43 protein-coding genes and 2 tRNA genes (1 of these 45 running past the window's edge) are annotated in these 50,091 nt (G+C 59.7%); 24 read left to right on the top strand and 21 right to left on the bottom strand.

Annotation, left to right across the window (positions count from 1 at the left end):
* The first annotated feature begins 79 nt into the window (after positions 1-79).
* From EKD03_RS02055 to EKD03_RS02015, 9 genes are all read left to right on the top strand, one after another.
* The gene (locus tag EKD03_RS02055) at positions 80-373 is read left to right on the top strand and encodes a PP2C family protein-serine/threonine phosphatase (protein WP_274542390.1); all 294 of its coding nucleotides are present in this window, start codon (positions 80-82) and stop codon (positions 371-373) included.
* Between the two features lie 390 nt (positions 374-763).
* Positions 764-1,231, top strand: coding sequence for a phasin family protein (locus tag EKD03_RS02050; RefSeq protein WP_174842792.1), 468 nt, complete (start codon positions 764-766; stop codon positions 1,229-1,231).
* Between the two features lie 167 nt (positions 1,232-1,398).
* Positions 1,399-1,929, top strand: coding sequence for a polyhydroxyalkanoate synthesis regulator DNA-binding domain-containing protein (locus tag EKD03_RS02045; protein WP_129626772.1), 531 nt, complete (start codon positions 1,399-1,401; stop codon positions 1,927-1,929).
* A 23-nt stretch (positions 1,930-1,952) separates the two neighbouring features.
* Entirely contained in the window at positions 1,953-3,170 is a 1,218-nt protein-coding gene (locus EKD03_RS02040; RefSeq protein ID WP_129626770.1) for a patatin-like phospholipase family protein, read from the top strand.
* 35 nt (positions 3,171-3,205) lie between these two features.
* Complete coding sequence (locus tag EKD03_RS02035) at positions 3,206-6,262, top strand: S8 family serine peptidase (protein WP_129626768.1); 3,057 nt, start codon at positions 3,206-3,208, stop codon at positions 6,260-6,262.
* Positions 6,263-6,477: 215 nt separating this feature from the next.
* Positions 6,478-6,759 (top strand): DUF507 family protein, encoded by a 282-nt coding sequence (locus EKD03_RS02030; protein WP_129626766.1) that lies wholly within the window; start codon positions 6,478-6,480, stop codon positions 6,757-6,759.
* Positions 6,756-7,409, top strand: coding sequence for a DUF6962 family protein (locus tag EKD03_RS02025; protein WP_129626764.1), 654 nt, complete (start codon positions 6,756-6,758; stop codon positions 7,407-7,409). The genes EKD03_RS02030 and EKD03_RS02025 overlap by 4 nt, the downstream gene beginning before the upstream one ends.
* A 30-nt stretch (positions 7,410-7,439) precedes the next feature.
* The gene (locus EKD03_RS02020) at positions 7,440-9,059 is read left to right on the top strand and encodes an FAD-dependent oxidoreductase (RefSeq protein ID WP_129626762.1); all 1,620 of its coding nucleotides are present in this window, start codon (positions 7,440-7,442) and stop codon (positions 9,057-9,059) included.
* Positions 9,056-9,652 carry a Uma2 family endonuclease gene (locus EKD03_RS02015; protein ID WP_129626760.1) on the top strand — a complete coding sequence of 199 codons (597 nt, stop codon included), beginning with the start codon at positions 9,056-9,058 and terminating at the stop codon, positions 9,650-9,652. Before EKD03_RS02020 ends, EKD03_RS02015 begins: the two co-directional genes overlap by 4 nt.
* Positions 9,653-9,812: 160 nt before the next feature.
* On the opposite strand, the gene EKD03_RS02010 is transcribed toward EKD03_RS02015, so the two are convergent.
* The 9 genes from EKD03_RS02010 to EKD03_RS01975 form a co-directional block, all read right to left on the bottom strand.
* Positions 9,813-11,921 (bottom strand): hypothetical protein, encoded by a 2,109-nt coding sequence (locus tag EKD03_RS02010; protein ID WP_129626758.1) that lies wholly within the window; start codon positions 11,919-11,921, stop codon positions 9,813-9,815.
* Between the two features lie 20 nt (positions 11,922-11,941).
* Positions 11,942-14,491 (bottom strand): alpha/beta fold hydrolase, encoded by a 2,550-nt coding sequence (locus EKD03_RS02005; RefSeq protein WP_129626756.1) that lies wholly within the window; start codon positions 14,489-14,491, stop codon positions 11,942-11,944.
* Between the two features lie 109 nt (positions 14,492-14,600).
* Positions 14,601-15,218, bottom strand: a complete 618-nt coding sequence (locus tag EKD03_RS02000) for a DUF1405 domain-containing protein (protein WP_129626754.1) — start codon at positions 15,216-15,218, stop codon at positions 14,601-14,603.
* A 108-nt stretch (positions 15,219-15,326) separates the two neighbouring features.
* Positions 15,327-15,851, bottom strand: coding sequence for an acyltransferase (locus EKD03_RS01995; RefSeq protein ID WP_129626752.1), 525 nt, complete (start codon positions 15,849-15,851; stop codon positions 15,327-15,329).
* A 61-nt stretch (positions 15,852-15,912) separates the two neighbouring features.
* Positions 15,913-17,319 (bottom strand): ferrous iron transporter B, encoded by a 1,407-nt coding sequence (locus tag EKD03_RS18605; protein WP_174842791.1) that lies wholly within the window; start codon positions 17,317-17,319, stop codon positions 15,913-15,915.
* A gap of 8 nt (positions 17,320-17,327) precedes the next feature.
* Positions 17,328-18,146 (bottom strand): FeoB small GTPase domain-containing protein, encoded by an 819-nt coding sequence (locus EKD03_RS18600; protein WP_174842790.1) that lies wholly within the window; start codon positions 18,144-18,146, stop codon positions 17,328-17,330.
* A complete protein-coding gene (locus tag EKD03_RS01985) occupies positions 18,143-18,391 on the bottom strand; it encodes a FeoA family protein (RefSeq protein ID WP_129626750.1) in 249 nt (82 codons plus the stop codon). Before EKD03_RS01985 ends, EKD03_RS18600 begins: the two co-directional genes overlap by 4 nt.
* Before the next feature lie 179 nt (positions 18,392-18,570).
* A tRNA-Ala gene (locus tag EKD03_RS01980) sits at positions 18,571-18,646 on the bottom strand.
* A gap of 42 nt (positions 18,647-18,688) precedes the next feature.
* Positions 18,689-18,765: transfer RNA gene (locus EKD03_RS01975), tRNA-Ile, on the bottom strand.
* 326 nt (positions 18,766-19,091) lie between these two features.
* On the opposite strand from EKD03_RS01975, the gene EKD03_RS01970 reads away from it, so the two are divergent.
* Positions 19,092-19,904, top strand: a complete 813-nt coding sequence (locus EKD03_RS01970; protein ID WP_238613330.1) for an SDR family NAD(P)-dependent oxidoreductase — start codon at positions 19,092-19,094, stop codon at positions 19,902-19,904.
* Between the two features lie 73 nt (positions 19,905-19,977).
* Here the strand turns inward: EKD03_RS01970 and EKD03_RS01965 are convergent, their stop codons facing one another.
* Positions 19,978-20,166 carry a hypothetical protein gene (locus EKD03_RS01965; protein WP_129626747.1) on the bottom strand — a complete coding sequence of 63 codons (189 nt, stop codon included), beginning with the start codon at positions 20,164-20,166 and terminating at the stop codon, positions 19,978-19,980.
* 140 nt (positions 20,167-20,306) lie between these two features.
* On the opposite strand from EKD03_RS01965, the gene EKD03_RS01960 reads away from it, so the two are divergent.
* The 6 genes from EKD03_RS01960 (at position 20,307) to EKD03_RS01935 (ending at position 28,367) form a co-directional block, all read left to right on the top strand.
* Positions 20,307-21,230, top strand: coding sequence for a hypothetical protein (locus EKD03_RS01960; protein WP_129626745.1), 924 nt, complete (start codon positions 20,307-20,309; stop codon positions 21,228-21,230).
* Positions 21,231-21,243: 13 nt separating this feature from the next.
* Positions 21,244-22,233 (top strand): hypothetical protein, encoded by a 990-nt coding sequence (locus EKD03_RS01955; RefSeq protein WP_129626743.1) that lies wholly within the window; start codon positions 21,244-21,246, stop codon positions 22,231-22,233.
* A 155-nt stretch (positions 22,234-22,388) separates the two neighbouring features.
* A complete protein-coding gene (locus EKD03_RS18595) occupies positions 22,389-24,044 on the top strand; it encodes a coiled-coil domain-containing protein (RefSeq protein WP_174842789.1) in 1,656 nt (551 codons plus the stop codon).
* A gap of 109 nt (positions 24,045-24,153) precedes the next feature.
* The gene (locus EKD03_RS01945; RefSeq protein ID WP_129626739.1) at positions 24,154-25,848 is read left to right on the top strand and encodes an AMP-binding protein; all 1,695 of its coding nucleotides are present in this window, start codon (positions 24,154-24,156) and stop codon (positions 25,846-25,848) included.
* 144 nt (positions 25,849-25,992) lie between these two features.
* A complete protein-coding gene (locus tag EKD03_RS01940) occupies positions 25,993-26,913 on the top strand; it encodes a tellurite resistance TerB family protein (RefSeq protein ID WP_238613329.1) in 921 nt (306 codons plus the stop codon).
* 125 nt (positions 26,914-27,038) lie between these two features.
* Positions 27,039-28,367: a M14 family metallopeptidase gene (locus tag EKD03_RS01935; RefSeq protein WP_129626737.1), complete on the top strand. Its 1,329-nt coding sequence runs from the start codon at positions 27,039-27,041 to the stop codon at positions 28,365-28,367.
* Between the two features lie 189 nt (positions 28,368-28,556).
* Here EKD03_RS01935 and EKD03_RS01930 read toward each other — a convergent pair whose 3' ends face one another.
* Both EKD03_RS01930 and EKD03_RS01925 read right to left on the bottom strand, forming a co-directional pair.
* The gene (locus EKD03_RS01930) at positions 28,557-29,000 is read right to left on the bottom strand and encodes a sulfocyanin-like copper-binding protein (protein ID WP_129626735.1); all 444 of its coding nucleotides are present in this window, start codon (positions 28,998-29,000) and stop codon (positions 28,557-28,559) included.
* Positions 29,001-29,401: 401 nt separating this feature from the next.
* A complete protein-coding gene (locus tag EKD03_RS01925; RefSeq protein WP_129626733.1) occupies positions 29,402-30,235 on the bottom strand; it encodes an alpha/beta fold hydrolase in 834 nt (277 codons plus the stop codon).
* A 258-nt stretch (positions 30,236-30,493) separates the two neighbouring features.
* Here EKD03_RS01925 and EKD03_RS01920 point away from each other — a divergent pair, with 258 nt between their 5' ends.
* Both EKD03_RS01920 and EKD03_RS01915 read left to right on the top strand, forming a co-directional pair.
* Complete coding sequence (locus EKD03_RS01920; protein ID WP_129626731.1) at positions 30,494-33,316, top strand: helicase; 2,823 nt, start codon at positions 30,494-30,496, stop codon at positions 33,314-33,316.
* Positions 33,317-33,332: 16 nt separating this feature from the next.
* A complete protein-coding gene (locus tag EKD03_RS01915; RefSeq protein ID WP_129626729.1) occupies positions 33,333-34,142 on the top strand; it encodes an enoyl-CoA hydratase/isomerase family protein in 810 nt (269 codons plus the stop codon).
* On the opposite strand, the gene EKD03_RS01910 is transcribed toward EKD03_RS01915, so the two are convergent.
* On the bottom strand, positions 34,139-34,831 hold the full coding sequence (locus EKD03_RS01910) for a hypothetical protein (RefSeq protein ID WP_129626727.1): 693 nt from the start codon (positions 34,829-34,831) through the stop codon (positions 34,139-34,141). The two genes, EKD03_RS01915 and EKD03_RS01910, sit on opposite strands and share 4 nt — an antisense overlap.
* Before the next feature lie 335 nt (positions 34,832-35,166).
* On the opposite strand from EKD03_RS01910, the gene EKD03_RS01905 reads away from it, so the two are divergent.
* From EKD03_RS01905 to EKD03_RS01880, 6 genes are all read left to right on the top strand, one after another.
* Complete coding sequence (locus tag EKD03_RS01905) at positions 35,167-36,588, top strand: isochorismate synthase (RefSeq protein ID WP_129626725.1); 1,422 nt, start codon at positions 35,167-35,169, stop codon at positions 36,586-36,588.
* Positions 36,585-38,324, top strand: a complete 1,740-nt coding sequence (gene menD, locus EKD03_RS01900) for a 2-succinyl-5-enolpyruvyl-6-hydroxy-3-cyclohexene-1-carboxylic-acid synthase (RefSeq protein ID WP_129626723.1) — start codon at positions 36,585-36,587, stop codon at positions 38,322-38,324. The genes EKD03_RS01905 and menD overlap by 4 nt, the downstream gene beginning before the upstream one ends.
* A complete protein-coding gene (gene menH / locus EKD03_RS01895) occupies positions 38,324-39,121 on the top strand; it encodes a 2-succinyl-6-hydroxy-2,4-cyclohexadiene-1-carboxylate synthase (protein ID WP_129626721.1) in 798 nt (265 codons plus the stop codon). The genes menD and menH overlap by 1 nt, the downstream gene beginning before the upstream one ends.
* Before the next feature lie 10 nt (positions 39,122-39,131).
* Positions 39,132-39,959 carry a 1,4-dihydroxy-2-naphthoyl-CoA synthase gene (gene menB / locus EKD03_RS01890; RefSeq protein ID WP_129626718.1) on the top strand — a complete coding sequence of 276 codons (828 nt, stop codon included), beginning with the start codon at positions 39,132-39,134 and terminating at the stop codon, positions 39,957-39,959.
* 149 nt (positions 39,960-40,108) lie between these two features.
* Entirely contained in the window at positions 40,109-41,014 is a 906-nt protein-coding gene (locus EKD03_RS01885; protein WP_129626716.1) for a 1,4-dihydroxy-2-naphthoate polyprenyltransferase, read from the top strand.
* Positions 41,015-41,016: 2 nt separating this feature from the next.
* Complete coding sequence (locus EKD03_RS01880; RefSeq protein WP_129626714.1) at positions 41,017-42,474, top strand: o-succinylbenzoate--CoA ligase; 1,458 nt, start codon at positions 41,017-41,019, stop codon at positions 42,472-42,474.
* Positions 42,475-42,488: 14 nt separating this feature from the next.
* Here the strand turns inward: EKD03_RS01880 and EKD03_RS01875 are convergent, their stop codons facing one another.
* From EKD03_RS01875 to EKD03_RS01840, 8 genes are all read right to left on the bottom strand, one after another.
* On the bottom strand, positions 42,489-43,313 hold the full coding sequence (locus tag EKD03_RS01875; protein WP_129626712.1) for a PhnE/PtxC family ABC transporter permease: 825 nt from the start codon (positions 43,311-43,313) through the stop codon (positions 42,489-42,491).
* Entirely contained in the window at positions 43,313-44,101 is a 789-nt protein-coding gene (locus EKD03_RS01870; protein ID WP_129626710.1) for an ABC transporter permease subunit, read from the bottom strand. The genes EKD03_RS01875 and EKD03_RS01870 overlap by 1 nt, the downstream gene beginning before the upstream one ends.
* Positions 44,088-44,876 carry a phosphonate ABC transporter ATP-binding protein gene (gene phnC, locus EKD03_RS01865; protein ID WP_129626708.1) on the bottom strand — a complete coding sequence of 263 codons (789 nt, stop codon included), beginning with the start codon at positions 44,874-44,876 and terminating at the stop codon, positions 44,088-44,090. Before phnC ends, EKD03_RS01870 begins: the two co-directional genes overlap by 14 nt.
* Positions 44,877-45,051: 175 nt before the next feature.
* Positions 45,052-46,122 (bottom strand): PhnD/SsuA/transferrin family substrate-binding protein, encoded by a 1,071-nt coding sequence (locus EKD03_RS01860; protein ID WP_129626706.1) that lies wholly within the window; start codon positions 46,120-46,122, stop codon positions 45,052-45,054.
* 234 nt (positions 46,123-46,356) lie between these two features.
* On the bottom strand, positions 46,357-47,013 hold the full coding sequence (locus EKD03_RS01855) for a DapH/DapD/GlmU-related protein (RefSeq protein WP_129626704.1): 657 nt from the start codon (positions 47,011-47,013) through the stop codon (positions 46,357-46,359).
* Between the two features lie 513 nt (positions 47,014-47,526).
* Positions 47,527-48,741, bottom strand: coding sequence for an alpha-D-ribose 1-methylphosphonate 5-triphosphate diphosphatase (locus tag EKD03_RS01850; protein WP_129626702.1), 1,215 nt, complete (start codon positions 48,739-48,741; stop codon positions 47,527-47,529).
* Positions 48,728-49,429, bottom strand: coding sequence for a phosphonate C-P lyase system protein PhnL (locus EKD03_RS01845; RefSeq protein ID WP_129626700.1), 702 nt, complete (start codon positions 49,427-49,429; stop codon positions 48,728-48,730). Before EKD03_RS01845 ends, EKD03_RS01850 begins: the two co-directional genes overlap by 14 nt.
* Positions 49,426-50,091 carry the 3' portion of an ATP-binding cassette domain-containing protein gene (locus tag EKD03_RS01840; RefSeq protein WP_238613322.1) on the bottom strand. 141 nt of this gene lie beyond the right edge of the window, so the window shows 666 of its 807 coding nt (coding positions 142-807); the start codon falls outside the window, past its right edge; its stop codon occupies positions 49,426-49,428. Before EKD03_RS01840 ends, EKD03_RS01845 begins: the two co-directional genes overlap by 4 nt.

The raw sequence follows: 50,091 nt of genomic DNA, 5'->3' as shown, positions 1-50,091 counted from the left end.
CGCTACGGGCGACGCAAGGAGCATGATCTGGCACGAAAGACCGTCTTTATCCGTACATACGTACTGCGTAAGGTGAGTTATTCATGCTCCACCTGCGTTACCGTTGGGGATAATGACTAGTGTCGAGTATGATCAGATTGAACTCGATCTCTGTCATGGTGATACGTTGGTCTTTTATACCGATGGAATCGTTGAAGCTCATAACCACTCCCATGAACTCTTTGGTTTTGATCGTTTAGAGGCACTTGTTGCTACCTGGGGCCACCTCGAACCAAACGATCTGATTGACCATATCCTGAGTGAGGTTGATCGTTTTGCAGAGGGTGCCCCCACCCACGATGATATGACGATAGTGGTGGTGCGGGTGCATTAATCGTGCAAAGTCCTTGGGGCTATGCCCCCGTAACTGTTCACGCTACCCCGAACATCAAGATTTTGACGCGAAGACGCAAAGGCGCAAAGCCTGCAACAAAACCTTTGCGTCTTCGCGCCTTTGCGTCAACCTGTCGTTTTGGGTAGGAGTGGCAATCCGTTTACCCCCATCGTGAACGGATACATGCCCCCAAACCCCCACCGGAGGTGACTTTGCACACACCCTGAAGATTTAATGTATTGCCCTTGACGAGTATAACGCAGCGTGTTATACTCTCTGTATGACGCACTGCGTTATACTTGTACACCACTCCATCATGCTATGATACTACCGTAGGCGTGGTGCTGCCTACATATTGCTTTCCCAAACCTACCATACAGGAGGATGACCATGACCAGCGTTGAAGAGATCGAGGTCAACGTCCGCCAGGTTGACGAGCCGAACACAATAGCCGCCAACAGCACCCAGATGGTTGAGGTGATTCGTAAGCTGATTCTGGCGGGTGTGGGCGCATTGGCACTCAGCCGTGATGAAGCCGAGGAATTCATCAATCGGCTCGTGGAGCGCGGCGAGATCGCTCAGAAGGATGCCCAGAACCTCATTGATGAGACCGTGGAGCGTCTGCGTAAGACTGCCCAACCCCAGACCAGCCAGATCCAGAGTGGGGTTACCACTATTGGTAGCCAGATCGAGAATAACTTGGAGCACTTCCTCAATCGGCTCAATATTCCCTCCAAGCGCGACATTGACGATCTGAGCGCTAAGATTGCCCACCTCGCCGGGCGGGTTGATGAGCTACGCCGCGTTCAGGATGCCCCGACACCTAAGGGCAAGGCTGCCCCTAAGGCCGAAGAGTAGCGGCTACGATTACTCAATATCCGAACTACAGCAACCAAAGCCTGGCTGAGCAATCAGCTAGGCTTTGACGGCATTGTAGATGGTGATAAAAATTCCCCCCAGACGCCCAACGCAGTGTGTTATACTACGCAACACACCCGCATCCCAACCTATCATCACGAGGGCGTATGCATATCATCAAAAAGTACGCCAATCGCAAGCTCTACCACACCAACCGCAAACAGTACATCACCCTTGATGGGATTGCCAAGTTGGTGCAGGATGACGAGGCCGTACAGATCCTCGACAATGAGACTGGCGAAAATATTACTTCTAGCATCCTGGCTCAGGTGGTGCTTCAGTCGCGTGGGCGCAGTATTCCCCAACTTCCAGCAACCTTCCTTACGGGGATGATCCAGCTTGGTGGCGATACTATCGCTAGCCTCCGCCAAACCCTCTTCACCTCGCTGGGCGGAAATGATCTGATCGAAGCGGAGATTGGCCGCCGTCTCGATACGCTGATCGAGCGTGATGAGATCACTGCCGATGAGAGTGTCCGTTGGCGACAACTGCTGTTGCGCCATGAGTTCGCTGAATCTTCACGTGCTCATATTGAGAGCCGCGAGATGAGTGTGCCTAGCCATAACGATGTTGTGCGGCTCCATGCTCAGGTTGATGCCTTGGCGGAGATTGTGGATCAATTACTGAAGAAGAAGTAGGCGGGACGTACAAAGGAGCACCCATGCAACGGAGCAAATTCGCACTGGTTCTGGCCGGCGGCGGAGTGACGGGTGCCGCATATGAGATCGGTGCGCTGTGTGCGATTGACCAGTTCCTGGAGCAGAAGACGGTCAATGAGTTTGATAGTTATGTCGGAACTAGCGCGGGAGCGTTGGTGAGTGCATGTCTGGCCAATAATATCTCGCCACGTACCTTGCTCTCGGTGTTGGATAGCTCTACGTTGGGGATCGATCAGCTCGAACCACACCATCTCTTCGCATTCAATTTTCCCTCGATCTTCACCCGCCTGCAATATCTCCCCTTTGGTATGACGGGCATGATGAGCCAGTTCTTCACTGGGAAGGGCTTCTCGCTCTTGGAGATGTTGGAGCACTTCGCACCGATTTTGCCAAGTGGTATCTATGATGGTCGCGCTCTGGAACGCTATGTCCGCGCAGCTTTGGAGATGCCGGGGCGTACTAATCATTTCCACGAACTAGAACGTGAATTGGCGATTATTGCGACCGATCTGGATACTGGAGATCGGGCGATCTTTGGCCATGGCCACCTCGCTGGTATTCCTATCTCTGAGGCGGTGTCGGCTTCGGCGGCCATCCCCTTCTTCTATCGCCCTGTCCGTATTAACGGCCACGATTATATTGATGGCGGGATTCGTGGTACGGTAAGCCTGGATGTGGCGATTGAGGCTGGGGCCGAATTGATTGTCTGTATTAACCCGCTGGTGCCCTTCGACAATAGTGACCACGAACCCGGCCATGCGATCAATGATCAGGGTCTTCTCCAGATTGGCCATCAGGTCTTCCGTACCTTCATCCACGCCGGGTTGCACTACCATATTAAGCAGATCCGCCGTCGCCACCCCAAGGTGGATATTATCCTGATTGAACCTAGCCGTAATGACCGGCTGATGTTCCGGGATAGTGCGATGAATTACCATTCGCGTACCGAGATCGCCCGCCATGCCTTTGAGACGGTCTCGACCCATCTCCAGCAGCATTTCGATCACTATCGCCACCTGCTCGGCACCCATGGTATAAAGATTAATGATGAGCGTATCCGCCAGGATCTGATCGAACTCGAAAAGTATGGCGATGATGTCGCTGCGGTGCGCTCAATTATGATGGGTGATGGTGCGCTGAGCCAGACACCACCCGATTTGGCTCATTCGCTCGCCGAACTTGAGCGTGTGATTGGGCGTATGGATGAGGGGCAGAGCTAATCTTGCGCCATCCATAGGGCCACCGAAGGTTGTTGATGCGCGTCTCTTTTCGCACACTTGGATGTCTCGTTGCGCTGCTCGCAACACTTCTTGCCGCCAGCTTTGCGCCGGTTGCACCACGACCGGCGCTGGCCGCAACCACGCCCCTTACCAGTAGCCCCACTGCGATTACGGCTAGTGTGAGCCTGACTAGCAGAACCTCAATCACTCTCAGTATCCAGAATACTGGCGCAACCACGCTTAGCCCGCAGATCTACGAGGCACTTGACGAAGCCGCAGGAGCTCGTCTCAATGCGGTTATTCCGGCAGAACTGGCCGCTGTGCCACTCCCCGATCAGGCACAACGGGTTGACCCTGAACTCAGTGCTGCTTTCGCCGCTGATCCGCAAGCTACCACGACCATGCTGGTCTTTCTCCGTGACCAAGCGCCGTTAAGTGCGGCTTATGGCCTGCGCGATTGGCGCGAGCGTGGTGCGTATGTCTACCAAACCCTCAGCGCCCATGCCGAGCGTACTCAGGCCGGGTTGCGGGCAATGCTCAAGGCGCGCCGGCTGAATTTCACCCCGCTCTGGATCGTGAATGCGATTGCGGTGGAGGGCAATGCCCAGGATCTGGCGGCGATTGCGGCGCGTAGTGAGGTGGCGCTGCTCCAGGCTAACCACCTGATGAGCCTCGAAACGAGTACCCTAGCCGATACCAGTAACTGCCTGCCCGACGCGGCCAACACATGCTGGAACCTCGTGCAAGTCGGTGCGGATCGGGTCTGGAATGAGATCGGGGTGCGCGGAACGGGGATTACCGTGGCCAATATTGATAGCGGGGTGACCTATACCCACCCGGCGCTGTACGGAGCCTACCGGGGTAATACGGGTAGTGGGGTGAACCACAACTACAACTGGTTTGACCCCTTTGGTAACAGCCCTAACCCGGTCGATTCGGGCAATCATGGCACGCATACGATGGGCACAATGGTTGCCAACGCAGATGCCAGCAACCCAGCGGTGGGTGTGGCTCCAGGAGCCACCTGGATCTCGGCGCGTGCATGTGGGACTACCTACTGTTCAAACGAGGATCTGATCGAAGCGGCGCAGTGGATGCTGGCCCCTACCGATCTGAATGGCCAAAACCCGCGCCCCGATCTGCGCCCGCAGATCATCAACAACTCGTGGAGTTCGGGGGTCGGGAATGATAACTGGTACAGTGGCTATGTGGCTGCGTGGCGCGCTGCGGGTATCTTCCCGGTCTTTGCGGCGGGGAATATTGACGGCGGCAATACTACCTGCTCAACCGTACATTCCCCCGGCGATTATGCCCAGGTGGTGGGGGTCGGTGCGGTAACCCAGAGCGATCAGTTGGCCTACTTTAGCCGGATCGGGCCGAGTCATGATGGCCGCCTCAAGCCTGACCTGACCGCGCCGGGGCAGAATATTGTCTCGACGATGTCCAATCTGAGCTATGATTCGATGAATGGAACCTCGATGGCCGCCCCGCATGTGGCCGGAGCAGTGGCGCTGCTCTGGTCGGCCAACCCCAGCCTGATCGGGGATTATGCGGCTACCTACCAACTCCTGACCCAGAACGCGGTGCCGATCAGCAGCGATAGCAGCTTTGATGGCAGCAACTTCAGCCTGTGCCATGTCAGCAGCAGTCCCAACAATGTGTATGGTTATGGGCGGCTCGATGCGTATGCGGCCACACTGGCGGCGCAGGTGGATGTGCCCTGGCTGAGTGTGCCGAGTTCCACCCTGAACAGTCTGGCATCAGGAACCAGCACCGATCTGGAGGTGACGATTGATGGAGCCAAGTTGCCTGGCCCCGGCACCTACACGGCGCAGATCCTTGTCCACAGTAGCGATCTGACCCTTAGCCCGCTGGTGATCCCGATGAGTGTGACGGTAGCCAACGATCCCGGCTATGCCACCCTGAGTGGCCAAATTACCCGTGCGGATGATGGTACACCCCTGGTTGGAACGGTCGAGGTCGTCGGGGGCGCATTGGTCAAGACCGACGCGAACGGCAACTACACGCTGATCGTCCCGGTGGCGGCGAGCATCCAACTGCGAGGCAGTGCGCGCTACTATGCGTCCCAAACGGTGAGTCTGAATCTTGAAGCCGGGGCAGTGCGCAGCCAGAACTTCGCGCTCGTGCTGGATGAACCGCGCCTCACTGCCGGTCCGCAGCTTCAGACTGCAAGCGTGGCCTTGGGGGAACCCCCAACCATCAACCTCAACCTGAGCAACGCGGGCAGCCAACCGCTCACCTACAGCGCGACGATTCCCACAACCCAGTACGGGGTGTGGCGCAGCACCCAGAGCGATGGGCCGAGTGCGGGGTGGATTGTGCCGCCAGACGATGCTGTTCCATTGACGCTGTATGATGATAGTTCGAGTGGCATGATTAACCTGGATTTCACCTTCACCTTCTTTGGCCAAAGCTACACCAGCGTGGCGATCAGTGCCAATGGAGTGTTGAGTTTTAGTGAACTGGGTAGTCCTTCTGGCCCGATTACGCAATGCCCACCGATCAGTGAGACCAGCAGTGCTGCCATCTTCCCACTGCACCTCGATCTCAATCCTGGCCAGGGCGGTACAGTGAGCTATGCGCGGATCAGTGAGGGCTTTCTGGTGAGTTGGGAAGCAGTGCCGATCTTCAACCGAGCAACTGCGCCGCTCACCTTCCAGGTGTTGCTGCACCGCGATGGGCGGGTGATCTTTAATTACCAGCAGGTTGATGGTATCCAAAAAGATGACCTCGCCAGTGTGGGGATACAGCAGAATAGCAGCACTGTCCAGTCGTTAGGCTGTGGCAGCGGGCTGAGTCTGGGCAGTGGCCAGACAATAGAACTACGCCCGCAACCTTCAACTGCGCTCTGGGCCAGCCTGACGGGCAACACCACCGGCAGCATTCCCGCCGGGGGCAGTGTGAATATCCCGCTGCGCCTAGTGTGGATGCGGAATTTGAGCGGATGGCCGCTCAGTGCCGACGTGCTGGTGACGAGTAATGATCGCGTGACACCCAGCACTACGCTGACGGTGCGGATGGAGACGCTGCCAGCCGTGAGTACGATCTACCTCCTGGTGGTGTTTCGGTAATTGGTGGTGTTTTGGTGGCTTCGCCACCAAAACACCACCAATAAAGATTTTCGGAGGTGGCTTCGCCGCCCCCGAACCCCCACCATGGGGTACAATACCTGCATCAAGTAGGGGCGAAGCATCACCCAGCAATGTGGCTGAGGTGAAGAGCATCACATGGAGGGCGATGCTTCGCCCCTACAGTTGGTTGTGTCACACCTGTCCATGAGGTACCCATGAAACTCTCGCCCGAAAAGATCGAAGCCCTTGCCGACGCTCTGGTTGATCACCTCGCCGAAGTTGACGGCGTGCTCTTCCAGGCTAGTGACAGTGATCTGCGGCTTGCGATTAAAGAGATCGTGACTGATGAACTGATGGTTGAGGAACGTTTGGATGCCGAAGTCCACAAGATGTTGCAAGCCTACAAATATGAGATCACGATGGGCCGTCTGAACTATGACGATCTGTATCGTAAGACCCGCGCCCGTCTGATCGCGGAACGCCGGATTATTCTATGAACCTCGCGATTATTGCCAGCCCCACCGAGCGTACCACTGCCGCCACCGATGCGTTGATCAGCGTGGTGGCGCTGGGCTACGCGGCCAAACTGCTCGGCTACCGCCAGCAATCCCCGTGGAAGGTGGGGGTGTGGGCGGGGTCGTTCGGAACTCTCGGTTTCTCTGGATTCCTCGGTGCGGTTGTGCATGGCTTCGAGATGCCCGACGAGCGCCGGGTTGCGCTCTGGAAGCCGCTCAATCTCACCCTGGGGGGGACGGTGGCGCTCTTTGCGACCGGGGCACTCGGCGATCTGGCCGGGGAGCGCGTGGCGCGGCGGGCGCTGCCGGGCTTGTTGCTGAGTGCGCTGGGTTTCTTTCTGCTCACGCAGCGCCTCCAGCGCGGTTTTCTCCTCTTTATCATCTATGAGGCGCTGGCGATGCTCTTTGCGCTGGGGGCGTATGTGCGCTTGGCCCAGGCGGGGCAACTCGCTGGTGCTCAGCAGATGGCGGCGGGGGTGCTGATCTCGATCATCGCCGCTGCGATCCAGTCGAGCAATCTTGAACTCACCGTCTTGGGCATCCCCCTCGACCATAACGGCCTCTTCCACATTGTCCAACTCGCGGGCCTGCCACTCTTGGCGGCGGGGTTGCGGGCCGGGCTTGATGCCTGATCAACAGGCTTCCCTAGAAGGCGGCGCTCTATGAATACGCTCCCCTCTGAGACCTACGATTATGTGATTATCGGATCGGGGTTTGGTGGCAGTGTTTCGGCGATGCGGCTGAGTGAGAAGGGCTACCGCGTGCTGGTGTTGGAGCGCGGTCAGCGCTTCCATGACGACCAGTACCCGCGCACCAATTGGAATATCTGGCGCTATCTCTGGTTGCCCCAAGCGCGCTGCTTTGGCATCTTGCAGATCATTCCGTTTCGCAATGTGGTGGTGCTGCGTGGCTGTGGCGTGGGCGGCGGCAGCCTCGGCTATGCCAATGTGCTGATGGTGCCCACCGACGAGATGTTTGCGGCGCCCGCGTGGCACCACCTCGCCGATTGGAAGGCGCTGCTGGCACCCCACTACGCAACCGCCAAGCGTATGCTGGGGGTTGCGACCAATCCGCGTCAGTGGCCCGCCGATCAGGTGTTGCGCGAGATTGCCGCCGAGTTGGGCCAGGAGGCCACCGCCCACCCAACTGAGACGGGGGTCTTTTTTGGCGAACCGGGCGTTACCGTGCGCGACCCCTACTTTGATGGGTCTGGCCCGGCACGGGCGGGTTGCCGCCACTGTGGGGGTTGTATGGTGGGCTGCCGCTACAATGCGAAGAACACCTTGCCCAAGAACTATCTCTACTTTGCCGAACACTTGGGGGCCGAGGTACGCCCCGATGCCGAGGTGCGCGACATCCGCCCACTGCCTCCCGGCCAAGCCGATGCGGCGCGCTACGAGGTGCTCTATCGCCGCCCCACCGCGTGGCGGCCCGAACCGCTTCAGCGCGTGCGGGCGCGCAATGTGATCGTGTCGGGGGGGACGGTGGGTACACTGCGGCTGCTCTTCCGCTGTCGTGACATTACCCGTTCCCTCCCCAACATCTCGCCGCGCCTGGGCGATATTGTGCGTACCAACAGCGAATCGCTGCTGGGGGTGGTGAGCCGCTCGCGCAAAACCGACTACTCCGAGGGCGTGGCGATCACCTCGATCTTCTACGCCGACCCGGTGACGACGGTGGAGCCGGTGCGCTACCCGGCAGGCTCGGATCTGATCCGCTTCCTGAGTGGCCCGTTGATCGAATCGAACAGCCTCACTAGCCGCCTGCGCCAATCGCTGACGCGAATCTTCCAGCACCCGCTCGACTTCCTGCGCACCCATGTGGTGCCCGGTTGGGCCAAGCGTACCACCATTATGCTGGTGATGCAGACCGAAGATAACCAGATCCAGATGCGGGTGAAGCGCACCCCCTTGACCCTCTGGCGGCGCGGGATGGTCACTGAACCCGACCCGGAGAACCCCATTCCCAGCCACATCCCGATTGGGCATCATGTCACCCAGCGCTTTGCCGAGAAGATTGGCGGTATCCCATCGGCAAGTGTGAACGAGTCGCTCTTCAATATTCCCATGACCGCGCACATTTTGGGCGGCTGCCCGTTTGGGCTGAGCCGCGCCGAGGGGGTGGTTGATCTGGACTGCCAGGTGCATGGTTACCCCGGCCTCTACGTGGTGGACGGCGCGATTGTCCCGGCCAACCCCGGTGTTAACCCCAGCCTGACGATCACGGCGTTAGCCGAGTATGCGATGAGTCGGGTGGGGGAGAAGGAGGAAAAAGAGGCATGAGCGCTGAACCACGCGCATATATCAGTGAAGCGGCCTACCTGGAGCAAGAACGGCACAGCCCGATAAAACACGAGTATTATGCTGGCCAGATCTATGCCATGACGGGAGCCAAAGAGGCGCATAACCTGATCGCCAGCAACATCATCGCCACCTTGCATGGCCAACTGCGCCACAAACCGTGCCGCGTCTACCCCAGTGATATGCGCGTCAAAGTCCTCGCAACCGGGCTACACACCTATCCTGACGTGGTGGTAGTCTGTGGGCAACCCGAATTTGTTGACGAGAAGCGTGATACGCTGACGAATCCTAGCGTTATTGTCGAGATCTTGTCGCCCTCAACCGAACGCTATGACCGTGGGATCAAGTTTCGGCACTACCGGGCGATAGAGTCACTGCACGACTACATCCTCATTGCCCAGGATCGACCGTGGATTGAGCACTATGTACGGCAACCAAACGGCCAATGGCTGTTAGAGGAAGCCAGTGGATTACATGGCAGCATCCAGATTGATTCGCTTGGTTGTCGCCTCACGCTTGCGGATAGCTACGAGAAGGTGGATCTGAGATCTGATGATCTGACGCTTGACGAGTAGGGGCGATCCTGTGGTTAAGCGTCGTATTGCGCCCTGGTTGTTGACCGCAGAGGACGCAAAGGAACGCAGAGGAAGAACCAGAGGTAGCGCAAAACCCATCCCTCTGCGTACCTCTGTGTCCTCTACGGTTGATAGGCGAACACCTATGCGTCCTGCGCCCCTACTGCTGCATCATCCCCACCCGGCTCACCCGCACCCGCCCGGCATCCTCCACCTCCACCACCACCTCGTTGCGTCCCGCCGGGAGATCCAGGACGACCCGAATCGGCTGCGGGCCAGCCGTGAGATTCTGGTGGAGCATGGTTTCTTCCCCCAACAGCAGGCGGAGGCTCCCCGTCTGTTCGGCCTCCAGATCAATCTGCAACGCGACGCGACGCGGCTTGGCGCTATAGATCACCAGGATCGCCCGATCCTGCGCGATCCAGCGCACCGTCTGATCACCGTGCGTCTCCGGCGCACTCCACCCCGCCCCAATGCCCACAAAGGGCTGCGGGTCGGCGGGAGTGGCCACGCGGTAGGTCAGCACCGCACCCGCCGGGGGCTGGTCACCTAGCACGAAACTGCGGCGCAGGCCACTCGCACGACTAGCATCTGATGTCTGTACCTCAGCAACCTCTTGTCGCGGTTCGGCACCACACGCCGCCGCACTGGCAATCATCTGCATCTCTGGCAGACGTAGAGCACCGCCTGCCGAATGGAGCATGAGATAGCGAATGTTGAAGTAACTGAAGACACTAGGGGCGATAGTGGTCATATCCTGATCTACAATGTCCGGTGCGGGTCGTGCATAGGCTAGGATGCGGATGATTGGCAATTCATCCATGATGGTATAGGGCATGCGCCGCGACGTATAACCGCCTACCAGCGGCTTTTCATGCACGATTTGATACAGCATGTAGAAGGGGCTGGTGGTGTAGTAGAAGGGTGCTTCGAGGATCGCGGCATCGTCGGGTTCAGTCGCCAGTTCCTGGTAGATCGTGGGGATATAGATGCCGATCATCGGGAAGGGCAGGGTGAGGTTGTCGAGGATCAGCAGCAGAACGATGAGGCCAGTGGCCCATTGGCTGCGCTTTGCCAACAGGTGCTGCGCTCCATATGCCGCCAACATCGCCAGTGCCAACATCGCCAGTGCCATAAAGCGCATCGGGTAGCGGAAGATATTCACCAGCGGTAGCTCGAAGAGGATACTACTTGGCATCGGGATGCCACTCTGCCAACCGGCCACCTGAAAGACCGGCCCCATCGCCAGCATGATAAACAGAATTACACTGATCACCCAGAAGCGGCTTTCGCGCCTGCGCAGGCCAAAAACGGCCAACCCACAGGCCACAAGCCCCAAGTAGGCGGTCTTATTTTGGATGTGGGTGTCAGACTTGTAGGCTTGGGCCTGCTCGGCCAACACGCCCCAGAGCGGGTGGAGTTGGCTGGGGATGACCAGATCGGCCAGATCCACCGATTGTTCACGGCGGAAATCGGGGCCGCCCTCGGTGGAGGCGGTGGGAGTCACCTTGGCTGCCTGAGCGGTAGCGACAATCAGGGGCGAGGTGAGCAGCAGCGCCACCAGCACCGCACCCACTACGGGCAAGGCGGGGCGCATACGTGGCCACAGGCCAGCCGCGATCTGCCCCGGCATGATCAGCAACCAGAGGCAGTACCAGGCCGCCCAGATCAGCGCGAAGAGGTAGTACTGCCAGTCCGAGAGTAGATTGAGCGCCAGTGCGGCCCCAGCGAGGCCAATCATCCACCACGACGGACGGCGATAGGCCAGGCGTAGCAACAGGACAGCCAAGGGCAGTGGCCATGCTGCGGTCATGTGGGTATGCCCGCCCACCACCTGCGAGAGCAGGTAGCCACTACTGGCAAAGACCACCCCACCAATGATCGCCGCCCGTCGCTCCTCGGTCACATCCTGGGCCAGCAGGTAGCTGATAAAGCCACTCAGGGTCAGATTGAGCAGAATCGCAAAGTTGTAGGCAGCGGTCAGGCCAAAAAAGAAATGTACCGGCAGACTGGTGAGGAAGTTGATCGGATTGAGGGTTTGTAGTAGCAGCGTCGTGCCCTGGGGATGGTAGAGCATGGGGGTAAAGTAGGGGTTGACCCACGCCTTGAGCGCAGTTCGCAGCCACCACATATTCCACATATTCTGCCAACTATCGTAGCCATTGCCAGGGACAGCCGTAGTGAGATAGAGCGCCGCTGGCCAGGTGAGGAAGATCGCCAATCCGGCATAGAGGGCCAGAATAGCCAGTAGTGCGCGTACATGACGCATGCGAGACTCCGTGCGAGAAGCTACAGTTGCACCCGTAGCAACTTAAGCGGTTTACCCAAGAAAGAACGGATCAGACGGCGGGTACGTTCCGGCGACTCAAACTGTGGCCAGTGGCCAGCGCGGGGGAGCACCTGCAACTCAGCACCACCGAGGAGATCATCTACCAGACTCGCATCGCGCAGGGGGACGGTGTTATCCTCCATGCCCCAGATCACCAGGGAGGGCGTGGTGACAAGACTAAGCTTCTCGCTCAGATCATTGGCGCGCATTGCCCAGAAGCATTCGGCGCGTACTCGCCCCTGCCCAGCGCGACGTGCATCGGCACGCAGGCGGATGTAGTCCTGTTCGCTGATCATGGTGCGATCCGCAAAGGATGCCGGGCGCATCAGGCGGTCGGTGGCACGCAACATATAGGGTTCGAGCATCGAAACCACCCGGTTGGCCAATGGGAAGCGTTCGAGCATCGTGATCGGCGAGATGAAGACATTGATCCAGAACGAGAGTTTCCCGCTGATAGTTGGGCAGATCAGCACCATGCGCTCGATCAGTGGGGTGTGGCGGAGTGCCATCGTCACGCTGATCATCCCGCCCATCGAGTGGCCAATCAGGATGACCTGCTGGTTGGGGCTGATCTGTTTGATCAGTTGGGCCAGCAGATCGACATAGGCGATGATCGTGGCGCGCTGGCGCAGCGGTGGCGAATCGCCGTAGCCGGGGAGATCCACCACCACACAACGGTTACGCTCACTCAACACCGGCAGCAGCGGCGAGAGCGCATACCAACTACTCGACCAGCCATGAATCAGGATGATAGTTTGGCGTCCGGGTGGCCCCTGCTCACGCACATGGATCTCCTGACCTGCCACGGTGTAGACGCGCTTCTGCAACTCTTGGCCCTTATCGCCCTTATCACCGCGCCGTGCCGCGCCACCTTCGCCCACATCTGCGCCGCCGCGAAGTTGCTGCGCCCGTGATTGCAGTTGGCCGAAGTAGCTCGATTGGGTAATCTGTTCAACTTCACGCTGCTTCTTCACCTGATCGATCTCGATGCGCAGTTCGTTGATCTCCTGGCGCAGTTGTTGTTCGCGGGTATAGGCAGTCAGCGCCGCTGCCGCCAGACGACCCAGCGATTGCACCATCTGAACCGCAATCTCATCAAAGGCGATCACCACACCATGCTCATCCTGGGCATTGATCAGTTGCAGGACGCCAATCACATAGCCGGAACCATCCTTGAGCGGCATACTCAACATCGAAATCGAGCGATAGCCGGTGCGACGATCAAAATCGTGCGTCCCAGAGAGATCAAAATCAACCGCCCCATACGCATCGGGGATCTGGATCGGCTCACCACTCAGGGTTGTTTCGACCACCACATAATTGCGTTGGGCTTGGCCCGAATGCTCATCGTATAAGCGCAGCGGCGGGTAGGGAATATCCTTGCCACTCACCCCACCCATCGCAATATTGAGCGAACGAGTCCGCACGATCATAAAGCGCAGCTTCTCATCCTCGGTGCGCAGATAGAGGGTTGCACCATCGGCATTGCAGAGTTTCTGCGCCTCGGTGACGATCCGTTCCAAGAGGTGATTAAAGTCTTTCTCGGTTGAGAGCGCGACACCAATCGGAATGACCACATGCAGCAGTTCATCGGCGCGCTGTTTCTCGCGCTGAATACGGCGCAGATACTCCACCTCGCGCTGGTAGACCTGGCGCTTAAAGAGGCATGCGCCAATCCGCGCCTTCAACAAGACCTGATCGGCTGGCTTGGGCAGGTAGTCATCGGCACCTAGCTCTATCGCCTGCACTACACTGGCCATATCGTCGAGTGCCGAGAGCACAATCACCGGCACATGGCGCATGTCGGTATCCTTGCGCATGGCTCGCAGTACCGCATAGCCATCCAAGCCCGGCATCATAATATCGAGCAACACCAGATCAAAACTGGTTGAATGTAGGGCATCAAGCGCCGGATAGCCATCATCAACCTGGGTCACTTCGTAGCCCATGCGCTCCAGGCGCCGCGAAAGCATCTCGCGGTTCATATCATTATCATCAACCAGCAGTAGGTGGCCACGCAGATCCGCCCCTTGAGCCTGCACATCATCAGATAGTGAGGGGGTAAAGCCCGAAGAGTCACTCGCCGGGAGGCCGCCCGACGAGATCTGATCGAGTTGGCTCACCGCCCCCATAATCTTGGCCAGATCATGCGCAAACTGGGTCTGTCCTGCATGCTGGGCAACACTGATGAGTCGGGTACAGATCGCGGAGATGGTGAGGAGTGAGGGTGCAATCCGTTGGTGCAAAGCGATAAAATCGGCTTCGCACATAATCACATCATCCTTGGAGAGCATCTCTGTCACTGCGGCAAGGATTTGCCGCCCGGCGGTGATCGCCTGTTTGAGCGGGGCATAATCTTGCTCTACGTCCAAATCGCTCGCTTCTTCCAACAACATCTCACTAAAACCAATGATATGGTTCACTGGCGTGCGCAACTCATGGCGAATAGTCTGCATCGCTGCGGCGGGGTGTTCAGTGCTCGGATTGGACGGGTTGAGCGGCGTATCCATGCGTAGTCCCCCGGTTGTATGGTTGGCCGAATTATCACAAGTAGGGGCGAAGCATCGCCCGCCAACCTAGATCGTATCCCCATGCCACATTGGGGGCGATGCTTCGCCCCTACAAAGATGATACTCGATCATTGATGCGTTGGGGTAAAAGGAACAACGCGAATCCGAGTAACCCGGTCAAACTAGTGGCAATCGTAAAGGCGTAGGCTTGAGGAACCGCATAGGTAAGGGGTGGAAAGTAGCCTAACCCGTAGTCTATTGCGACGGAGGCCAGGAACCATGCCACTACACCTAGGCGTTGGAGCAGGGGGATCGGCGTCATCTGACGGGCAAGCAGGATGCCTTCACACGTCAGGCCGATGTGAGAGACAAAGAGCATCATCTCCATCAGCACTTCGGGATCAGCGAAGCCCGCCACACTCCAATGCTTCCCCCAAAAGAAGAGTGTCCAGAGGCCATACTTGATCGAACTAAAGGCGGCGAAGGCAGTAAACCAGCCCGGAGCGCGGCCAAAGCGCAGCCAGATGAACGCCAGCGTCGCCCAGAGCGCCGCCTCCGGGCAATCGGGGATGAAGGGCCACGCCCACAGCGGCGATTCGAGCATCATCGGGCCATACCAGACCACCCCGCCCCATACCACACCCACCACATTCACTAACATACAGAACCAGAACAGGTAGCGGTTCTTGGTGATCAGAGCATAGATCCAGTCAATCAGACGCAACATAGCCATACCTACACAAAACAAAGACATTGACGCAAAGGCGCGAAGACGCAAAGAATATTATAAAACCTTTGCGCCTTTGCGCCTTTGCGCCTTTGCGTCAAGATGCAACTAGCGAATCCGACGAATCGGCACCCCACCCACCAACGCCCCTGGTGGTACATCCCGATTCACGAGGCTCATCGTCGAGACCGTCGCCCCATCGCCGATGATCACCCCCGGCAGGATCGTACAATTCGCACCGATGGTCACATCCCGCCCGATCACCACCGGGCCACGCCGCCACTCAGTGCGGGTTACCTCGTGGCACAGGATCGTCGTATTGTACCCGATTACACAATTCTCCCCCAGCGTAATGTCTTGGGGGAAGAAGATGTCGAGCATGACCATAAGTGCAACACTACTATGCGCCCCAACGCGCATACCCAGTGCGCGGTAGAGCGGATGCTTGAGCGGCAGGAAGGGGATGTAGCGCGCCAATTGGATCAGCGCGGCATTACGGGCAACCCGCACATACCCGCCGGTGTAGTGCGCATAGTACCAGAGCGCATTGTGTGGCCCTGGGGAAGGAGCAATATGCAGGCGCGCCTTGCGCTCTGCACTGCTGCCCAGGCCATTGGGAGAGATGGAGTTCATGCGGTCAACAATCCTCCAAGATCGTGGTCATCTGGAGGCTATTGTACACCATCCATCCTCCTCACCCCATCAGCCGCACTACTGCCGCCACCCCCATCGTCACTACGATCCCCAAGCCCAACGGCAAGAGGGTCGCCAAGGCCGTCCACTTCAAACTCTTGGTCTCGTTCCAGATCGTCAGGATGGTGGTGCTACACGGGTTATGTAGCAGGCTGAAGAGCATCAGATTGATGGCGGTGAGGGTCGTCCATCCACCCAACCCGGCCAAGACGGTGGTTAACTGCGCCTCTTCTAGCTCCAACATCACCCCGGCTTGGGCCAACTGCGAGCGCCCCAGGGTCAGGGTGAGCATGAGGATGGTAGGGATGATCAGTTCGTTGGCCGGAATCGCCACGATGTAGGCCAGTAGGATCACCCCGTTCAGCCCCAGTAACCAGCCGACTGGTTCCAGCAGATTGACCAGATGCGCCGCAATACTCAGATCGCCCAGGTTGATATTGCTGATCAGCCAGATCACCGCCCCAGCGGGCGCAGCCATCACCACAGCGCGCCAGAGCACAATCATGGTACGGTCAATCAACGAGGTGTAGATGGTCTGCCAGATGCGCGGCGGGCGATAGGGCGGCAGTTCCAGGCTAAACGTGGATGCCTCGCCCTTCAAGACCGTGCGCGAAAGAATTGCCGAGACAATCAGGGTCGTAAAGACCCCAATGATCGTCACCGTCACCACACTCGCCGCCGCAACGAGGCTGGTCAATCCGGGGGCTGCGGTCGCGCCGATAAAGAGCGTCCCCATCAGGATCAGGGTGGGCCAGCGCCCATTACAGATACTGAAGTTATTGGTAATGATCGCAATCAGCCGCTCACGCGGACTATCAATGATGCGCGTCGCCACCACCCCGGCGGCATTACAGCCCCAACCCATCATCATCGAGAGCGACTGCTTGCCATGCGCCCCTGCCACCATAAACAACCGATCCAGATTGAAGGCCACACGCGGCAAATAGCCGAGATCTTCCAGCAGCGTAAAGAGCGGGAAGAAGATCGCCATGGGCGGCAACATCACACTCACCACCCAGGCTGTTGCCAGATAGACTCCATCAATCAGCAGGCCCGCGAGCCATGCCGGGGCATGCAGCGCCTGCGCAGCGGCATGCAGCCACCCATAGACATGCACCGTGAGTAATTCACCTAACAACGCCGAAGGCACATTCGCCCCGGCAATCGTCAGCCAAAAGACCCCGGTAAGCATCAGCGCCATAATCGGGAAGCCCCAGATCCGACTCGTCACCACCTGGTCAATAGCGCGATCCAGCACAAAGGCGGGGCGTTCGCCATCGCGGGTGACGGCGCGGTCGGCAATCTGGGCCGCATCGGTATAGATCGCCTCGGTGACGCGATCATGCAGCGAGCCACCCACCGCATCGCGATGTTTGGCGGCTTCAGCAAGGAGATGTTCAGTATTCATGGCTATTCCTACGCCAGCGCCATAGTTGGAGCCAGCGCCCCCAGTGTCCCATCGCGCACCGCCTGGGTGATACTCGCATCACCATCAATCAGGCGCAGCGCCACCCAGCGCACATTGGGCAGTCCAGGGAAGGCGGCTTCAATCTGCGGCACCAGTGCCGAGACAGCTTGCTCGACAGAGGGATCGCGCAGCGGCAGCCGGCGCGGGCGGGTCAGATAGGCACCACTAGCCACCTCGGCGATGGCGGCGAGCAGTTCGGGGATACCCTGGCCGCGTCGAGCTGCCATGGGCACCACCGGCACCCCCAGATCGCGGGTCAGGCTGCGCACATCCAGCGTCATCCCGTGGCGCTGCGCCTCATCAATCAGATTAACCGCAATCACCACCCGGTCAGTAATCGCCAACACCTGAAGCGCCAGATTCAGATTGCGCTCCAGGCGAGTCGCATCAAGCACCACCACCGTCACATCGGGCCGCCCAAAGAGCAAAAAATCGCGTGCGACCTCCTCATCGGTACTGGTGGAGAGCAACGAGTAGGTACCAGGCAGATCGAGCAATTTATAGCGCTGATCACGGAAGCGGAAACCACCCTCAGCTCGCGCAACCGTCTTCCCCGACCAGTTGCCGGTATGTTGGCGCAGCCCAGTCAGTGCATTAAAGACGGTACTCTTGCCGGTATTGGGGTTACCCGCCAGCGCGACCACATAGTCATAACCACTGGCATCCACACCCAGCTTCACGAGTTGGGCATTGTTATAGATGGAGCAAGTGGCACAATGAGTCGAAGGCGCAGCAGTTATATTGGGGCTAAGAGTCTGCTCAGTCATAGTACCTCTCCTGTATCCAGAAGGACTTCAATTCGTTGGGCCTGTTCGCGGCGTAGTGCAATGACGGTGTCACGCACCCGATATGCGGTCGGATCGCCCAAGGGGCTACGCACCTCCACACTTATGATCGTACCGGGCAGAATACCCAGATCGATCATGCGCTGGCGCTCCGGGCCAACCCCATGCAGCGTCAGCACCTGAGCACTAGCCCCACGGGGCAGGTCGGCAAGGGTGATTGGTTGCATTGGTCGTGTCTCCATCGGTTTAGCATCAGGCGAAATTTATTTTAGGTATACCTCAAATATAATTGATGTAAGGCTGAATGTCAAGAGGATTTTCAGGATGGGGCAGCGTATCACCCCTACTGTAACCCCTACGAACACAAAAACGCGGAACCCCCTTACGAGGATTCCGCGTCCTAATCTGGTGGAGCGAAGGGGGTTCGAACCCCTGACCTCCTGCGTGCAAAGCAGGCGCTCTCCCAACTGAGCTATCGCCCCAGAAATAGAAAATGCAAAAGCCGAACTGACTTTTGCATTCTTTGGTGGGCGTAGGTGGACTCGAACCACCGACCTCGATCTTATCAGGATCGCGCTCTAACCAACTGAGCTATACGCCCTCACAACGCTGCGGAGTATAGCATAGCCCCCTAGCCTTGTCAAATGTGATCCGTTAAGTAACTGTTCACAGTTCTCCTAGCATTCCGGTTTTGACGCAAAGACGCCAAGGCGCAAAGCCTGCAACAAAATCTTTGCGTCAATCAGAAGCTTCCTTTACCCCAAGTGTGACCAGTTACACCGTTAAGTACAAGGGCATGGGCAACGTTCTTGGGGCGCAGACCCAAGAACGTTGCCCATGCCCTTGTCTCGTTTCCTCCCACCCTTGACGCAGTGCGTTGCCTGCTCTAGAATCGCTGCGAGTATCGGGTTGTCTGGAGATGCGTTTATGGCGAAGCAGCAGATCTCTCTGGCGGGGAAGGTGGCGGTGATTACCGGCAGTACACGCGGGATTGGCCGGGCGATTGCCGAGCGGTATGGGCAGGCTGGAGCACGGGTTGTGATCTCTTCCTCTAAGCCTGAGGCGGTAAATCAGGCGTTGCTTGAGATGCGGGCGCAGGGGATTGTGTGTGAGGGGATGACCTGTGATGTCTCGGATCTGGTGCAGGTGCAGGCGTTAGCCCAACGGGCGATCAGTGTCTTTGGTCAGATTGATATGTGGGTCAATAATGCGGGTATCTCTGGCCCGTTTGGGCCAATACTCGATGTGCCGCCGGAGGAGTGGCGGCGGGTGATCGAGGTCAATGTGCTGGGTACCTACCACGGTTGTATTAGCGTCCTGCCCCATATGATTGAGCGCCGTGAGGGGAAAATTATCAATGTTTCGGGTGGTGGTACCAAGCAGGCGCAACGCTTCTTGGGCGCCTATAGTACCTCCAAGGCGGCGATTGTGCGCCTCACTGATGCCTTCATCCGTGACTACCGCGACCACCCGTATGTCTCGTTCACGATCCTGGTGCCGGGGATGGTGCCCACCGATATGATTAACCAGATTCCGTTGGTGGGTGCGGGCCATGAAGCATCTAAAGATCTGCCGCGTATTATGCGTATTTTTGGTTCAAGCACCGCCGAGACTGCCGATCTGGCCATGCGGGCGGTCTCCCACGAGACTGACGGTGTGAGTGGCAAGGTCTATGAGATTATGACCCGCCGCCGTGTCGTGTGGAATTTGGTGTCGGCCTTTGTGCGCCGCAAGATGTGACCCCAACCTACAAATCTATGGGTACATGAAAAAAGCGCAAGCCACTGGCTTGCGCTTCTTCTGCCGTACCGCATTAACGCTTCGGGCTCATCATCTTGTAGTAGTCGTCGGCCATCCGCTTGGCATCGGAAACCAACTCTTGCCAATTAAGGATCTTTACATCGGGGATCTTGCGCTGGTGCTCAATGAGTACCCAGCCCCATAGCACCGCCTGCCCGATCATCACGAAGACGACGATGCCAATCATGATCCAGCCATCCATGGCTTACCTGCCTTTCGCTGATCTGGTGTTTGACTTATGATACCGCAGGGAAGCGTGATGTGCAACTTGTACTCTGGCTGTTGATTTGCGCTACAATGATCCTGTGTTGCATCATATGTTTTGAAGATGGTATCGCCCGTATGGATCGTGTTGCGTGTTGTATCCTGCTATTACTCGCACTGGTCGCCTGTGCGCCCGGCCAGCCGCCTGCCACCGCCACATCGGTGCCGACGGCGACGCTGCGGCCTACCTCGACGCCCCGGCCTACGGCGACGCTCGTGCCTACCGCTACCCCCGTGCCCACGTTGGCTGCTCGCCCCGATTCTGAGGCCCAGGCGGCCTTGCTGGCGGGGGTGGCAGCATCGGCGGCGGCCCAGCATTACCGCGCTATGGTGCAGATGCTCGGTTATGGCGCGGTGGGGGCGGTGGGCTTGGGCCAACCCCACGAGCCGATGGAAGTGGTCGGGATGCAGGCCGATTTTGCGGGGAATGACTATGCCTTTACGCTCACTGGGGTGATTACGGCCATCTATGGACATGCGAGTGCGGGTGGCTTGCAGGCCCGACGGGTGGCTGGACAGCACTATGTCTATGGCCCGCTGCCGATCATCGGAGCCTTCCAGCCGACGTGGTACCGCCTGCCCGATCAGCGGGTGGCCTTCGCGTCACCTCCGCTCTATCCGGCGGGACTGCTGGCGCTGGTGGCTAATAGTGGGGTTGATCCCTCCGGTTTCGCCCCCGCTGATACCATGCAACTCGATGGCATGACCTGTCATCGTTTTATCAGTGATCGCCCCGCCGCGCTCGCGGTGTTGCGTAGTTTGGGTGCGAGTGGCCTGACGGTGGATACCAATCCGGAGCATATTGATAGTGTCGGTGCGAATCTCTGGGTTTGCCCCGATGGCTACTTGCATCAGGTTGAGATCGCCTTTGCTGGAACGACGCCGGGTGATCCTGCTCAGCCTTTTGATTTCACACTCACGCTGCATATGTATGACTTTACAGCGCCTGTGGATGTGTTAGCGCCCCAACGTGCCATTGATCTCGTGGTGGCACCACGGTAGAGATGGAGGAGGTATGGTTCGCGTTCTTTTGCGTTTGGTGGCCGCAGCATTCCTGCTGCTACTCCTGGCCACACCGGTGTTGGCTCAGAGTCGCTTGGTGATCACCGATCCCGATAGTCGCCTGGATCGGGCAGCGCTGGAGCGTGCCGCAGCCCCGCTGCTGCGCCGTGATGCCGAGGTGGCGATCTATCTGCTTGACGAGGGTGGAGCGGCTGATTTTCAGACGCGCCTCACCCGCGATGGGTTCGTGAGTGGTGGGCTGCGCCGTACTAAGATGATCGCGATCTATGTCGCCCTTGATTCACGCTTTAGTGCTATTCAATATGGCGATGGATGGAATGCGGCGCTTGATGTTCCGGTGGGGGATACCAAGAACTATGACCTGATCCGCACCCAGTCGCTCAATCCTGGCCTGTCGAGTGGCGATTATACGAGCGCCTTCACGACCGCTCTGGGTGCGATTGAGGCGGCGATTGTCAGCCCACCATCGCCCAACGGAAGCATCAATGTGGATACGGTGCCACTCGCGGCGGGTGGCCTCACGCTGGCCGCAGCGGTGGCAGGCGGTGTGGTGGTGGTCAATCGCCGTCGCGCTGCCAAGACCCGTGCCGAGGCGGAGCGTCAGCACAAGGAGGCCCGCGAGGGTGTGGCGGTTCTGATCACCGGCATGGGGCAGCGCTTCCGCAACGCCGATGAGAAGGCGCGCTACGATGCCGTTTCGTATGCGCCCGCTGATGTGGAGCGCCTCAAACGTGCCCAAGCGGCGGCGCAGGCGCGCTTTGCGCAAGTGCAGACCCAGTTTGATGATATTGGTGAACAACTCGAACGCTACGCCAAACCCGAACTGGCGCAGATCAATGCCACGACTGCCGCCTATGATCAGGTGCGTGCCTTGGCTGAGGCGGTCGCGCAGGATCTCAGCGCGGTTGAACAGATGCGCCTCGAACTGGATGCCCTGGCTCGCCAAGCCCCAGAGGAGATTGCGCGCGTAAAAAAATCCTAACCGACGCCGCCGACCGGCTGCTCGCGCTGGGGAAGGAGATTGCCGACCATGCGGCAACACTCGCCCCGGTCGAACAGCAGGTTGTCCAGGCCGAGCAGGTGTTGGCAGGCTATGATGCCCGCAACGCGATTGCTCTGGCTCAGGTGGCGTCGGAGATGGCTCTTCTTCTGCTGGCAACGCTGGATCGCTATAGCGCCATCCGTGCCGGGATTGTCCAGGCTCGTCATGATGCCGAACGCCTGACGGTTGAGGGCTACCGCATGGAGACCTCACAGGCGGCGATTGATGGTGCGCGTACCGCACTGAGTGAGGCGGCGCGGGTGCTTCAGACGAGTGGCCCGTCGGCAGCGGCGATTAAGTTGGAGGCAGCCCAGACGATGCTTGATGAGGCGGTTGCGCACGGTTCGGCGTTGCCCACCTTGCGTACCGAGAATAATGAACGCCTCACGGTGATCGAGGCGGCTGGAATTCACGCTGCTGATCTGATCGCCGAAGGGCGGCGTGCCTTCGATCTGGTGGACGAGTTTGCACCGAGTACCTGGAGCGACATTCGTGGCAATGGCAGCGAGGCCGATGCGGCGGCGGCGCGTGCCCACGAGCATTGGCAGAGTGCCCAACAGCGCAACAGCATGGAGGTGCAGGAGTTCTATGCGGCCAAAGAGGATCTTGATGCTGCCAGCGAGGAACTGGCCTATGTCCAGCAGTTGATTGATGCGATCACCACCCGTTTGCGCGATCTTGAGCAGGCACGCTCAACAGCACGTGCGATTCTCGCCGAGGCCGAGCGCAGCATTGGGGTGGGCTGGGAGTTTGTGCGTAGTAACGATGCTGATGTCAGCAAAGACCCAGAGGGGCAGTTGCAGCGTGCCCAGGAACTCTTGGTGCGCGCTCAGGCCGAAGCGGCCAACCCGCAGCCTAACTGGCTGATCTTGGTGCGCGATGCTCAGGAGGCTGATCAACTGGCCGATGCGGCGCTGGTGGGCGCACGGAGCGAGGCCGAGATGATGGCGAAGCTGCGCCAGCAGGTGGACACCGTGTGCCAGCTTGCCGAGGCGGAAGTAACCAAGCTGAGCAAGTTTGCTGATCTGCATCGTGATGATCTGCAACCGGCTACGACACAAGCAATTGCCAACCTGCGCGGGCTATTGGAGCAGGCCCATGCAACACGCCAGCGCGCCGAGCAATTGGAGGAGCAGCAGCGTCAGAATGCCCTCAACCAGAGCCTCGCGGCCTACCGCAGCCTGAATGAAAAGACTGCGTCAATCTATGAGACGACTCAGGCTGATGTGCAACGCCTAGAGAAACTGCGCACCCAGTTGAATGACGAACTGACCAAGGCGCGTAATGCCCTTCAGGAAGCCGAAGGACTCTATGCGACCTACGGAAAAAAGATCTCCAATGGGCGCAGCCTCGGTCAGCGCCTCCAGAGTGCGCGGCGCAGTTTTGATCAGATCCGCCTCCCGATTCGGGGTGAAGATCAGATCAACAAGACCATCAAGATCGCCCAGGCGATCAACGGCGAGTCCCGCGATGTGACTCGCGAACTGCGCGAGTACGCCAACCGTCAGGGGGGCGGCGGTAGTGGTCGTGGTGGTGGCGATGAAGTGATTGCGGTGCTCGGCGGCATGATCCTCAACGAGGTGCTCAACAGTGGGCGGCGCCATGGTGGATGGGGCGGCAGTGGCGGTTGGTCGGGCGGTGGTGGTGGTGGTGGTGGCTGGTCGAGTGGCGGCGGCGGGGGCGGCGGCTCCTTCGGTGGCGGGGGCGGCGGCGGTTCCTTCGGCGGCGGCGGCGGCGGCGGCGGGTGGTAAACTAGGGTACCCCATGGAGGGCGAAGCATCGCCCTCCATGGAGCCTGGGTACACGAACTGGGTTTGGTGGGCGATGCTTCGCCCCTACTATTGATGGAGCATTGATACTATGGGCGCGTTGCAATGGAGCTATGTCAGTGGGACGAGCGAGAGACCACTGCTGGGGGTGACGATTGGTGATATGTTCGATCAGACGGTAGCGAAGTACCCCCATAATGAAGCACTGGTAGCTTGTCAGCAAGGGCTACGCTACACCTACGCCCAACTTAAGGTTGAGGTTGACCGTTGCGCACGGGCGCTGATGGCGCATGGGATTGCCAAGGGAGATCGTATCGGTATCTGGGCACCCAACCGCACCGAGTGGGCGATCACCCAATTTGCCACCAGCAAAATCGGGGCCATCTTGGTCAATATCAACCCCGCCTACCGCCTGCACGAGGTTGAGTATGCCCTGCACCATTCGGGCTGTTCGCTGCTGATCATGTCGCCGCAGTTCAAGACCTCCAACTATGCCCAGATGATGACCGGGTTGGTGCCCGAACTGATTCAGGGTGATCGCTCGCCGCGCTTGCCCCGTTTGCGCGGTTTGATCCTCTTGGGCGATACGCCTGCCCCCGGTATGATGACCTGGGATACCATGCTGGCCGAGGCGGAGAAGGTTGATCATGAAGAACTGGTACAGCGCCAAGCCGAGCAGCAGTTTGATGATCCAATCAATATTCAGTACACCTCCGGCACCACCGGCTACCCCAAAGGAGCCACCCTCAGCCACCACAACATCATCAACAATGGCTACTTCGTGGCCGAACTGATGAATCTCACCGATCAGGATCGTTTGGTCATCCCCGTTCCGCTCTACCACTGCTTCGGTATGGTGATGGGTAATCTGGGCTGTATCACCCACGGTGCAACGATGATCTACCCCAGCGAGGGCTTTGATGCTCTGGCCGTTTTGGAGGCGGTACAGGCCGAACGGGCCACCGCGCTCTATGGGGTACCCACGATGTTCATTGCCGAGTTGGAGCATCCTGAGTTTGCCAACTTCGACCTGCACAGCCTGCGTACCGGCGTGATGGCTGGTTCGCCATGTCCGATTGAGGTGATGAAACGAGTACAAGCGCAGATGCACATGCGTGATGTCGAGATCTGTTACGGAATGACCGAGACCAGCCCGGTGAGTACGCAGACCCGTATCGGTACGCCGCTGGAGAAGCAGGTGGGCACGGTGGGTCAGGTACACCCACACGTCGAGGTCAAGATCATCAACCCGCTCACCGGGTGGATGGTGCCGGTAGGCGAGACGGGCGAACTCTGCACGCGGGGCTATAGCGTGATGCTCGGCTACTGGGATAATGAGTCGGCCACCCGTGGGGCGATTGATCCGGGGCGTTGGATGCATACGGGTGATCTGGCGGTGATGGATGACGAGGGCTATCTCAACATTGTCGGGCGCATCAAGGATATGATCATCCGTGGTGGTGAGAATGTCTACCCGCGTGAGATTGAAGAGTTCCTCTACAGCCACCCCAAGGTGAGCGATGTGCAGGTGATCGGCGTCCCCGACATCAAGTATGGCGAGGAGATCATGGCTTGGATCAAACTGAAGCCGGGCGAAACTGCCGATACAGAAGAGTTACGCAACTTCTGCCGTGGCCAGATCGCCCACTACAAGATCCCGCGCTATATCAGGTTTGTTGACGCCTTCCCCATGACCGTGACCGGGAAGATCCAGAAGTTCCTGATGCGCCAACAGAGCATCCACGATTTGGGCCTGGATGCGGCGGCACATGTAGAGACGGCCTAAGTGGTAACGGTTTACACTTGGAGGAAATAGCAATCGTATATTGACGCAAAGCCGCAAGGACGCAAAGATTTTATGAAGGGTCTAGCCTACACTTTGCGCCTTGGCGTCTTTGCGTCAAAACCGTGATGCAAAAGGATCTCACCGATGCCCAAAAATCCACTTGCAATGGCGCTTGCCAAAGTCATTATCGCTGCTGCCTGGGCCGATGGGCATCTGGCCCGCGATGAGGTGAATAGCCTGAAGAATATCCTCGCCGAACTTGGCCAGACGGGAGGTTCGGGTGAGATGGCACTGACGGTCAATGAATGGGCCGAACTGGAGATCTACCTGCACTCGCCGGTGGGCGGTGAGGAGCGGGCGCGCCTAGTGGAGGATCTGGGTGCAGCCCTCCGTGGCCCAGGTGATCGGGCGTTGGTGTTAGCCGCGCTCGACCAGATGTTGCGAGCGGATCGGGTGATTACTCGTGAGGAACGTGAAGCTGCGGCAGAGATCCGCTCGGCACTCGAACATGTGAACCTGGGCATGTTTGCCCAACTTGGGCGCCTGTTGCGTGGATCGATCCGCTCCAAAGCCCCCAACCGTGAACTTTACCTAGAAGAATTTCTGCATAATCGGATCTACTATGCAGTACGCCAACGAATCGGTAAAGCTCCCGAAGAAGATCTGGGCATCCCCGCCGATGAGGCCCATATCCTCGCGCTTGCTGGTGGGTTGCTGGCGCGGGTAGCTCAACTCGACAACACCGTTACTGATGCCGAGCATACCCGGATTGTCGAGGCACTCCAACAGGGTTGGGGCGTCAGTTACGAACGCGCCGCCCTCGTGGCTGAGGTGGCGCTCGCCGAGTCGGTGGCCGATCTCGACTACTACCAACTCACCAAGGAGTTTGCTGATACCGCTCCGGTGGATGAACGCATCCGTTTTCTTGATGCGCTCTTTGCGGTTGCGATGGCTGATGGTAACCTGAGCCGTGAACTTAGCGACGAGATTAGTCGTATTACGGCGAGTATCAACCTTACTCATGATCACTTTGTGGCCGCGAAGCGGCGTGCCAGGGGGGAATAAAGGTTCTTGGGGCTACGCCCCAAACCCCAGTTTTTGTTATTTTTGGCGGCGTAGCCGCCAAAAATAACAAAAAAAGATCTTCGAGGGTGTTTGATTCATTTTCAAAATCCTACCGGAATAGATACATGAATTTTTTGCTTATTTTTACCTTGATTTTATCCACACTCTTCTCGCCCACAGCACAGGCCGTGCCACCCATCCGCGAGTTCACGTTGGGCTACTCGGCCCAGGGCCGCCCGATAGATGTCGTGCAGGTGGGCGATGGCCCGCGCAAGTTGGTGGTGGTCGGGGCGACCCATGGTGCGCCGGAGGCCAATACTTATCGCCTCACGCTCGAACTGATTGACTATTTTCGCGCCAACCCGCAGGCTGTGCCGACCAGTGTGCGGCTCTACTTCATCCCCGTGCTCAACCCCGATGGCCTCGCCCTCGGTACGCGCTTCGATGGCCTTGGGGTTGACCTCAACCGCAACATGAACACCAACCTGGACGGATGTGCCGAGAATGATTGGAGCATCACCGTTCAAGGTGCGCGTGGCATCGTCTCCGATACGGGTGGCCCCTACCCCGACTCGCAGGTTGAGAGCCGCCTTATCCGCGCCTTCCTCCTCGATGCGGCGGGGGTGATCTTTATCCACTCCAATGCCGGGCTGGTCTTCCCCTCTTTCTGCGAACACGCGCCCTCGCTGGCCATGGCCGAGACCTACGCGCTGGCGGCGAACTATACTTATAGCCGCTACTGGCCCAACTACAACATCACTGGTTCCATGACCGATTGGGCGGGCAGTATGGGGATTGCCGCGATCACCCCGGAACTGATCACTGGTGATCAGAGCGAGTTCCCCCAGAATCTCGCTGGCCTCCAGGCAGTCTTGGCCAATGCCGAGGCGCTCTTGCCCCCCCCCGCCGACAACGAAATAGACGGTATCCCCGTACCCGCCGCGATCTACCGTTACTGGCGGGCTATGGGTGGGAGTGAGCATTTCGGTATGCCGTTGACCTCGGCCTACAGCGTGGGTGAGGATCTGCTCCAGCCCTTCACCAAGGTGGTACTCGTCCAACGTGCCAGTTACGCCGACACCTCCTACTATGTCCAGCCCGCTCCACTCGGCCAGGAGGCGGCCCAATCCGTGGCCTTTGCTGGTGGTGATGCCTTTGGCCCCGGCGATCCGGCCAGCAATCCGCTCTTCTTTGAACAGACCGGCCACGGCCTCAAGTTGGCCTTCCTCGATTTTTGGCAACGCGGTGGCGGCTTGGATGTCTTTGGTTTACCGCTCTCAGAAGAATTTACCGCCCGTGCCGCTGATGGCCAGTTGCGCGAAATGCAATACTTTGAACGCGCCGTCATGGCCTACTACCCAGAGGATGGCGGCGTGCGCCTTGAACCCTTGGGCGTGCGATACCAGCATCTCGCCACGCTCCAACAACCGCTGGTGGCCCAGATGGCACGTTGAGCATAAAGAACCGCCACGCTCCTCCATTGCAGCGTGGCGGTATAGGTTCGGGGAACACCGCATCGTGTCCCCCACGAGAATGTTCTGGAGCAGTAGCGCAGAAGTAACGCGGTCACCCTGAGCGAAGCGAAGGGTCTCGGTCGGGATTCCTCGCTGCGCTCGGAATGACAAGTGGTATTGCGTTCAGGATTACTCCACCGTAAGCACGGTGTGCATCCCGGCCTGGTAGTGACCGACCAGATTGCAGAGCAGAATATAGGTACCGGGGGTCAAGTCGAGGGTTACTTCACCCTTGGTATGAGCTTCGATTTCGGGCACTTCACCTAAACTGACCAACGCATCCTCGGAGAGGCGTGCGATGGTGCGGTCGTAGGGAAGTTCCATTGTGGCATCAGCAACCGGAATGACTAACATCTCATGGGTGACAACATCAGTATTGATGGCTTTGAAGGTGACACTACCGGCAGGAATAGTCAATTTATCGGCGACAAGTTCAAATGAATGAAGCTTCACATGCACTTCGTTATCAGGAATGATAACTTTGGCATTAACACGCCCCCCACCACATCCGGTCACCATCAGGGCAAGGAGACTAAGTACCGACAGCGAGAGGAGTAGTTTGAGCATCTTCATTGTGTGACATCTACATGAGGTTGTTTCAACGCATCCCTGGGCGTTGCATGGCTATACATGTTTTTGAATATGATTCACCGCTGCTCAATGACATACACACATGAGTCACAGAAGGCGAGATCTTCGGAGACTCGACGGGAAATGCTACCGATGAATCACTCATAGGTTTGGGATATGTGTATAATACACGAATTTATATATATTGGTACAATATTTACGAATTGTTGTCATATCTTAACTGAAAAACCTTGAATTTGTGCTTTTTCTAACGATATTCCAAGAAATATGCGCTAGAGGAGGGATGGTTTTTGGAGTTAATTACCAATTTAATAGTTGTTTTGGTGGTTTCTCGGTCAAAACAACTATTAAATTGGTGATTATTACTTTCGGTGGGGAGTAGGCTAGGGCATGTGCGCCAAAAATCCCAGCAACAGCCCGTGCAAGGGGCGTGCCTTCTCGATCTGGGGGAAGTGGCCGCAGTGGGGGAAGATCACGAGGTGGGCATTGGGGATCTCGGCGGCTGCGATATGGGCTTGGCTGAGGGGGAAGATCTGGTCGCCCTCGCCCCAGATGATAACTACGGGCAGTCGTAACTCCTTCAGGCGAGCGCGCATCCCGGTCAGGGTGAGGTCGGTGGCGTCATAGCGTTGGCTAATCGCGGTCAGGGCGCGCCGATTATCCCATCCCAGGAAGGCATCGCCGGACAACTTAATGAACTCTTCGGTGACAAACTCGGTGGGATTATGGAAGGCCGCGCCCATCATCGCCCGCACCAGGGGTGGTTGACCAGAGAGCCACAAGATTGACCAGCAGAGCGGCGGGATCTTGCCGACCCGGTTCATCGGCGCGGGTTCGCCAAAGCCGTCGGGATCAACCAAGAGCAAGCCGTTCACCCGTTGCGGGTAGATGAGTGCGGTTGCAAGCGCATATTTGCCGCCCATCGAGTGGGCCACAAGCGTAAAACGATCAACACCGAGCGCATTTAGTGCCGCAATATATAATCCAGAGATCATCTCCAATGAATAGGGCGCATCCCCCGGCTTATCCGAACGCCCAAAGCCCAGGCAATCGAAGGCCAGGGCGCGATAGCCTGCTCGCGCCAACATCTCACCTGTTTGGCGCCAATCCTCAGCCAAACGGCCAAAGCCGTGGAGTAACAGCACTGTCGGGCCACTTCCGGCTTCAAGATAGTGTAACCGGTATCCATGGACGCTGATCTCGCGACTGTGCATCATTGGAATTGCCTCTACGTTTAGTATATATATTGCATACGGGCGTTTTAGTATAACATAGGCATGCGAGTGCTTCCCACTCGCGTATGCAACAACCAGGGCTTGTGGAAAGTTCTTGGGGCTGAAGCCCCAAATTCCAATTTTTGGTGTTGTTTGGCGGCGAAGCCGCCCCCGATCCTCCACCGGAGGTGATTTTGCACATTCCCTGTATGCTACAATACAACCCCTATCCTTCCTGGGGATCTGCGCAAATGATCAGCCATGGCTACCGATATTCTTGAGGTGCTCCACAACCTAGCTCGGCAGCGCAGTCGCGGGGAGGTCAATCCGCTCTTAGCGCTGCGCCATCTCCCCCAGCGCCCCGGAACGCGGATCAGCCACTTGTCAATCAATCAGCGGCTGGCGCAGGCGTGGATTGGCTTGACCGGACAACCCTTTCGCCAACACCAGTCGCTCTCGGTCTCGGCGTTGCGGCGTGGGGAACCCTTTCTTCTCGTTGGTGGTGGGGCGAACCTGCGTCAGACGCTGCACTTGTTGGCACTTGAGTTGTTGCATGGTGATCAGCCCGCCACCGCACTGCTGCTCGTCCCCGATGAAGCCGCTGCCACCCTGCATCTCGCCGAATTGCGCCGCCTTACGGCGACGCTCGCCCCGCCCTTGCCGGTTGCGGCGGCGCAGGGCGAGCATGTGCGCGCCGCCTTTCACGCTCGCTTGGTGGTGACCACCCCAACCGCGCTCCACGAACGCATGTTGCGCCACCACGACCGGGCATGGCTGGGTTTTTGGTCGCGGCTGCAATTGGTGCTCATCGCCGATGCACATCGCTATACGGGGGTGGCGGCGGCGCATCTCACCAGCCTGCTGTTGCGTACACAGCGGCTCACCGCAACCGCCATGTCGCCCTTCTTTGGCGCGTCGGTGGTGGATACCCAGCAGGCCCATGCGGTGCTCGAACTCTGTTTGGGGCGTCAGTGGCGCATGATTCCTGTGGATGATGTGCCTCGCCCACGGGTGAGTCTGGCACTCTGGCGGGTGGGGACGGATCGCCTGCGTGAGACGGTGGAGATGGCGCTGGGTTTGCAGCGCGCCGGGTTGGCGGTGCATCTGCTCACGTCTGATCTGGAGACGCCGCTCTTCCGCACGGTGTTGGGGAGTGATGTGCGCGGTGTCAGTGTTGGGCGTAGCTTGCAAGATGCCTCGGTGGTGATCTTGACCGGGGTGATGGTTGGCCCGGCGGCGCTGCGTGAGGCGATTGAGAGTGGTGCGCAGGTGATTATTCAGATCTTAGCTGATGATCCGACCGAGCGTACTCTGTTGCGTCTGGCGCTACGCGAACCAGCCCACTTACCCTGGCTTGATGATCCAGCGCCGGTCTGGTTGGCGGCTCCCGCCAATGCGTATGTGTTGGCCCAACACCTGCTGTGTGCCGCCAGTGAGCGCCCGATCACGGCGACGGAGGTTGAGGCATGGCAGGTGGCTTCGATTATGAATCGCCTGGAGGCGCATCAGCAATTGACGCAGCTCCCCGATCATGAACCGACATGGCAGCCGCTCTCTAGCGCTACCGATCCCTATTCAGACTTCGATCTGTGTGCGGCGGGGGTGCCTGCTACCCGTATTCTTGATGAACGGGGCCAAACGCTCACCATGCTCGATTCGGCGTCTTTTGATCGTTGGGCGTTTGCTGATGCGGCCTTGCCACCCGTGCGCGGGGGCTACCGCGTGATCGCCCGCGATGATCAGGAGTTGCAACTGACCCTGCGGCTGGCACTTGATGACCGCCGTACCTTCCCGCTGCGGCACTGCCAAGTACGGGTGCGTGATTGTCGGGCGCGCCGGATGTTGCACGGCTGCGAGGTGGCCTGGGGCCGGGTGATGATTGATGAGGAGATCTATGCCTACCGCGAGGTGGTTGGCGCAGCACCCGCGCTGGATTTCAACCTGAATCCGCCACTGGCGACGAGTTGGGGTGCCCCGGCGTTGTGGATCGATCTGCCCCTGACCATGAAACCGCTCGGTCAGATGATCGGGTGGTCACTTGCGTTTGCGCTCAATTTGCGCACGTTGCTGGGTCTTACCGATCTGGTGCCCGCCTATGATGCGGAGGCGCAGCGGCTCTATCTGGTTGACGCCCAACCCGGTGGGAATGGCCTAGCGCTCTGGCTCTATACCCAGCTTGAAGATCTGCTCCCGCTGGCCTACGATATCGCGCTCGATTCGCGCAGCGATACGTTGCTGGAGCCGCTGGCGCGGGTGGATATGGATTGGATGTTGGCGCTCTTGGGGGGCTGGCATACGCCGCCACCGCAACGCCAAGCCTTTAGCGAGCCGCGCAACGTGGAGCCTGAACCGCCAGTATTGCCTACCCCGCCGCTTCAGGTAGCCCCGAAACTGGTCGCCTATGTACCCGCACCCCCCACTGAACCGGCGGTTCAGGTACCCGCACCCCCCGCACCCCCGGCGGTTCAGGTACCCGCACCCCCCGCACCCCCGGCGGTTCAGGTACCCGCACCCCCCGCTGAACCGGCCAAGCGCCCGCCCAAGCCGCGTGGTCGTCGTGTGCCCGACCCCGAACCTCCCGCGCTCCCGGCGGCTCAGGTACCCGCACCCCCCGCTGAACCGGCCAAGCGCCCGCCCAAGCCACGTGGTCGCCGCGTACCCGACCCCGAACCACCCGTGGCTCCGCCAGCCACACCTAAGCCGCGTGGTCGCCGGGTTGCCCCCCCCGAACCCCCCGCTGTGCCGGAGGCCGCCCCGCCCCCGCCGCCGCCCCCTGAACCGCTGCCCGACGCAGCGGCGATGGTGGCGCGGTTGCGCCGGATGCGCGAGCAACGCGAACAGCACCGTCCGCCTCCAGTGGCGCTGCCAGTTGCCCCCAGCGCCCCCGGCCCGCCACGCTTTCACGCTGGCGATCAGATCTTCTGTACGCCATGGGGCTTCGGTGAGGTGCGATCAAGTCGCTTCGATCATGATCGTGAACTGCTGGTGGTTCACTTTCCTGATTATGGAGCCTTGACGATTGATACGACGGTGAGTTTGGTACGCCGAATTGAGGCCGAAGAACAACCTGATGAAGAGATCTAAGATAGGAGTTGAAATCATGCAAGCAAGCAGCTATGAGCAACTGACGCTGACGATAACCGATCATATTGCGATTATCATGCTCAACCGCCCGGAGCGGATGAATGCGATGGGGGTTCAACTGACTCGCGAGTTGTTGGCGGCGCTCAATGCGGTTGGCTCCGACCCAGAGGCGCGGGTGTTGATTCTCACCGGAGCGGGCGGGCGGGCCTTCTGTACCGGAGCCGATCTGAAGGAGCGAGCCTCCCTTGACGCAGCAGGCCGCTGGGCGCATAACCGCGCCATCAACGATTGTGGTAACACCCTGGCGCGGATGGCCATCCCCACCATTGCGGCGGTCAATGGGATCGCGTTGGGCGGTGGCTGTGAGATCTCATTAGCCTGTGACTTCCGTCTGGCCGCCGATCATGTTGAGTTTGGCTTGCCCGAAGTCGGCTTGGGCGTCATTCCGGGGGCCGGGGGCACCCAACGCCTGCCGCGCCTGATCGGGGCGACACGCGCCAAAGAGTTGATCTTCACTGGGCGACGGATTGGGGCCGATGTGGCGCTGGAGTGGGGCTTGGTCAGCCAAGTTACTTCAGCCGACCGGCTGCTCTCGATGGCACAGGAACTCGCCGCACTGATCGCTCGCCGCAGCCCACTCGCCGTCACCTATGCCAAGGCGGCGATAGATATTGGCCTTGAGAGTTCGTTGGAACAGGGCCAGCGCTATGAGACCAGCGCGATGCGAGCGGTGATTACGTCTGAGGATTACCAGATCGGTCTCGCGGCCTTTGCGGCTAAGGAGGAGCCGATCTTCCCCGCGCTCCTGGTGCAGCGGATGGTCTAGGCCGTAGGTGGCTTGAGGTATTGACGATCCTGCGCCAACATCTCGTTTTGGTTAGCAATCTCCTCATCGGTCGAGAGTTCATAGTGAGCGTGCAGTAGTTCCAGCATCGCACGGAGTTCGCTACACAACTCCTCAAAGACCACAGCCAGCAGTTCGGGATCATACAGCGCATCATCAATGCTCCAGACCCGAACAGCCTGGACACTATCAACCTTGGGGGTTCGCCCAACCAGAAACGAGATCTGGCTACTCACGCGCATACTATCCTCCGAGATTGCCAATGCAGCATAGATCTCGTGGATCGTATTAGCCAAACCCGGCAATCCATTCACATCCCGCTGCTGCTCTTGGGTCAGTGGGATGTGGTAGGTTACCTCCACATCAAGTGAAGGGCCACTGAGCGGGTTTGCATAGAGGCGTTCATCTACAAAACGCTCGATATTATCCAGGGAAGCGCTGCCACGTAGCGAGAAGATTGTAAACTCTGGCGACCAGCGGAACGCCACGACTGCTCGCAAGCCTGGTTCAATCGGCTCCTGATGATCTTCGACACCATCGGGGAGGCAGGTAATACTCAGACTGCGCCCAAGCGCGTGGGTGTCTATCAGTTCTTGAGTATAGGCGATATTGATTTCGGCCTCCTCAATACTGGCGAGCAGGATGGATACAAAATTCTCATAGGTGAGCATGCAAGATTCCTCTATGTTTATACTACCCTCTATTATACACATACACACGCTTCTGTGAGTAGAGTACGGTGGTGGTTCGGGGGGCGTCTGCAAAGTCACCTCCGGTGGGGGTTCGGGGGCGGCGCAGCCGCCCCCGAAGATATTTTTTTGTTGTGTGTTGGCGGCGTAGCCGCCAACACACAACAAAAATTAGGGTTGGGGCGTAGCCCCAAGCGGCGAAGCCGCAAGGACTTTGCCCATGCTCTAAGACGGCCCGCCGGGCCGTCTCTACAGTATCTTTCACCTTGGTATAATAGGAATGACGTTACCACAAGACTACCAGGGATGGACTGCCCATGATCCACGTTCGTGTTGCTACGGCTGCCCTGCGCCATGTGCGGCGTATGGAAGAGATGGCCGAACTTGCCCGCCAGCGCGCCCGCCAACTGGGTCGCCCGGTGCTGGTCAGTGTGAGCGCCCCGGTTAGCCCCGATGATCCCCTCGCACTCTTTGCGCGCGCGGTGGGGGCAACCCATAATCGCTTCTTCTGGAGCCAACCCAGCCAGGGGTTGGCGGTGACGGGCCTGGGGGCCGCCTGGGAGATTGCGGCGAGTGGTGAGGGCCGTTTTGTGAGTGCGGCGGCGGCGTGGCGTGATTTGGTTGCGCATGCTTGTATTGATGCTGACCCCAATCTGCCCTTTGCTGGCCCGGTGGCGGCGGCGGGGTTTGCCTTTGATCCGTTGCGTCCGACGAGTGGCTTGTGGGCCGATTTCCCCGATGGCTTGCTCTTCCTGCCGCGTATGATCTTGGCGCGTCAGGGTGATCTGGCGAGTCTTACGTTTAACGGTCTGGTTGGCCCCGAAACCTCCTCGGTGAATCTCTACCTCTCGGCGGCGCGCCGTCTGCGCGATCTGCTGGGTGGCCCGTGGCGCGCCGCCCACCCCGCCGAGGCGCTGCCGGTGGAGGAGGCGCTGCCTGCGAGTACCTGGCGCACGATTGTGGCCGAGGCGGTGGCCGATCTGCGGGCGGCGAAGATGGAGAAGGTGGTGCTGGCACGCGAGGTGCGGTTGCAGTCCGAGCAGGATTTCGATATTCCCGCTGCCCTTGAACGCTTGCGTAACGAGTACCCGGATACCTTCGTCTTTGCGGTGGCGCACGGTGGCCGCGCCTTCCTGGGCGCTTCGCCGGAGCGCTTGGTGAGCCTGCGCGGTGGGGTGGTTGCGGCGAGTGGCCTGGCCGGTTCGATGGCGCGTGGGGCCACGCCCGAAGATGATGATCGCCTGGGTGCGGCGTTGCTGAATAGTGAGAAGGATCGCCGCGAGCATGCGCTGGTGGTGACGATGATCCGCAGTGCCTTGGGCAATGTGTGTAGCCACGTTGAGGCTCCGAGTGAGCCGGTGCTGATGAAGGTGCGCAATATCCAGCACCTCTTTACCCCCGTTACCGGGCGCATCGCCGGTGGGCGGAGTGTGCTTGATCTGGTGGCGGCACTGCACCCGACTCCAGCGGTGGGGGGCAAGCCCAACGATGTGGCGCTGGAGTGGATCAGGGCCAATGAGCGCTTGGATCGCGGCTGGTATGCCGGGCCGGTGGGTTGGCTCGATGCGCGTGGTGAGGGTGAGTTTGCGGTGGCGCTGCGTTCGGCGCTGGTGAGTAAGCGCGAGGCGGCACTGTTTGCGGGTTGTGGGATTGTCTCTGGTTCTGACCCGGCGCGTGAAGAGCAGGAATCGCAGTTGAAGTTGCGCCCCATGCTGAGTGCGCTGGGAGGTGGCGCATGAGTCAGGCACTCCTTACCGATTGGGTGGCGACGCTGATTGATGGCCTGGTGCGCGGCGGAGCCGCCGATCTGGTGATTAGCCCCGGCTCGCGCAGTACGCCGCTGGCGCTGGCGGCGGCGCGCCACCCGCAGGCGCGCATCTGGATGCACTATGATGAGCGCTCGGCGGGTTTCTTCGCGCTGGGGATGGCGCGTGCGCGGCGCGCCCCGGTGGTGCTGCTGTGTACCTCTGGGACGGCGGCGGCCAACTACTGGCCCGCTGTTGCCGAGGCGCATCTTGCGCGGGTGCCGCTCATCCTGCTCACCGCTGACCGGCCCCACGAGTTGCGCGATAATGGTGCCCCCCAGACGATCGATCAGATTGCGATGTATGGCGGTAATACGCGCTGGGCCAGTGATCTGCCGGTGCCAACCGAGGGTCTCTTACCCTACCTACAGTCGCTGGTGGCACGGGCGATTGCGGCAGCCAGGGGCGCACCGGCTGGACCGGTGCATCTCAACTGCCCGCTGCGCGAGCCACTGCTGCCGGATCGTTCCCGCTTGGCGGCGCTCTTTGCTGATCCGGCCCCGTTGCCCCAGGTGCAGGTTGCGCCACGCCGCGCCGATGCGCAGCAGATTGCCGATCTGGCTGCGCTGCTGCAAACTACCGAGCGCGGCATGATCGTCTGTGGCCCCCAGGATGATCCGGCGCTGGCTCCGGCAGCCGCGCAACTGGCCGAGCGGCTCGGTTGGCCGTTGTTGGCCGATCCGATCTCCCAGGTGCGTTGTGGCGCGCATGTCCACGAGTTGGTGATCGGAGGCTATGATGCCTTCCTGCGCGATGAGCACTTCGCGGCGCGCTACCGCCCCGATCTGGTGCTGCGGCTGGGCGCGATGCCCACCGCCAAGCCGCTGCTCCAGTTCCTCACCCGCAGCCCCCAACCGCGCCAGATCGTGGTTGACGGTGGGGCCGGTTGGCGCGAACCGACCAGTCTGGCGGCCCAGCACCTCTTTGCCGATGAGATCGATCTCTGTCTGCGCCTCGCGGCGGCGCTGCCCGAACCGCGCCCCGCTGGGGCATGGAGCGCGGCTTGGATCGAGGCGGAGCGAGGTACCCAGGCGGTGATTGCCGAGCATCTGCGCGGCCAGGAGCAGATCAGTGAGCCGGGGGTGTTTGCTGCATTGGCGCGTATCCTGCCCGCCAATGCGACGCTGTTTGCGGCCAATTCGATGCCCATCCGCGACCTCGACACCTTCTTCCCGCCCAGTGAAACCCCACTGCGTCTGCTCGGTAATCGCGGGGCCAACGGGATTGATGGCCTCACCTCGACCGCCCTGGGGTTAGCAGCGGGTGGCTACGGGCCAGTGGTCTTTGTTACGGGTGATCTCTCGTTCTTCCACGACTCGAACGGCCTGCTGGCGGCCAAACTGCACGCCCTCAGCGCCACCATCGTGCTGATCAACAATGATGGTGGCGGCATCTTCTCCTTTTTGCCCCAGGCGAGCGAGAGCGATCAGTTCGAGACGCTCTTTGGCACACCGCACGGCCTCGATTTTGAACCGCTGGCGGCATGCTATGCTGCCCACTACACCCGCGCCGAAGACTGGGCCACCTTCCGCCATGGCGTGCTGCGGGGAGTGGATGGCGCGGGCCTACATATCGTTGAGGTGCGTACTGAGCGTACCCGCAATGTGCGTGACCACCGGGCGATCTGGCCGTTGGTTGCCGAACGTCTGGAGAGGGCGGGGTTGCGCTGATGTATCCGTTGGATAGTTATGGTGATGGCCCGGTTCTGGTGTTGTTGCACGGTTTTACAGGGAGTGCCGAAGAGTGGGCCGAGGTGATTCCGCACCTGACTCCGTACCGCCGCGTGATTGCGGTCGATCTGCCGGGGCATGGGCGGGCATCTGCGCTGACAGATCGCACCATGCCGCGTTGTGTGGATGATCTGCTGGCCACGCTTGATGATCTGGGGCTGGCGCAGATCGATCTGCTGGGCTACTCAATGGGTGGGCGGGTGGCGTTGCACCTCGCCGCCGCCGCCCCCCAGCGCATCCGCAGCCTGATCCTAGAGAGCGCTTCGCCGGGGTTGTCCGATCCCGCCGAGCGGGTGGCGCGCGCCGCCGCCGATGATGATCTGGCTGACCAGATTACCAGCCGGGGCATTGCCTGGTTCGCCGACTACTGGCAGAATATTGCCCTCTTTGCCAACCAAGCGCGGCTGCCCGCCGCCACCCGCGCCGCGCTCTATGCGCGCCGCCTGCGCTGCCGCCCAGAGGGCTTGGCCGCTGCGTTGCGCAATATGGGGACTGGCCGCCAAGCGTCGCTCTGGAATCGGCTCAACACGCTCCCCATGCGTACCCTGCTCATCAGCGGGATGCTCGATCACAAATTCACCCGCATCAACCAGCAGATGGTCGAGTTGATGCCCAATGCACGCCATGAGAACATGCCCGATGTTGGCCATGCCATTCATTTGGAACAGCCCCAAGCCTTTGCCCAACTTGTGGTAGGATTTCTGACGGAATTGAACCCAAACGAAGCCCAGCAATAAGGAGGCGTCCATGCCCATCGAGTGGAAGAACGTCGGTAACTATAGCGATATTCTGTACGAACACGACGCTGGTGGTGAGGGGATCGCCAAGATCACCATCAACCGGCCTGAGAAGCGCAACGCCTTCCGCCCGGAGACCACCACCCAGCTTCTTGAGGCATTCTCCCTTGCCCGTGATGATGAGAGCATCGGGGTGATCCTCTTTACCGGCGCGGGCGACATGGCCTTCTGCTCCGGCGGCGACCAGAGTGTGCGCGGGGAGGGCGGTTATGTCGGGGGCGATAAGGTACCGCGCCTGAACGTCCTCGATCTGCAACGCCTGATCCGCGTCATTCCCAAGCCGGTCATCGCGCTGGTGGCGGGCTACGCGATTGGTGGCGGGCATGTGTTGCATGTGGTGTGCGACCTGACGATTGCGGCGGAGAACGCGATCTTTGGCCAGACCGGGCCGAAGGTGGGTAGTTTCGATGCTGGCTATGGCTCCAACCTGCTCACCCGCATGGTTGGCGACAAGAAGGCGCGTGAGATCTGGTACATGTGCCGCCAGTACAACGCCCAGCAGGCGCTCGACATGGGGCTGGTGAATACGGTGGTGCCGCTAGAGCGCCTAGAGGATGAAGGGGTGCAGTGGGCACGCGAGATTCTGGATAAGAGTCCCATGGCCATCCGCTTCCTCAAGGCGGCCATCAACGCCGCCGCCGACGGCCACGCCGGGTTGCAGCAACTCGCCGGTGATGCCACGCTGCTCTACTATCTGAGTGAAGAGGCCCAGGAGGGTAAGAAGGCGTTCCTGGAGAAGCGTAAGCCCAACTTCCGGCGCTTCCGGCGCTATCCGTAGAACAGAATCCTCGTGTTGACGCCAAGGCGCAAAGACGCAAAGATTGTGATAGGGGTTTCTCTTGAAGGCTTTGCGTCTTGGCGTCTTTGCGTCAAAATCTGGATGCTAGGAGAAGTGTGAAAAGTTACCCCAGCATAAGGTATTGATCCATGCACTCAACGACCGAAACTGCCGAACTCAGCCCGCTCAAGGTCTGGCTGATGGCCATCCGCGTCCCCACGCTCCCCGCTGCGGTTGTGCCGGTGTTAGTGGGAACCGCCACCGCACTCGCGGATCGCAAGATCAATATTGGAGCCTTCTTCGCGGCCTTTTTTGCCAGCCTGCTGATTCAGATCGGCACCAACCTGGCCAACGACTACTTCGACCACCAGAAGGGGGCCGACACCCCCGACCGCCTGGGGCCAACGCGCGTCACCCAGAGTGGCTTGGTGCCCCCCGGTACGGTGCGTGCGGCGATGCTGGCCAGTTTCGGGCTGGCTGCCCTCTGCGGAGCCTACCTGATCTGGGTCGGCGGCTGGCCGATTCTGCTCATCGGGCTGCTCTCGATTGCATCGGGCATCCTCTACACGGGTGGCCCCTACCCGCTCGGCTATAACGGCCTGGGCGATGTCTTCACCTTCATCTTCTTTGGCATCGTGGCTGTGGTTGGCACCGACTACCTGCACACCCTTGAGTTCCGTCTGGTCGCCTTCCTGGCCGCACTCCCGGTCGCCATGCTCGTCACCGCGATTCTGGTGGTTAATAACCTACGCGACGCCCCCACCGATAAGCGGGTGGGCAAGCGCACGCTGGCGGTGATCTATGGTGAACTCTTTGCGCGCAGCGAGTTTGCCATTCTGGTACTCATGGCCTACCTGACCGCCGCACTGCCCTGGATGTGGGGTGGCGCGTCGCCCTTTGTGCTACTCACCTGGATCAGCGCACCGATAGGACTCAACCTGCTGGATCGGGTGGGCAAGCAGCGCGGTAAGACGCTCAATCTGGCCCTGCGCGACACCGGGCGCTTGCATCTGATCTTTGGTAGCTTGTTGACCTTGGGGCTGTTGTTGGGATAACCATGCACATTCCTGATTGGCTCGCCCAGCGTGCCGCTGCGCATCCTGCACGTACTGCACTGATCAGCGCCGCTGGGCGCTGGTCATTTGCCGAACTTGAGCAGCGCGCCAACCTGCTGGCGGCTCAGTTGGTGGCGCTGGGGCTGCAACCGGGCGAGCGCGTGGCGGTGCTGGCGCGCAATTCGGTTGAATATGTCAGCCTGATCCACGCCGCGCCGCGCTGCGGCGCGGCACTGGTGCTGCTCAACACCCGGCTGACGGCGAGCGAGTTACAGTTTCAACTGAACGATAGTGGTGCGCGGGCACTACTCTATGATGCCGCGCACCGCGATCTTGCGGCGCACCTTAGCGTGCCTGGGGGGAGCCACGGCGTGGATGATCTCCCCCCGCCTAACCTCCCCCCGCTGGGGGGAGGAACCCGGCATCTTGACCTGAACGCCCTGCACAGCATCATCTACACCTCCGGCACCACCGGCAGCCCCAAAGGCGCTATGCTCAGTTGCGGCAACCACTGGTGGAACGCGACTGCCTCGGCACTCAACCTGGGACTGCACGCCGATGACTGCTGGCTAGCCGTGTTGCCCCTGTTCCATGTTGGCGGGCTGGCAATTATTCTGCGCGGGGCGATCTATGGCATCCCAATCGTGCTGCACGAACGCTTCGAGGCCCATGCGGTCAATACCGCCATCGAAACCGAACGGGTCACGATCATCTCCGTGGTGGCCACGACGCTGCAACGCATGCTCGATGCACGTGGCGCAACGCCCTACCCGCAGCACTTCCGCTGTGCGCTGCTCGGCGGTGGCCCGGCCCCGCGCCCGCTGCTGGAGCGCTGCGCATCTATGGGCGTGCCGGTCGCCCAGACCTACGGCATGACCGAGAGTGCCTCGCAGGCGGCCACGCTGGCCCCCGGTGACGCGCTGCGCAAACTCGGCTCGGCGGGGCACGCGCTCCTGCCAGTGGGGCTACGCATCGGCACCGTGGAGCGCGAGGCGGCAGCGGGCGAGGTGGGCGAGATCCTGCTGAGTGGCCCGACCATCACTAGCGGCTATGTGGGGCAACCCGCAGCCAGCGCGGCGGCCTTGCGCGGCGGCTGGCTGCACACGGGCGATCTGGGCTACCGCGACGCCGAGGGCTACCTGTACGTGGTCGAGCGCCGCAGCGACCTGATCATCTCCGGGGGCGAGAACATCTACCCGGCGGAGGTCGAGGCGGCACTCCTGGCTCACCCCGCCGTTGTGGAGGCGGGGGTGGTGGGCATGCCCGATGCGCAGTGGGGGCAGCGCCCGGTGGCGGCGGTGGTGCTGCGGCAGCCGGTTGCGGCCACCGAACTGCTCGCCTTTGTGCGTGAGCGGCTTGCCAGTTACAAACTGCCGCGCGACATTGTAGTGCGCGAGGCGCTCCCACGTACCGCATCGGGCAAGTTGCAGCGGGCGCGGTTGCGCGAGGAGATGGGGTGACGAAGTGTAACCTCTCACGATTTCGCTCCCAAATTCGCCTTCATCCGGGTGGCCAGCCACTCTAGCAGCATGGCGAAGAGCAAGATGGCATAACTTAGTGCGCCGAGTTCGCGCAGATCGAGGTAATAGACACTCGCCATAAACATGTTGTAGCCGATCCCACCGGCACCCGCCGTCGCGCCCATGGCAATCGCAGTCGAGAAGTTGATCTCAAAGCGCACAAAGGTCCACGAGAGCAGCGCCGAGGCAGAGGCGGGCAACACCGCCTGGAAGATCGTCTGCCACCAACTTGCGCCACTCGCCCGCAGGGCTTCGAGCACCCCCGGTTCGATCTCCTCGAACGACTCAGAGTAGGCTTTGATCAAGTAGCCCGCCGAGTGAAAGGTCATGCCGAGGACAGCGGCGACGCTGCCGAGACCCGCCGAGACGGCAAAGAAGAGTACCCAAAGGACGGTGGGGACGGCACGGACAACGGCGGTGCCAGCGCGGATCACCTGGGCCAGCCAGCGCGGGGCGAGGTTCTGGGCCGCCAGCAGCGCCAGAAAGAAGGCGATGATCGCGCCGAAAATGGTGGTCAGAAAGCCTAGCCCTATCGTCACCAAGAGGACGTGCCACAACTCAACCCAGCCGGTATTCTTTAGGTGCGGCTCGAAGAAGAGTAGGCGAAAGCTGTTCAACATCTCGCCCAGCGCCTCGACGAGATTGATATTGCGGGCGTCAAAGGTGGTAAAGCTATAGATTGTCAGCAGCGTCAGGCCGATCAATGTCACCTGAATGCTCAGGTTAGCCTTGGTGAGCGGGCGCACCCGAATACGCCCAGAGTGAGTCGTTACTGCCATTACAACACCGCCCGTCGGATGGCATTCGATAGCGATTCTATCAACAATACGGCTACCACAATCACGAGCACCACCAGACTGGCCGAACTGTAGTTGAAGCTCTTGAAGTAGAGGTCGAAGGCAAAGCCGATCCCGGTGCCGGTGAGAATACCGACCAGGGTGGCGCTGCGGATGTTGGTCTCGATCATGAAGAGTACCCAACTGATCAGTTGCGGCAGACAGGCCGGGATGATGCTCTGGCTGATGATCGCCAGGTAGCCCGCTCCGGTCGCCCGCAGCGCCTCGACCGAATCGGTACTGACTTCGTCTATGGTCTCGATCATCACGCGCACGATGAAGCCGAAGGTGACAAAGAAGAGGGCAAAATAGCCGGTGTAGGAGCTTTGGCCAAACGAGAAGAGCAGAATGAGTGCCCAGGCCGACACATCAATATTGCGGAAGACGCTGGCAATCCCACGGGCAGGCAGGCTCAACCAGGGGTGCAAGCGCGTCGTCGTGGCCCCCATCAGCGCCACCACCAACCCACATGCCGAGGCCACCGTTGCCGATGAGATCGCCATCAGCACCGTATCGAGCAACTTGGCGAGGATGCGGGGTAGGCGGCGGAAGGCCTCCGCATCGGGGACAAAGTTACTCGCCGCCCAGGTTGCGGCGCGTGGCAGTGCGGTCAAGCCGCGCACCGTATCATACTCCGTCACCAAGACGGCCCCGTAGGTCAGCGCGACCAGCACGAGAAAGAAGAAGATCGCGTGGCGGCGGCGGAGTTGGAAGATGTCAAGCGGCTGCATAACGTTCACGCGGGTTGAGCATCAGATCACCCGACTCGGAGCCGTAGATCTGATGGATCTGGTGGTCAGTGATGAGGTTGGGGTCGCCATCAAAGACGAGTTGGCCGCGCTTAATCCCGATCAGGCGGTCGGCATAGCGCAGGGCCACATCTACTTGGTGCAGATTGACCAGCACGGTAATGCCGAGGTTCTGGTTGATCTCGCGCAGCGTATCCATGATGATCTTGGAAGAATTGGGGTCAAGCGAGGCAATCGGCTCGTCACACAACAGCATCTTGGGCTGCTGCACCAGTGCCCGCGCAATCCCGACGCGCTGCTTCTGCCCGCCGCTGAGTTGGTCGCAGCGTTTGTAGATCTGCTCGCCCAGTCCGACACTCTCGATGATGCGCACGGCGTCCTGCTTCTCCTGCTCACTATAGAGGCCCAGGATGCCCGCGAAGGTGCCCTTATAGCCCAGCCGTCCGTGCAGCACGTTCTCGATCACGCTCAGCCGGTTGACGAGGTTGTAGTGTTGAAAGATCATCCCGATCTGGGTGCGCTGACGGCGCAGGGCCGCACCGCGTAGCGACGAGACATTCACCCCATCGAAGTGTACCTGGCCACTACTAATGTCAATCAGCCGATTGAGGCAGCGCAGCAGCGTGGATTTGCCCGCCCCAGAGGGGCCAATGATGGCCACAAACTCGCCGGGGCGCACATCAAAACTGATCTCGTTCAGTGCGAGGGTCTCGTGGCCATAGCGCTTGGTGAGCGAGTCCACTTGGAGCAGGTGCATCGGAGTCTCCTTCGGGTGGAGTAGGTAACTGTTCACCCTTGGGGTAAACAAAGCCTTTGGTTGACGCAAAGGCGCAAAGACGCAAAGGTTTTGATGGGTGTTTATCTTGAAGGCTTGGCGTCTTGGCGTCTTGGCGTCAAAACCGAGATGCTAGGATAAGTGTGAACAGTTACCCTTAGCGCAGCGCCCGGATCGGGTCAAAGAAGGCGTCCTCGACCAGCACGAAGCGCTCGTCTTTGGTCTTGCGGAAGAGCGGCTTATAACCCGCCTCGACCACCTCCTTGGGGGCGAAGATCTGGGTGTTCTGAGCCACCGCATCCGAGGTAAGCGCGTCCTTCAGTGTCTGGATCTCGGCCTCGGTGAGCATCGTGGTATTCACCACAAAGGGCGCGTTCAGCACCGGGGTGGCCGAGATGATCACAAACTCGGCGCCCGCATACTGCGTGAATGGCTCGTCGGCCTTCTCGTTGACACGATAGACCGCGCCAGCCGTGTTGGCGGTACCTTCGACCAGAGTGACATAGTTCTCGACACAGGTATCGCAGAAGGCGGCCACATCCACCTTGCCGGAGATCAGGTTGACCGCCGAACCCTGGTGCGAGCCACCAAACTGCACTTCGGAGAAGAAGTTGTCCGCACCGCCCTCGATCAGATCATCTGAGGTCAGATCCTTCCACTTCTCCTGAGCCGAGAAGTAATTGAGGATGTTTGCCGAGGGCACGCGGAAGCCAGAGGTGGAGCTGTTCGAGACGAAGGAGAAGCGCTGGCCCTGGATGTTGTCGAGCTTGAAGGCACCGTTCTCCTGGTAGTTGCCTTCCTGTCCACGCATAACGGCCAGCCAGCTATAGTAGACCGCGCCATTCAGGGTGCCATCGGTGCCGCTCGGAAGAACCAGTGGCAGTACCTTGGGGTTCTTATCGTGAGCCTGCACATAGCCCTCGGCACCAAAGAAGGCGAGGTGAGCGTTGTTGTTGGCCATGGCCTCAATCGCAATGATGTAGTCGGTAGTGGTCTGGTGCTGCACCGGGCGCTTGAGCGCCTCACTCACCACCGCCGCCAAGGCATCACGCGCAGCGCCGAGTTCCGACCCCGACTCGTTGGGGTACCAGGCCATAATGATCGGGGAGGTGTCGGCAGCCGCGCTGGGTGCCGGAGCGCTGGAAGAGGGGGTGGATGCCGGTGTACTAGAACATGCCGACAAGACGAAGATCAGGGTGAAGAGACTCATTAGCGAACGCAACCGCATAATCCCTCCGGGTCTATAAAAAGCCACACTATCGCTCCGTGAGTTTAATCTGGTCATATTATGCAGATATTAAATCGTTTATTTATAATTATTAAAATTCGTGATCAAATCAATGTTTGAAAACATCACCTTCGGTGGAGGTTTGGGGGCGGCGTAGCCGCCACACAACAACAAAAATCGGGGTTTTGGGCGTAGCCCTAAAAAATTCACACATACTATGATGATTAAATATGGCTACGTTTTTGCATATTTTTGCAAAAACGTAGGCATATCGAGCAGATCATGAAAGCGCTCAGTCAGCGTGGCGTGGTCCCAATCCCACCACGCAATCGCCAGCAACTGCGCCACCGTCTCAGCATCAAAGCGCGGGCGCACCGGGTGGGCGGGCACACCCACCACGATCATGTAGGGTTCTACGTCTTTCGTTACCACCGCCCCCGACCCCACCACCGCCCCGGTTCCTATCGTCACCCCCGGCATGATGATCGCCCCATGGCCGATCCAGACATCAGGGCCGATCACGCAGCGTGCCGCCCGCCGCCAAGCGAAGATCTCAGCATCATCCGCCGTATCGAAGCCGTAAGCCACCCGACGGTAGGTGCAGTGGTGCTGGGTTACGCGCTGCATGGGGTGGTTGACCGGGTTGATGCGCACGTGGGCGGCAATCGAGCCGAACTTGCCGATCTCACTGTAGGCGATCTGAGTATCGTTCGAGGCGTAGGTGTAGTCGCCAATGTTGCTCTCGCTCACCACCACCCGTGGGCCGATCTCGCTCCAACTGCCCAGGTGCGAGTTGAAGATCTGAGCCGTGGGATCAATGCTTGGCTCAACACTCAGTTGGGGGCTGTAGTGGCGGGTCTGGGGCGGGAAGGCTTCGAAGTAGCGGCCCATGGTCTCTTCTCCTAGCATCACGGCTTTAACGCAAAGACGCCAAGGCGCGTATCTGTTCACTTTATGGAGTAAATAGCATTCTCTTCTTGACGCAAAGGCACTAAGACGTGTAACTATTCACACTTGGGGTAAAAGAAATCTCGTATTGACGCAAAGGCGCAAGGACGCAAAGGTTTTGTTGCCGGTAACTGTTCACACTTGGGGTAAAGGAAGCTTCTGATTGACGCAAAGGCGCAAAGACGCCAAGGTTTTGTTGTCGGCTTTGCGCCTTTGCGCCTTTGCGTCAAAACCGGAATGCTAGGAGAACTGTGAACAGTTACTGTTGTCGGCTTTGCGCCTTGGCGTCTTTGCGTCAACCAGAGGTTCCGCTGTAACTGTTCACACTTGGGGTAAAGGAAGCTTCTGATTGACGCAAAGGCGCAAAGACGCAAAGGTTTTGTTGCAGGCTTTGCGCCTCTGCGTCTTTGCGTCAAAAACTGGAAGCTAGGAGAAGTGTGAACAGTTACGTTCCGCTCAAGAATACCCAACCCGTTTCCCCCAATCGTGAACGCTCGTGCGCAGCGCCATTGCCGCATCCCAGTAGATTGGCACCCCGCGCCGGATCGTCCCGCGTACCCGTGGGCGTGGCCCCGGCTCAACCAGGATCAGATCGGCGCTCAGACCGGCTGCGATCCGCCCGCGATCAAGCAGGCCGAGGGCTGTGGCGACGTTCTGGCTCACCAGATTGACCGCCGCGTGCAACGGCAGGATGCCCTTGTCCACCAGAATAAAGATCGCCTGAAGCAGTGCAGCGGGCGCATAGTCGGCGGCCAGCATATCCACTACCCCAGCCAGCACCGCCTCGATGGCGCTCAGGTTGCCCGAATGTGAGCCGCCGCGCAGAATATTGGGTGCGCCCATCACCACCGCCATCCCGCGCCGCCGCGCCTCCTGCGCCGCCGCTAGGGTGACGGGGAACTCGCTAATTGTCACCGAGAAGTCGGCCATCTGGTCAATCTTCTGCACGGTGTCGTCATCGTGCGAGGCAATCGGGAGGTGCTTCGACAATGCCTGGGTGACAATATCCGCCGCTGTGCGCCAGATGTGCGGGTCGTTCTTGGCGTTCTGGATACGTTCGTGGGTTTCGGCTTCTACCTCGGCGGGGCTGGCGTTGCGCCACTTGGCAATGAAGGAGACATATTGCTCCATGTCGCGGTACTGACCCTGGCCGGGGGTGTGATCCATCAGCGAGACCATATGCACCATCCCACGATCCAGCAGATCAACCAGCGCCGGAGCTACCGATGGCGTCGGTACCTCGTAGCGGGCATGGATGCGCAGGTCAATCAGCAACTGGTTGCGCAGGTTGTAGACGGCGCTACTCATGCGGTGGGCGTGTTCACCCGAACGGTGGTTGGCGCTACGCCCCGACATCCCATCCCAAAAGGAGAGTGCCGCGTAGGCGGTGGTGATGCCATTTGCCGCTAGGCGCTTATCCAACTCAAAGACCGCCATGTCTATCGGGAAATGCACCCCCGGACGCGGTTCAACCTCGCTCTCCAACATATCACCGTGCATATCAATCATGCCCGGCATGAGGATGAGGCCACTGCCATCCACCACACTGCCCGCCCGATCCAGCAACGCATCGCCCTCCACAATCTGGGCGATCCGACCATCATTGATCTGTAGGGCACCGCGCTCGATCACCCCGTCTGGAAGCACGATCTGAAGATCAGTTAGCCACATAATCTACCTGTACATTCGTTAAGTGCAGTTCACCATCAACCAGATCGCGCACGTCCTCCGGGTGGTGGAAGACACCGATCATCGCCACACCCTGCGCTTTGATCTGGGCCAGTCGCGCCACCAATGCGGCCCGCGCACTGGCATCGAGTGAGGCGGTGGGTTCGTCGAGCAGCAACAGACGGCGCGGCACGATCAAGGCGCGCACCAGATTCACCTTCTGCTGCTCACCCCCAGAGAAGGTGCTTGGGTAGGCGTCCCAAATATCCGCTTTGAGACCGAAGGCATCCAACCACTCAGCGGCGATTTGGTGCGCCTCGGCGCGGCTGTGGCCTTGGCTGAGCAGTGGCTCTATCACCACATCTATCGCACTGACACGCGGACGCGCCCGCAGGAACTGGGTGACATGGCCGATCTCGGTGCGACGCAGGGCGGCAATATCCACATCGGCGGCGCATGCCAGATCGATCAGGCCCGCATGGGCGTGGTAGATCGCCCGCCCCGCTGTGGGCAGGTAGGAACGGTAGAGACAGCGCAGTAGGGTGGATTTGCCCACCCCATTGACACCACGCACCAGTAAGAACTCACCCGCGTGCAGCCGGAAGTCAACCTCGTTAAAGGCCGGGATCTGGCGTTGCAGGTGGTGAACGAAGAACTGTTTGCTGAAGCCCTGAACATCGAGTATGCTCATAGTTTTGCGTAAACCAGTTGCTGTGTGTATGCCTCTTGCGGATCTTCGAGGATCTGGTCGGTCAGGCCATGCTCGATCACACGCCCATGGCGCATCACCATCACCCGGTCGGCGAGCGCCCGGATGACTCCCAGATCATGCGAGACGATCACGGTAGCGATCTGGAGTTCACGCTGAATACGCGCCAGGGTATCCAGCACCAACGCCTGTACCGAGACATCAAGGCCGGTGGTGGGTTCATCGAGCAGCAGGAGCATGGGCCGCAGTGCCAGCGCCCGTGCCAGTTGGACGCGCTGCTGCATACCGCCAGAGAGCCGGATCGGTAGATCGTCCATGCGCTCCAGCGGAAACTCCGAGGCGCTGAGCGCGGTCTTGGCCGCATGGCGCAGCGTGCCAAAGTTGCGCTCGCCCGCCATGATCAGCCGCTCGGCCACATTGCCGCTACTGGTATGGCGCATGCGCAGCCCCAGGTAGGGGTTCTGGTAGACAATGCCGATATGCCGGATCTGAATTTGGCGACGGAAGTAGCGATCCATGGTGAAGAGATTCTGATCGGTATAGCCCGGCAGATCGAGGTAGTACGTGCCTGCATCGGCTGGCTCTTCGAGGTTGAGCAGCCGCAGCACCGTGGATTTGCCCGACCCCGATTCGCCCACGATCCC

Origin of the sequence: Candidatus Oscillochloris fontis, assembly GCF_004138135.1 — a bacterium.
Lineage (GTDB): Bacteria > Chloroflexota > Chloroflexia > Chloroflexales > Chloroflexaceae > Oscillochloris > Oscillochloris fontis.
This window is presented reverse-complemented; position numbering and strand designations above follow the sequence as displayed.

Coding starts and splice junctions, on each gene's coding strand:
- EKD03_RS01965 (WP_129626747.1), bottom strand. CDS start 20,166: ATGGATGGCTGGATCATGATTGGCATCGTCGTCTTCGTGATGATCGGG.
- EKD03_RS02045 (WP_129626772.1), top strand. CDS start 1,399: ATGCATATCATCAAAAAGTACGCCAATCGCAAGCTCTACCACACCAAC.
- EKD03_RS01930 (WP_129626735.1), bottom strand. CDS start 29,000: ATGAAGATGCTCAAACTACTCCTCTCGCTGTCGGTACTTAGTCTCCTT.
- EKD03_RS01945 (WP_129626739.1), top strand. CDS start 24,154: ATGGGCGCGTTGCAATGGAGCTATGTCAGTGGGACGAGCGAGAGACCA.
- EKD03_RS02035 (WP_129626768.1), top strand. CDS start 3,206: ATGCGCGTCTCTTTTCGCACACTTGGATGTCTCGTTGCGCTGCTCGCA.
- EKD03_RS02020 (WP_129626762.1), top strand. CDS start 7,440: ATGAATACGCTCCCCTCTGAGACCTACGATTATGTGATTATCGGATCG.
- EKD03_RS02015 (WP_129626760.1), top strand. CDS start 9,056: ATGAGCGCTGAACCACGCGCATATATCAGTGAAGCGGCCTACCTGGAG.
- EKD03_RS18600 (WP_174842790.1), bottom strand. CDS start 18,146: ATGACTGAGCAGACTCTTAGCCCCAATATAACTGCTGCGCCTTCGACT.
- EKD03_RS02025 (WP_129626764.1), top strand. CDS start 6,756: ATGAACCTCGCGATTATTGCCAGCCCCACCGAGCGTACCACTGCCGCC.
- EKD03_RS02000 (WP_129626754.1), bottom strand. CDS start 15,218: ATGTTGCGTCTGATTGACTGGATCTATGCTCTGATCACCAAGAACCGC.
- EKD03_RS01870 (WP_129626710.1), bottom strand. CDS start 44,101: ATGCAGCCGCTTGACATCTTCCAACTCCGCCGCCGCCACGCGATCTTC.
- EKD03_RS01985 (WP_129626750.1), bottom strand. CDS start 18,391: ATGCAACCAATCACCCTTGCCGACCTGCCCCGTGGGGCTAGTGCTCAG.
- EKD03_RS18595 (WP_174842789.1), top strand. CDS start 22,389: ATGGCTCTTCTTCTGCTGGCAACGCTGGATCGCTATAGCGCCATCCGT.
- EKD03_RS01905 (WP_129626725.1), top strand. CDS start 35,167: ATGATCCACGTTCGTGTTGCTACGGCTGCCCTGCGCCATGTGCGGCGT.
- EKD03_RS01995 (WP_129626752.1), bottom strand. CDS start 15,851: ATGAACTCCATCTCTCCCAATGGCCTGGGCAGCAGTGCAGAGCGCAAG.
- EKD03_RS01855 (WP_129626704.1), bottom strand. CDS start 47,013: ATGGGCCGCTACTTCGAAGCCTTCCCGCCCCAGACCCGCCACTACAGC.
- EKD03_RS02010 (WP_129626758.1), bottom strand. CDS start 11,921: ATGCGTCATGTACGCGCACTACTGGCTATTCTGGCCCTCTATGCCGGA.
- EKD03_RS01920 (WP_129626731.1), top strand. CDS start 30,494: ATGGCTACCGATATTCTTGAGGTGCTCCACAACCTAGCTCGGCAGCGC.
- EKD03_RS01910 (WP_129626727.1), bottom strand. CDS start 34,831: ATGCTCACCTATGAGAATTTTGTATCCATCCTGCTCGCCAGTATTGAG.
- EKD03_RS02005 (WP_129626756.1), bottom strand. CDS start 14,491: ATGGATACGCCGCTCAACCCGTCCAATCCGAGCACTGAACACCCCGCC.
- EKD03_RS01940 (WP_238613329.1), top strand. CDS start 25,993: ATGCCCAAAAATCCACTTGCAATGGCGCTTGCCAAAGTCATTATCGCT.
- EKD03_RS01875 (WP_129626712.1), bottom strand. CDS start 43,313: ATGGCAGTAACGACTCACTCTGGGCGTATTCGGGTGCGCCCGCTCACC.
- menB (WP_129626718.1), top strand. CDS start 39,132: ATGCCCATCGAGTGGAAGAACGTCGGTAACTATAGCGATATTCTGTAC.
- EKD03_RS01885 (WP_129626716.1), top strand. CDS start 40,109: ATGCACTCAACGACCGAAACTGCCGAACTCAGCCCGCTCAAGGTCTGG.
- EKD03_RS01960 (WP_129626745.1), top strand. CDS start 20,307: ATGGATCGTGTTGCGTGTTGTATCCTGCTATTACTCGCACTGGTCGCC.
- EKD03_RS01915 (WP_129626729.1), top strand. CDS start 33,333: ATGCAAGCAAGCAGCTATGAGCAACTGACGCTGACGATAACCGATCAT.
- EKD03_RS01880 (WP_129626714.1), top strand. CDS start 41,017: ATGCACATTCCTGATTGGCTCGCCCAGCGTGCCGCTGCGCATCCTGCA.
- EKD03_RS02030 (WP_129626766.1), top strand. CDS start 6,478: ATGAAACTCTCGCCCGAAAAGATCGAAGCCCTTGCCGACGCTCTGGTT.
- EKD03_RS18605 (WP_174842791.1), bottom strand. CDS start 17,319: ATGAATACTGAACATCTCCTTGCTGAAGCCGCCAAACATCGCGATGCG.
- EKD03_RS01935 (WP_129626737.1), top strand. CDS start 27,039: ATGAATTTTTTGCTTATTTTTACCTTGATTTTATCCACACTCTTCTCG.
- phnC (WP_129626708.1), bottom strand. CDS start 44,876: ATGCACCTGCTCCAAGTGGACTCGCTCACCAAGCGCTATGGCCACGAG.
- EKD03_RS01845 (WP_129626700.1), bottom strand. CDS start 49,429: ATGAGCATACTCGATGTTCAGGGCTTCAGCAAACAGTTCTTCGTTCAC.
- EKD03_RS01970 (WP_238613330.1), top strand. CDS start 19,092: ATGGCGAAGCAGCAGATCTCTCTGGCGGGGAAGGTGGCGGTGATTACC.
- EKD03_RS01850 (WP_129626702.1), bottom strand. CDS start 48,741: ATGTGGCTAACTGATCTTCAGATCGTGCTTCCAGACGGGGTGATCGAG.
- EKD03_RS02040 (WP_129626770.1), top strand. CDS start 1,953: ATGCAACGGAGCAAATTCGCACTGGTTCTGGCCGGCGGCGGAGTGACG.
- EKD03_RS01955 (WP_129626743.1), top strand. CDS start 21,244: ATGGTTCGCGTTCTTTTGCGTTTGGTGGCCGCAGCATTCCTGCTGCTA.
- menH (WP_129626721.1), top strand. CDS start 38,324: ATGTATCCGTTGGATAGTTATGGTGATGGCCCGGTTCTGGTGTTGTTG.
- EKD03_RS01925 (WP_129626733.1), bottom strand. CDS start 30,235: ATGATGCACAGTCGCGAGATCAGCGTCCATGGATACCGGTTACACTAT.
- EKD03_RS02050 (WP_174842792.1), top strand. CDS start 764: ATGACCAGCGTTGAAGAGATCGAGGTCAACGTCCGCCAGGTTGACGAG.
- menD (WP_129626723.1), top strand. CDS start 36,585: ATGAGTCAGGCACTCCTTACCGATTGGGTGGCGACGCTGATTGATGGC.
- EKD03_RS01860 (WP_129626706.1), bottom strand. CDS start 46,122: ATGCGGTTGCGTTCGCTAATGAGTCTCTTCACCCTGATCTTCGTCTTG.